General features: G+C 37.7%; 52 protein-coding genes, 5 tRNA genes and 1 other RNA gene (2 of these 58 cut by a window edge). 33 read left to right on the top strand and 25 right to left on the bottom strand.

The genetic code is table 11. From position 1 onward, the window contains the following. Positions 1–371, bottom strand: the 5' portion of a protein-coding gene (smpB, locus tag B9T35_RS09005) for an SsrA-binding protein SmpB (RefSeq protein ID WP_086190781.1). Its footprint begins 106 nt before the window's first position; the window shows 371 of its 477 coding nt (coding positions 1–371); the start codon lies at positions 369–371; its stop codon lies off the left edge, out of view. A 142-nt stretch (positions 372–513) separates the two neighbouring features. Between smpB and coaD the strand changes: the two genes are divergently transcribed. The 4 genes from coaD to B9T35_RS08985 all read left to right on the top strand — a co-directional run bounded on the left by coaD (position 514) and on the right by B9T35_RS08985 (position 1,819). Further along, positions 514–1,005: a pantetheine-phosphate adenylyltransferase gene (coaD, locus tag B9T35_RS09000; protein ID WP_086190780.1), complete on the top strand. Its 492-nt coding sequence runs from the start codon at positions 514–516 to the stop codon at positions 1,003–1,005. Positions 1,006–1,008: 3 nt separating this feature from the next. Continuing rightward, positions 1,009–1,272, top strand: a complete 264-nt coding sequence (locus tag B9T35_RS08995; protein ID WP_086190779.1) for a YfhL family 4Fe-4S dicluster ferredoxin — start codon at positions 1,009–1,011, stop codon at positions 1,270–1,272. A gap of 28 nt (positions 1,273–1,300) precedes the next feature. Then, positions 1,301–1,677, top strand: an RNA gene (rnpB, locus tag B9T35_RS08990) — RNase P RNA component class A. A 65-nt stretch (positions 1,678–1,742) separates the two neighbouring features. After that, positions 1,743–1,819 (top strand) — tRNA-Met (locus B9T35_RS08985). 288 nt (positions 1,820–2,107) lie between these two features. Here the strand turns inward: B9T35_RS08985 and B9T35_RS08980 are convergent. Next, positions 2,108–2,992, bottom strand: a complete 885-nt coding sequence (locus B9T35_RS08980; protein ID WP_086190778.1) for an RDD family protein — start codon at positions 2,990–2,992, stop codon at positions 2,108–2,110. 176 nt (positions 2,993–3,168) lie between these two features. Beyond that, the gene (locus tag B9T35_RS08975) at positions 3,169–3,573 is read right to left on the bottom strand and encodes a hypothetical protein (RefSeq protein ID WP_416202433.1); all 405 of its coding nucleotides are present in this window, start codon (positions 3,571–3,573) and stop codon (positions 3,169–3,171) included. A 163-nt stretch (positions 3,574–3,736) separates the two neighbouring features. On the opposite strand from B9T35_RS08975, the gene B9T35_RS08970 reads away from it, so the two are divergent. Further along, a tRNA-Met gene (locus tag B9T35_RS08970) sits at positions 3,737–3,813 on the top strand. A gap of 187 nt (positions 3,814–4,000) precedes the next feature. Here B9T35_RS08970 and B9T35_RS08965 read toward each other — a convergent pair. The 3 genes from B9T35_RS08965 to B9T35_RS08955 all read right to left on the bottom strand — a co-directional run bounded on the left by B9T35_RS08965 (position 4,001) and on the right by B9T35_RS08955 (position 7,528). Further along, the gene (locus B9T35_RS08965; RefSeq protein ID WP_086190776.1) at positions 4,001–5,038 is read right to left on the bottom strand and encodes a hypothetical protein; all 1,038 of its coding nucleotides are present in this window, start codon (positions 5,036–5,038) and stop codon (positions 4,001–4,003) included. A 5-nt stretch (positions 5,039–5,043) separates the two neighbouring features. Further along, positions 5,044–6,669 (bottom strand): NAD+ synthase, encoded by a 1,626-nt coding sequence (locus B9T35_RS08960; RefSeq protein WP_086190775.1) that lies wholly within the window; start codon positions 6,667–6,669, stop codon positions 5,044–5,046. A 358-nt stretch (positions 6,670–7,027) separates the two neighbouring features. Beyond that, positions 7,028–7,528, bottom strand: a complete 501-nt coding sequence (locus tag B9T35_RS08955; protein ID WP_086190774.1) for a hypothetical protein — start codon at positions 7,526–7,528, stop codon at positions 7,028–7,030. Positions 7,529–7,958: 430 nt separating this feature from the next. Here B9T35_RS08955 and B9T35_RS08950 point away from each other — a divergent pair, with 430 nt between their 5' ends. Genes B9T35_RS08950 through B9T35_RS08940 form a run of 3 tightly spaced genes read left to right on the top strand, consistent with a single transcriptional unit; the run spans position 7,959 to position 11,560 of the window. Then, positions 7,959–8,915, top strand: coding sequence for a metal-dependent hydrolase (locus tag B9T35_RS08950; RefSeq protein ID WP_086190867.1), 957 nt, complete (start codon positions 7,959–7,961; stop codon positions 8,913–8,915). Positions 8,916–8,954: 39 nt separating this feature from the next. Beyond that, positions 8,955–9,803: an SDR family NAD(P)-dependent oxidoreductase gene (locus tag B9T35_RS08945; protein ID WP_086190773.1), complete on the top strand. Its 849-nt coding sequence runs from the start codon at positions 8,955–8,957 to the stop codon at positions 9,801–9,803. 17 nt (positions 9,804–9,820) lie between these two features. After that, entirely contained in the window at positions 9,821–11,560 is a 1,740-nt protein-coding gene (locus B9T35_RS08940) for a flavin-containing monooxygenase (protein ID WP_086190772.1), read from the top strand. 312 nt (positions 11,561–11,872) lie between these two features. On the opposite strand, the gene gltA is transcribed toward B9T35_RS08940, so the two are convergent. Further along, positions 11,873–13,147 (bottom strand): citrate synthase, encoded by a 1,275-nt coding sequence (gltA, locus tag B9T35_RS08935; RefSeq protein WP_086190771.1) that lies wholly within the window; start codon positions 13,145–13,147, stop codon positions 11,873–11,875. 1,066 nt (positions 13,148–14,213) lie between these two features. Between gltA and sdhC the strand changes: the two genes are divergently transcribed. The 9 genes from sdhC to sucD all read left to right on the top strand — a co-directional run bounded on the left by sdhC (position 14,214) and on the right by sucD (position 26,189). Next, positions 14,214–14,612, top strand: coding sequence for a succinate dehydrogenase, cytochrome b556 subunit (gene sdhC / locus B9T35_RS08930; RefSeq protein WP_086190770.1), 399 nt, complete (start codon positions 14,214–14,216; stop codon positions 14,610–14,612). Continuing rightward, complete coding sequence (gene sdhD, locus B9T35_RS08925) at positions 14,612–14,977, top strand: succinate dehydrogenase, hydrophobic membrane anchor protein (RefSeq protein ID WP_086190769.1); 366 nt, start codon at positions 14,612–14,614, stop codon at positions 14,975–14,977. The genes sdhC and sdhD overlap by 1 nt, the downstream gene beginning before the upstream one ends. A 12-nt stretch (positions 14,978–14,989) precedes the next feature. Continuing rightward, positions 14,990–16,888: a succinate dehydrogenase flavoprotein subunit gene (sdhA, locus tag B9T35_RS08920; protein WP_086190768.1), complete on the top strand. Its 1,899-nt coding sequence runs from the start codon at positions 14,990–14,992 to the stop codon at positions 16,886–16,888. Between the two features lie 14 nt (positions 16,889–16,902). After that, complete coding sequence (locus tag B9T35_RS08915; protein ID WP_086190767.1) at positions 16,903–17,613, top strand: succinate dehydrogenase iron-sulfur subunit; 711 nt, start codon at positions 16,903–16,905, stop codon at positions 17,611–17,613. Positions 17,614–18,406: 793 nt separating this feature from the next. Continuing rightward, a complete protein-coding gene (locus B9T35_RS08910) occupies positions 18,407–21,244 on the top strand; it encodes a 2-oxoglutarate dehydrogenase E1 component (RefSeq protein ID WP_086190866.1) in 2,838 nt (945 codons plus the stop codon). Then, entirely contained in the window at positions 21,244–22,449 is a 1,206-nt protein-coding gene (gene odhB, locus B9T35_RS08905; protein ID WP_086190766.1) for a 2-oxoglutarate dehydrogenase complex dihydrolipoyllysine-residue succinyltransferase, read from the top strand. Before B9T35_RS08910 ends, odhB begins: the two co-directional genes overlap by 1 nt. Before the next feature lie 63 nt (positions 22,450–22,512). Then, the gene (lpdA, locus tag B9T35_RS08900) at positions 22,513–23,949 is read left to right on the top strand and encodes a dihydrolipoyl dehydrogenase (RefSeq protein ID WP_086190765.1); all 1,437 of its coding nucleotides are present in this window, start codon (positions 22,513–22,515) and stop codon (positions 23,947–23,949) included. 170 nt (positions 23,950–24,119) lie between these two features. After that, positions 24,120–25,286, top strand: a complete 1,167-nt coding sequence (sucC, locus tag B9T35_RS08895) for an ADP-forming succinate--CoA ligase subunit beta (RefSeq protein ID WP_086190764.1) — start codon at positions 24,120–24,122, stop codon at positions 25,284–25,286. 12 nt (positions 25,287–25,298) lie between these two features. Beyond that, complete coding sequence (gene sucD / locus B9T35_RS08890) at positions 25,299–26,189, top strand: succinate--CoA ligase subunit alpha (protein ID WP_086190763.1); 891 nt, start codon at positions 25,299–25,301, stop codon at positions 26,187–26,189. Positions 26,190–26,273: 84 nt separating this feature from the next. Here the strand turns inward: sucD and B9T35_RS08885 are convergent, their stop codons facing one another. Beyond that, the gene (locus tag B9T35_RS08885; protein ID WP_086190762.1) at positions 26,274–27,035 is read right to left on the bottom strand and encodes a 3-oxoacyl-ACP reductase; all 762 of its coding nucleotides are present in this window, start codon (positions 27,033–27,035) and stop codon (positions 26,274–26,276) included. Positions 27,036–27,346: 311 nt separating this feature from the next. On the opposite strand from B9T35_RS08885, the gene B9T35_RS08880 reads away from it, so the two are divergent. Together B9T35_RS08880 and B9T35_RS08875 are read left to right on the top strand one after the other, a co-directional pair. Then, positions 27,347–27,778: a hypothetical protein gene (locus B9T35_RS08880; protein ID WP_228147110.1), complete on the top strand. Its 432-nt coding sequence runs from the start codon at positions 27,347–27,349 to the stop codon at positions 27,776–27,778. 157 nt (positions 27,779–27,935) lie between these two features. Further along, positions 27,936–28,157: a hypothetical protein gene (locus tag B9T35_RS08875; protein WP_086190761.1), complete on the top strand. Its 222-nt coding sequence runs from the start codon at positions 27,936–27,938 to the stop codon at positions 28,155–28,157. A gap of 69 nt (positions 28,158–28,226) precedes the next feature. Here B9T35_RS08875 and rsmD read toward each other — a convergent pair whose 3' ends face one another. Together rsmD and mrdA are read right to left on the bottom strand one after the other, a co-directional pair. Beyond that, positions 28,227–28,778, bottom strand: a complete 552-nt coding sequence (rsmD, locus tag B9T35_RS08870; RefSeq protein WP_086190760.1) for a 16S rRNA (guanine(966)-N(2))-methyltransferase RsmD — start codon at positions 28,776–28,778, stop codon at positions 28,227–28,229. Position 28,779: 1 nt separating this feature from the next. Next, a complete protein-coding gene (gene mrdA, locus B9T35_RS08865; RefSeq protein ID WP_086190759.1) occupies positions 28,780–30,810 on the bottom strand; it encodes a penicillin-binding protein 2 in 2,031 nt (676 codons plus the stop codon). Positions 30,811–31,117: 307 nt separating this feature from the next. Between mrdA and B9T35_RS08860 the strand changes: the two genes are divergently transcribed. From B9T35_RS08860 to B9T35_RS08845, 4 genes are all read left to right on the top strand, one after another. Continuing rightward, positions 31,118–31,636 (top strand): hypothetical protein, encoded by a 519-nt coding sequence (locus tag B9T35_RS08860; protein ID WP_086190758.1) that lies wholly within the window; start codon positions 31,118–31,120, stop codon positions 31,634–31,636. Positions 31,637–31,698: 62 nt separating this feature from the next. Then, positions 31,699–33,015, top strand: coding sequence for a hypothetical protein (locus tag B9T35_RS08855; protein WP_086190757.1), 1,317 nt, complete (start codon positions 31,699–31,701; stop codon positions 33,013–33,015). A 77-nt stretch (positions 33,016–33,092) separates the two neighbouring features. Next, positions 33,093–33,746 (top strand): adenylate kinase, encoded by a 654-nt coding sequence (gene adk, locus B9T35_RS08850; RefSeq protein WP_086190756.1) that lies wholly within the window; start codon positions 33,093–33,095, stop codon positions 33,744–33,746. 102 nt (positions 33,747–33,848) lie between these two features. Beyond that, the gene (locus B9T35_RS08845; RefSeq protein ID WP_086190755.1) at positions 33,849–34,082 is read left to right on the top strand and encodes a hypothetical protein; all 234 of its coding nucleotides are present in this window, start codon (positions 33,849–33,851) and stop codon (positions 34,080–34,082) included. Between the two features lie 61 nt (positions 34,083–34,143). Here the strand turns inward: B9T35_RS08845 and nth are convergent, their stop codons facing one another. Both nth and B9T35_RS08835 read right to left on the bottom strand, forming a co-directional pair. Then, complete coding sequence (gene nth / locus B9T35_RS08840; protein WP_171264251.1) at positions 34,144–34,818, bottom strand: endonuclease III; 675 nt, start codon at positions 34,816–34,818, stop codon at positions 34,144–34,146. 11 nt (positions 34,819–34,829) lie between these two features. Beyond that, on the bottom strand, positions 34,830–35,642 hold the full coding sequence (locus tag B9T35_RS08835) for an RnfABCDGE type electron transport complex subunit B (RefSeq protein ID WP_086190864.1): 813 nt from the start codon (positions 35,640–35,642) through the stop codon (positions 34,830–34,832). A gap of 351 nt (positions 35,643–35,993) precedes the next feature. On the opposite strand from B9T35_RS08835, the gene gdhA reads away from it, so the two are divergent. After that, positions 35,994–37,337 (top strand): NADP-specific glutamate dehydrogenase, encoded by a 1,344-nt coding sequence (gene gdhA, locus B9T35_RS08830; protein WP_086190753.1) that lies wholly within the window; start codon positions 35,994–35,996, stop codon positions 37,335–37,337. Between the two features lie 147 nt (positions 37,338–37,484). Here the strand turns inward: gdhA and B9T35_RS08825 are convergent, their stop codons facing one another. The 3 genes from B9T35_RS08825 to rlmH all read right to left on the bottom strand — a co-directional run bounded on the left by B9T35_RS08825 (position 37,485) and on the right by rlmH (position 39,758). Continuing rightward, positions 37,485–38,249 (bottom strand): META and DUF4377 domain-containing protein, encoded by a 765-nt coding sequence (locus B9T35_RS08825; RefSeq protein ID WP_086190752.1) that lies wholly within the window; start codon positions 38,247–38,249, stop codon positions 37,485–37,487. A 135-nt stretch (positions 38,250–38,384) separates the two neighbouring features. Continuing rightward, on the bottom strand, positions 38,385–39,161 hold the full coding sequence (locus B9T35_RS08820; protein WP_086190751.1) for a dioxygenase: 777 nt from the start codon (positions 39,159–39,161) through the stop codon (positions 38,385–38,387). A gap of 114 nt (positions 39,162–39,275) precedes the next feature. After that, positions 39,276–39,758: a 23S rRNA (pseudouridine(1915)-N(3))-methyltransferase RlmH gene (rlmH, locus tag B9T35_RS08815; protein WP_086190750.1), complete on the bottom strand. Its 483-nt coding sequence runs from the start codon at positions 39,756–39,758 to the stop codon at positions 39,276–39,278. Positions 39,759–39,970: 212 nt separating this feature from the next. Here rlmH and B9T35_RS08810 point away from each other — a divergent pair, with 212 nt between their 5' ends. Then, on the top strand, positions 39,971–40,933 hold the full coding sequence (locus B9T35_RS08810; protein ID WP_086190749.1) for a M28 family peptidase: 963 nt from the start codon (positions 39,971–39,973) through the stop codon (positions 40,931–40,933). 289 nt (positions 40,934–41,222) lie between these two features. On the opposite strand, the gene B9T35_RS08805 is transcribed toward B9T35_RS08810, so the two are convergent. The 3 genes from B9T35_RS08805 to B9T35_RS08795 form a co-directional block, all read right to left on the bottom strand. Beyond that, positions 41,223–41,600: a VOC family protein gene (locus B9T35_RS08805; protein ID WP_086190748.1), complete on the bottom strand. Its 378-nt coding sequence runs from the start codon at positions 41,598–41,600 to the stop codon at positions 41,223–41,225. A gap of 461 nt (positions 41,601–42,061) precedes the next feature. Next, a complete protein-coding gene (locus B9T35_RS08800) occupies positions 42,062–42,505 on the bottom strand; it encodes a DUF2726 domain-containing protein (protein WP_086190863.1) in 444 nt (147 codons plus the stop codon). Positions 42,506–42,583: 78 nt separating this feature from the next. After that, positions 42,584–42,659, bottom strand: a tRNA-Asn gene (locus tag B9T35_RS08795). A gap of 127 nt (positions 42,660–42,786) precedes the next feature. Between B9T35_RS08795 and B9T35_RS08790 the strand changes: the two genes are divergently transcribed. Next, positions 42,787–43,362: a hypothetical protein gene (locus tag B9T35_RS08790; RefSeq protein WP_086190747.1), complete on the top strand. Its 576-nt coding sequence runs from the start codon at positions 42,787–42,789 to the stop codon at positions 43,360–43,362. 97 nt (positions 43,363–43,459) lie between these two features. On the opposite strand, the gene B9T35_RS08785 is transcribed toward B9T35_RS08790, so the two are convergent. The 4 genes from B9T35_RS08785 to B9T35_RS08765 form a co-directional block, all read right to left on the bottom strand. After that, a tRNA-Asn gene (locus tag B9T35_RS08785) sits at positions 43,460–43,535 on the bottom strand. A gap of 5 nt (positions 43,536–43,540) precedes the next feature. Then, a tRNA-Asn gene (locus tag B9T35_RS08780) sits at positions 43,541–43,616 on the bottom strand. A gap of 826 nt (positions 43,617–44,442) precedes the next feature. After that, positions 44,443–45,069 (bottom strand): superoxide dismutase, encoded by a 627-nt coding sequence (locus B9T35_RS08770; protein WP_086190745.1) that lies wholly within the window; start codon positions 45,067–45,069, stop codon positions 44,443–44,445. A gap of 153 nt (positions 45,070–45,222) precedes the next feature. Continuing rightward, complete coding sequence (locus B9T35_RS08765; protein ID WP_086190744.1) at positions 45,223–45,981, bottom strand: Nif3-like dinuclear metal center hexameric protein; 759 nt, start codon at positions 45,979–45,981, stop codon at positions 45,223–45,225. Positions 45,982–46,144: 163 nt separating this feature from the next. Here B9T35_RS08765 and B9T35_RS08760 point away from each other — a divergent pair, with 163 nt between their 5' ends. Continuing rightward, positions 46,145–47,320 carry a S1C family serine protease gene (locus tag B9T35_RS08760; protein ID WP_086190743.1) on the top strand — a complete coding sequence of 392 codons (1,176 nt, stop codon included), beginning with the start codon at positions 46,145–46,147 and terminating at the stop codon, positions 47,318–47,320. Positions 47,321–47,753: 433 nt separating this feature from the next. On the opposite strand, the gene B9T35_RS08755 is transcribed toward B9T35_RS08760, so the two are convergent. The 3 genes from B9T35_RS08755 to B9T35_RS08745 all read right to left on the bottom strand — a co-directional run bounded on the left by B9T35_RS08755 (position 47,754) and on the right by B9T35_RS08745 (position 52,055). Beyond that, the gene (locus tag B9T35_RS08755) at positions 47,754–48,746 is read right to left on the bottom strand and encodes a Tim44 domain-containing protein (protein WP_086190742.1); all 993 of its coding nucleotides are present in this window, start codon (positions 48,744–48,746) and stop codon (positions 47,754–47,756) included. Positions 48,747–49,174: 428 nt separating this feature from the next. After that, positions 49,175–50,563 (bottom strand): DNA repair protein RadA, encoded by a 1,389-nt coding sequence (radA, locus tag B9T35_RS08750; protein WP_086190741.1) that lies wholly within the window; start codon positions 50,561–50,563, stop codon positions 49,175–49,177. 136 nt (positions 50,564–50,699) lie between these two features. Beyond that, positions 50,700–52,055, bottom strand: coding sequence for an alanine/glycine:cation symporter family protein (locus tag B9T35_RS08745; protein WP_086190862.1), 1,356 nt, complete (start codon positions 52,053–52,055; stop codon positions 50,700–50,702). 427 nt (positions 52,056–52,482) lie between these two features. Between B9T35_RS08745 and B9T35_RS08740 the strand changes: the two genes are divergently transcribed. The 6 genes from B9T35_RS08740 to B9T35_RS08715 all read left to right on the top strand — a co-directional run. Beyond that, positions 52,483–53,880, top strand: a complete 1,398-nt coding sequence (locus B9T35_RS08740) for an amino acid permease (protein ID WP_086190740.1) — start codon at positions 52,483–52,485, stop codon at positions 53,878–53,880. A 146-nt stretch (positions 53,881–54,026) separates the two neighbouring features. Continuing rightward, positions 54,027–54,245 (top strand): LPS translocon maturation chaperone LptM, encoded by a 219-nt coding sequence (gene lptM / locus B9T35_RS08735; protein WP_086190739.1) that lies wholly within the window; start codon positions 54,027–54,029, stop codon positions 54,243–54,245. A gap of 34 nt (positions 54,246–54,279) precedes the next feature. Beyond that, on the top strand, positions 54,280–55,524 hold the full coding sequence (gene lysA / locus B9T35_RS08730; RefSeq protein ID WP_086190738.1) for a diaminopimelate decarboxylase: 1,245 nt from the start codon (positions 54,280–54,282) through the stop codon (positions 55,522–55,524). Between the two features lie 13 nt (positions 55,525–55,537). After that, the gene (dapF, locus tag B9T35_RS08725) at positions 55,538–56,383 is read left to right on the top strand and encodes a diaminopimelate epimerase (RefSeq protein WP_086190737.1); all 846 of its coding nucleotides are present in this window, start codon (positions 55,538–55,540) and stop codon (positions 56,381–56,383) included. Positions 56,384–56,581: 198 nt separating this feature from the next. Further along, positions 56,582–57,010 (top strand): hypothetical protein, encoded by a 429-nt coding sequence (locus B9T35_RS08720; protein ID WP_086190736.1) that lies wholly within the window; start codon positions 56,582–56,584, stop codon positions 57,008–57,010. Positions 57,011–57,263: 253 nt separating this feature from the next. After that, positions 57,264–57,671, top strand: the 5' portion of a protein-coding gene (locus B9T35_RS08715) for an enhanced serine sensitivity protein SseB C-terminal domain-containing protein (RefSeq protein ID WP_086190735.1). Its footprint extends 276 nt past the window's final position; only the first 408 of its 684 coding nucleotides appear in the window; it begins with the start codon at positions 57,264–57,266; the stop codon falls past the right edge of the window.

Raw genomic sequence — 57,671 nt, 5'->3', positions numbered from 1 at the left:
ACCAAACGTCCTTTCCAGTAGCAAGCCAAAGGTACACACGAATAACCTTTTTGGTTGACTGCACCTAAAAGTTTTTCCAGTTCACGACGAGAAAGCAGTAATTTGCGGGTACGTGTTGCCTCAGGAACCACATGTGTAGATGCAGATAATAAGGGCTGAATTTGTGCACCAAATAAGAAAGCTTCATTATTTTTAAATAAAATATAACTTTCAGTAATCGTCATACGACCTGCACGTAAAGACTTTACTTCCCAGCCTTGAAGAGAAAGCCCAGCTTCAAATTTTTCTTCAATAAAAAAGTCGTGGCGTGCGCGTTTGTTTTGCGCAATAGTGCCGCCATTATGTTTTTTTACAACAGTCGCGTTTGCCATAATTTAAAAAATTCCAATATCAAGCCTATTGTGCCCCAAACTGGGCATAAGGTGAAGTAATTTCAAAATTAAGGAGCATCTTCGCTCTTAATCAAGTTTTTGCTAAACTATACACCTACATAACAAAGCAGAGTATAAATGGATGTCTAAAACTCGTGTCATCTATCCAGGTACATTTGATCCAATTACCAATGGTCATGTTGATTTGGTTGCCCGAGCATCAAGAATGTTTGATGAGGTTGTGGTCGCAATTGCAATTGGGCATCATAAAAATCCCGTTTTTAGCTTAGAAGAACGTGTAGCACTCGCAAAAACCTCATTAAGTCATTTACCCAATGTCGAGTTCGTTGGATTTGACGGTTTGCTTGTCAATTTTTCACGTGAACAAAATGCAACAGCAGTGTTGCGTGGACTTAGAGCTGTATCTGATTTTGAATACGAATTTCAACTTGCGAATATGAATCGTCAGTTGGATCATGAGTTTGAAACTGTATTTTTAACACCATCTGAACAATTTTCATTTATTTCATCAACGATGGTTCGTGAAATAGCACGCTTAAAAGGCGATGTGAGCAAATTTGTGCCACAATGTGTTGTCGAAGCGTTTCATCGCAAGCATCAACAAGGCTGGTAGTGTGTGTCTTTATATATAACAGATGAATGCATCAATTGTGATGTGTGTGAGCCTGTATGCCCCAATGAAGCTATTTTCATGGGGGAGGTGATTTATGAGATTCACCCCAATTTATGTACAGAATGTGTGGGGCATCATGATGTTCCACAATGTCAGTTATTTTGTCCTGTCGATTGTATTCCGCTTGATCCAAATCATGTGGAAAGTGAGGATGTGCTTATGGATAAATATAAAAAACTGATTGCTCAAAAAAGCACAAGCAATTGAGCTAAAAGTTTGCTAATATGCGCCCCTTGAGGTGAGCTAGACGATCGCTGCTGTGGAGATCTTCGTGATTGAAACAGGGGAGGAAAGTCCGGGCTTCATAGGGCAGGGTGCCAGGTAACGCCTGGGCGGTGAAAGCCGACGGCAAGTGCAGCAGAGAGAAGACCGCCTTCATTAACGTTTCTTTTCGGAGAAATGGAAGGTAAGGGTGAAAGGGTGCGGTAAGAGCGCACCGCGTGTCTGGTAACAGTTCACGGCAAGGTAAACCCCACCAGAAGCAAGACCAAATAGGAATCCTGAGGCACGGCCCGTGCTGGATTCGGGTAGGTCGCTTGAGCGTACGAGTGATTGTACGCCTAGAGGAATGATCGTTCACGACAGAACCCGGCTTATCGGCTCACTTCATTTGAATTTTATTTTAAATAGCGCTTGACGTTGTATTGTTTACAGTAGATAATGCGCGCACTGTTTTAGGCTATGTAGCTCAGCTGGTTAGAGCACAGCACTCATAATGCTGGGGTCACAGGTTCAAATCCCGTCATAGCCACCATTTTTATAGACCACGTTTCCAAAAACGTGGTCTTTTTTTATCTTAAATTTAATAAAGAATGAAAAACATTCAAGTTTTTATATTGAATAATGAGATATAAAAATTTTTATTAAGCGATTGTTCTTTTTTACTCTTTAAATAGCTTTATTTTAGATATTAAACTTAGTGCTGCGTATAAGATGTTCCAATGATGGGACTTCTTGCACCAAGCTCTTATTTATCCTTTTTATAAGCAAAAGATAAAAATATTGATACAAGAAGCTTATTCTATGTGTTCGTGAGCTTTCATCATTTCTTCAGATGAGATAATACCAAGTCTTTCTGATGCAATACGACATATAAACCAAATTGACCCACAGAATAAATGTGAGCATTGATTTTACTCACGTTGGGTAAATTTTGTTGCTGAACTGAGTTTTCAAGTTTTTGTTGGAAATTGACGTTATTTACAAGTGATGGATCATTCACATAGATATTCATCGCGATATTTTTTTCAGTATTGTCTATTTCATTTTTTGCACGTACATGTACGATTTGTTCATCTGATTGAATATTGTCGACCAAGGCATGAAGCATAGGGTCATTATTTTGCTGAAAAAGCGGATTGAGTCTTAAAAATAAAATAACAGCAATAAATACAATAAGAAAAAGAAAATGATATTTCCAAATGGTTTCACGTTCCGCAGGTGCTTTGCGTGAGTCTATAACGATGCTATTGACGAGAAGGTCATGTAAGCTTTGCTTGGTATTTCGGTTAAAAATAAAAAGATAGAAAAGGCTTGCTCCAATCACCGTTAAAACAGAAATTAAAGCCACTTTCATAGGGAAAGAGCCCACCCAATAAAATAAAGAGGATAGGCAAATCGGAAACAAAAAAATAAGTGCGCGTATTAACGATTGAATAACAGGGAGATAGGCATTATTGGTTTTAACGACGCGAATACCTAATAGGCTTTTCCCGATGGAACGCCCTTTGGTCATGGTGCTGTCTAAAAACCCGAAATAGAGCGAGACAAAGCCAAATCCCAATAAGGTAAATAAAATAGGCTTGTGATAATAATAGTCATCAATAAACAAGAAGATGAGCGTACTTAAAAGGCACAGTAGAATGGCATCAATAAAAAATGAGAAAAAGCGACGATCAAACCCTGCAATATCATGTTTAAGATGCATTTTCACGACCTAAGTTAAAAGTTGTTATTCATATTTAAATTATTTATACGCTGAAATCATTGCATCATGGCTCTAAATTTTTATTGGTGTAAAATTTAAAAATGAATGCGCCATTCATACAATACATTTTAATGATTAAATCATAATCAACAAAGATTTAAACTTATTTTTGGTAATTATTCACAGTGAATTAATTGAGTATCTAATTTTATTTTGGGGAATTGCTGATTGTATCGAGTTAAAATTTTACTTTGTTCATCACCAAAAATTTGTTTTTGTAATGCTGTAATTTTTTTCTCGCTCACATGAGCGTATGCACAATGCATTGCTATTGAATTTTCTTTTGCAATCTCAAATTTTTCATTCTCAGGAATTTGATCAATATGGACTAATTTTTGCTGCGCTTTACTTAGTTGAGCAAGGCTGCGTTTTTGTTGCATACTCAGCATTGGTTGCTGATTAATCCATTCTGCAACATCACGACGAACACCATTATAGTCAACGAAGATCGGGCTAATGAGTTGGCATGCCGTTAATGTCGTGGCACATGCTAAAGTTAAGATAAGTTTTGATTTCATCATCATCTTGAATAATTATTTATATTTTTCTATTGTGCCGAATAAAATTAAAGAAATATGTATTAATTTTAAACATCTATGCATTAATTGATTAAAGCATGAGCGTTAGAGCGTAACGAGACTTGACGCACCTACAAGAAATTTAGATAATGCCCGCATAGTTTAAGGCTATGTAGCTCAGCTGGTTAGAGCACAGCACTCATAATGCTGGGGTCACAGGTTCAAATCCCGTCATAGCCACCATTTTTATAGACCATGCTCACTGCATGGTCTCTTTTTTTGTGCAAAATAAAAATACAGACTCTAACAATATATCCCGTAGGTTTTGACTGTTTGTGAAATGTGAATAATATTCTATTGGCAGTAAAAAATGACCCATTGATTTAGATCACTTAGTAAGTCATATATTTTATTGCTCTGTTCAGTTTATCTAAGCTTTCTCTGCTAAATAATTTTCAATAAATTGATGAGTCAGCTCATCCAGATAGAAGGGCGCAATCAGTGATTGAATAATATCATCCAATAAACCGTGTTGTTCTAAAGCATTTAGGCTGTATGGCGCAAATCGCATTGCTTCTATATATAAGTCATTTTCATTCAGACCAACAGAATGAAGCAGCTCTTGAAGCGTATATTCACCAAAATAACTATAAAAAGCCTCTACAACATTCAGGATAATCTGTTGCATGTATTTTGTTTGGCGCAGTTCTTTCCATGTTTCATAAACCAGAATAAAAAACTCTTCAAAGTCTATCGATTGGAGTTGAGAAAAGGTTTCTTTTAAAGTTCTTTGCTTAATATCAGACCATAAATGTAGGCTAATTTCTGCAAGTTCTTCATTAGGTAATAAAATAATATGACCAATTTGTTTTAACAATGCGTGAGCAAGTTGCTGTTCAAGCTTGAGCTCGATATTGTGTTGCTGATCTTGTAGAAAACCAATCACTTTTGAACCAATTCCTTGTGCTTTTACATTCACTTTTCGTAAATGATCTAACCAAGGCGTATTATTTTCTAAAATCTGATTGGCGAGTTGTAAGCTCACGTGTTTAACATGCGGATTATCTTGTAAATTTTCTTTAATGTAGTGTCGAACTTGTTCGAGTTCAAGAATTTTATTCAGCCATAATTCAAAGGATTCATCTGAAAGTAAATCATTAAATTGAGTTTGACTATGTACAGCAAAATGATGAATTTTTTGTGCAATAACACCAATAAATTCTAAAATATCTGCGCCTAAATTAAGTTCAAAGGCATATTTTTGTACTACAGCTTGCAGTTGCTCAAGTTGGATAATGTCTTTGAGTAAGATTTTATCTGCTTGATGATAAACTTGGTGAATAAACTGTTGCAGATAATTGTTATTTTTAGAATTTAATAATTGAGCCTTAGTGAAACGAACCTGCTCAAGCAAAAGTGCTTGAGCAAATTCTTGGGCAAAGCTCGATTGAGCAGATGCTTTATCCATAAGGATTAAACACCTGGTTTCCAGCCATTTACAATGGGATAGCGACGTTCACGGCTAAAAGCACGTGAGCTAATACGCGGACCAATTGAGCCTTGACGGCGTTTGTATTCATTGCGATCAACCAAATGAATCACTTTCTCAACCACTTCTTTGTCAAAGCCTTTTGAGATAATGTCATCTTGACTCATATCTTCTTCAATATAAGCATAAAGAATCGCATCAAGTACATCATAAGCAGGTAAAGAGTCTTGGTCTTTTTGGTCAGGACGCAATTCTGCTGAAGGTGGACGTGTAATCACACGTTCAGGAATCACAGGCGTTTCACTGATGCTGTTACGATATTTTGCCAATTCAAAAACAATCGTCTTATAAACGTCTTTCAATACAGCAAAGCCACCAACCATGTCACCATAAAGTGTGCAATAGCCAACAGCAAGTTCAGATTTATTACCTGTAGAAAGCACTAAGTTACCGAATTTATTCGATAAACCCATCAATAATGTGCCACGTGCACGCGCTTGAAGGTTTTCTTCAGTCGCATCAGCAGGTGAGTTTCCAAAGAATGGGAACAAAGTCTGCATAAAGCTATTTACGATTGGGTGGATTTCGGCAATACCAAAAGTCACGCCCATACGTTTCGCTTGCTCAGTTGCATCTTCTACACTAATTTGTGATGTGTAGGTATAAGGCATCATAACAGCTTGCACTTTATCAGCGCCAATAGCATCAACAGCAATGGCCAAAGTCAAAGCAGAATCAATTCCGCCTGATAAACCAAGAATGACACCAGGGAAACCTGAACGTTGCACATAGTCACGTGTTGCCATGACTAAGCTTTGGTAGATTTCAGCCATCGTATCTAAAGCAGGTGCAGGAGCAACCGCTTTATAGGCTTTATTCTCAATTTCATAATCAATGATATAAAGGTCTTCTTTAAAGCTAGGTGCTTGGAAAGCCACTTCACCATTGTTATTGATGATGAAACTTGTACCATCAAAGACTAAATCATCTTGCCCACCGACTTGGTTGCTATAAACCAAATGTAGGTTTAATTGCTTTGCAAGTTCTTTTAATGTGAGGATACGATGCTGTGGTTTACCGACTTCATAAGGTGAAGCATTCAGAACCAATACAGTTTCAACATTTAATTGTGCAAGTTGCTGAACAGTCTGAAGTGACCAAACATCTTCACAAATTAAAACGCCAAATTTATGACCTAAATATTCAAATACAAGATGTTGATGACCTTCGTTAAAATAACGTTTTTCATCAAATACACTATAGTTGGGTAAGTTTTGTTTGTTATAAACGCCTAAAACTTGTCCGTCTTTCATCACTGCAGCAGAATTATAGCGTTGACCATCTTCAGCATTATTCACAAAGCCAAAAACCATCACGATATCTTTCACAGAAGCCAGTTGTTCAAAAGCTTGTGCAGTACGTTTGGTTAAGCTTGGGCGTAATAATAAATCTTCAGCAGGATAGCCAATCGTTGAAAGTTCTGGGAAAACAATAATATCCGCATTTTGCTTTTTGGCTTGGTTAGCTTGTTCAATCATACGTTGAACATTTAATTCAATATTGCCAACATATGGAGAGAATTGCGATAAGGCAATTTTATAACTTTTCATTTAAACTAAATCCTATTCCTATAGGGTAATATGTACACAACATACTGATTTGTATATGTATAGTTATTCAGTCGTGTGTAAATCGACACTTCAAATACTGCCCAAAGGGCGGAACATAAAATATTCAATGAATGATTGAAAAATCTTTATTTTTTGCAAGGCAAAAACTACAGACATTGAGTATTTTATATAAAAAAATTTCAGATGCTAGAGATAAAAAATATTATTAAACAGTATCCTGTTGTAATAACGAATTTAGAGTATTTTTTTGATAAAAACTAGTGAGTTTTGTAGGCTTATTGCATGTAAAAATTGTATAAATATCATTTGATGAATATTTCATCAGTTCATATTTATTTCATAACTTAGTTGTGTTTATTAAGATGATATTATCAATCCGCTTTAAAAAAATATCTTTCGCAATATCACCTTGTTGTTCAATATTATAATCAAAATAAGCTTTATTCGCTTGAAGTGTGTAGTGATAAGGATTGTATTTTCCTAAGCTAAGATATAAAGCAGTTTGTAAAAATGCGCCTTTGAGAAAGACATTAATATGCTGTTGATATTGATAAATATGCGCCATTTCATGAACAAAAATAGATTGATAAGATAAATTTTCTTTCGAAAAGTCGTCAATATAATCAGCATTTTTTAAGTGGATATAACCCGTGGGTGCCATCAATACGCCTACAGGTTGCCAAGGTAAAAAAGGATGATTCATCACTTTCACTTGATCATAATCAATTAAATCTGCAAACACCTGTTTTGCAATATGAATTTCGCCTTCTGTAAGCGGACGATATTTGAATCGATCTAATTTGAGTAGCTTATAAAGAAAAAAATGAACACCGAGCATGGAGTAAAACCACTTATTGATGTGAATGAATTATACATTACGTTGCTTATGTTAACGATGCATATCGGTAAAGGTTGTTTTTCAAAGAAATAATAAAATTTTGTACAGTGATCATGAACTTATTTTTGATCATAAAAGCTTATTGAATCATTATTTTAGATCTTTGGCTTAACATTATATAAATTAAAAATGCAAAAACTCTTCAAATGTATTATAAAAGTGTGACTTGTGAATCGTTTTCATTGGATTGTCAGACAGTTTTATCAAATAGTCATAAAATGCTAATTGTTTGATCTGAAATGCTATAACAAGTTTAAAAAAATAGCGTAATTTTTATATATTGAAATAGAGTTTTTACTCAAAAGAGCGTTCGTATATTCAGGACTGAATTCGAATGATCAATAAATTGAATAAAGAGTATACCGTTATGATGATGATAACCAAACCTTTTAAAAAGTCAGTTGCTAAGATTTTTGCTGCTGCGCCATTCAGTCTGGAAAACCAAGCTGCAATTATTCCGATTCGTCATTTACATTTAGACTTTGATTCTAAAACATTGGATGATAGGTTCTATCTGAATGCAGAACAGGCAAGTGCTTATTTTGCGTCTCTTTCGATCTTCCTTACATTTGGTGAAGATTTGGTGATCGATACTGCACGTTATCATCGTGATTTAATTAAAGATCCACTACTTAAACAACGTGTAACTTCATTGATTGGTCAGGAAGCATTGCATTCTAAAGTACATGAAGATTTAAATGATGCATATTTGGCACGCGGTTTGCCTGTAAAACTGTTCCGTTTCTTGGCGGGTCTAGTATTTGAATATGGCTTAAATCGTTTACCACAACCGATGAAATTGTCATTGATGGCAGGAATTGAGCATTTTACGGCGGTACTTGCTGAATACATGATGAATCATGAAGATATGTTCTTTAAGTCTCAAGATGAAAAACAACGTGCGATTTGGATGTGGCACATGTTAGAAGAATCTGAGCATAAGGATATTGCTTATGATGTTTATCAGCACTTATCTAATAATTATGCATTGCGTATTGCAGGATTTTTCCCAGCATTAATTACAATCCTAGGGTTAATTTCAGCAGCTTCTCTAATTGTACCTATTTACCGTGAACCGAAAAAGTTGTTCAGTTTGGCGCATTGGAAAGATGTGCGTAGAAGTGCAGGTTTAATGTTTGGTTTAGAAGATGGCGTGTATGGTAGTAGTTGGAAACATATTTTTGACTATTTACGCCCTGATTTTCATCCAAATGATCATGATACTTCAGCATTTTTAGCATATTACAAAGAAAGATTGTTAAATCCAGTAGATGGTATTTTAACGCCTTATATTACTAAGGAATTTACACCTAAGCTTAAAGTGTAAAGTTAATTAAGTTATTAAAAAAATAAATGGAATAAATGAATGGGAATTTTTTCAAAAAAACACAAGCCAACTCAGAATGCTTATGCTGTAGTTACTGGTGCAGGTAGTGGAATTGGACGTAGCTTTGCAATGGAACTTGCAAAGCGTGGTGGGGCAATTGTTTGTGCAGATATTAATTTAGATGCAGCAAATGAAACAGTGAAATTGATTCAGTCACAAACTTCAGGCAAAGCTTTTGCTGTGAAGTGTGATGTGGGGAATAAAGATCAAGTCAAAGCACTTGCAGATGAAGCAGAAGTATTACTCGGTCATCCTGTAACATTGGTAATTAACAATGCAGGTGTAGGCTTAGGCGGTAAGTTTGATGAAGTGTCATTAGATGATTGGCAATGGTGTATGCATGTGAATCTTTGGGGCGTGATTCATGGTTGTCACTATTTTGTACCGAAGTTTAAAAAACAGGGCTATGGCGCAATTATTAACGTTGCTTCGGCAGCAGGGTATACCGCAGCACCTGAAATGACAGCCTATAATGTGACTAAATCGAGTGTTTTGGCACTCTCTGAAACACTTTCAGCAGAGTTGCGTAAAGATAAAATCAGTGTGAATGTGCTTTGCCCAACACTTGTACCGACCAATATTATGAAAAATGGTCGTTTGCCAAGTCATTATTCAGGGCTTGCAGATAAGTTACTGATGGATCATGCATTTACTACCAGTGACAAAGTTGCCATTAAAACCTTGAATAATTTGGATGCAGGTAAGTTGTATACCATTCCACAGCCCGATGCAAAACTGTTCTGGTTAATGAAGCGTGCTTCACCAAGCCTATATGCAAAAATGCTGGGCATTGGTTATCCAATATTTAATAAATACCTTAAGAAATAAGAATTGAGAACATAGAGATGACAACTGAAACAACATTGGATCTTGCACCAGAAGAAAAGATCGAGAAAAAAACAGCGGCTGAAAAAGTTGAAACAGAACAAACAACATCATCAGTTAAAATAGTTGGTGATGTAGTAAAACCTGAAATTGTAAAAAAACCAGTTGAGCCAAAAGCAGAAGTGAAAGTTGAGCCGAAAACGACTGAAAAACCTGAAGTAAAAGCAACAGAAAGTGAAAAAGCTGGTACTGTGCAAAAAGATGAAACTGCACAGCAAAAAGCACTTGTTCAGAAACAACCAGTACCTGTACATGTGTATGACACGATTGTGGTGGGTGCAGGTGTTTCAGGGATTGCTGCAGCACATAAAATGAATCAAGTCGGTTATGACAATTATATCGTACTTGAAAAAGCCAGCCGAGTCGGTGGTACGTGGCGTGATAATAATTATCCAGGTTGCGGTTGTGATGTTCCTTCAGCTTTATATTCCTTCTCATTTTCGCCAAGCCATAAATGGAGCCACTTATTCGCGAAACAACCTGAAATTCTGACCTATTTGGAAGAAGTTGTTGAGAAATATAATCTAGGTGGAAAGATTGAGTTCAATAATGAGTTGATCAGTGCAAAGTGGGATGAGACAAAAGGTATTTGGAATTTAGAAACATCTAAAGGTTCTTATCAAGCTAAAACAGTGATTTTCACTACAGGTCCAATTACAGAACCATCATTACCGAAATTAAAAGGTCTTGAAACCTTTAAAGGTGAGATGTTCCATTCAGCACGTTGGAATCATGATTATGATTTAACAGATAAGCGTGTTGCTGTGATTGGTACAGGTGCATCTGCAATTCAGTTTGTTCCACAAGTACAACCTTTAGTGAGGGAATTATTTGTATTCCAACGTACTGCGCCGTGGGTATTGCCAAAAGCGGATATGGATTTAAATGATACTGCTAAAAGTATTATTGGTCGTTTCCCAATCATCCAGAAAACTTGGCGTAACAGCATTGCACAGATTTTAAATGGTATTAATTTTGGTTTACGTAATCCTAAAATTTTAAAACCGATTAATGTGATTAGCCGTCAGTTGTTACGTTTACAAATTAGTGATGATCAGTTACGTAAAAATGTAACGCCAAATTTTGATATTGGTTGTAAGCGTCTATTGTTCGCAAACAACTATTATCCTGCATTACAACAAGACAATGTAAGTTTGATTCCGCATGGTTTGGTTGAAATTGATGGTAATACGGTTATTTCTGCAAATGGTGAGCGTCATGAAGTCGATGTTATTATTTGGGGAACAGGTTTTGAAGTGTCTCATCCTCCAATTGGAAAGCGTGTAAGTGATGCAAATGGTAAAATCCTTGCTGAACGCTGGAAAGATAGTTCGCCTGAAGCTTATTTAGGTACCAGTATTGAAAATGTACCGAATGCATTCTTGGTCTTGGGGCCAAACATCTTGGTTTATGATTCATTCATTGGGATTGCGGAAGCGCAAATTGGCTATATTGTGAATGGTCTTTTGAAAATGCGTGATCAAAAATTCCCGCGTTTTGAAATTAAGAAAGATGTTGTTGATTATCATAATGTGAAATTACAGAAGCATTTGAAAACGACAGTATTTAATGCAGGTGGCTGTAAGTCTTATTATCTTGATGAAAATGGTCGTAACTTTGCAGCATGGCCTTGGTCATTGAATGAGTTAAGAAAACAACTGAAAGAGTTGGATTTAAATAATTATAATGTTAAATCTTAATTATTTAATTTGATACAAAAGCCCTGATTTTTCAGGGTTTTTATTATTTTATGCTAAAACTAGATTAAGGAGTTCATTGGGCTTCGTATATCAAATCCTTTGCTTTAGTGAGACTAATGTTGACGTAAGTTATTTGGAATGGTTTAGGGTTTAAATGTAGATGATTGATTATGTTTTGAGAATAAGGTGAGCTTATTTAGTTTTTAAGTGAATAGGACGAAAGATAATGTTAAAGCTATCTCTCTGAAGTTTTTAGGTATAAAAAACCACCCCGAAGGGTGGCTCTTTTGTTCAGTCAGAACGCGAAACGAATTAACGTTTGATGTCGCGTTGAACTTCACCAGTATAAAGTTGACGAGGACGACCGATTTTGTAAGGACCGCTGTGCATTTCTAACCAATGGCTGATCCAGCCAACAGTACGTGCAAGTGCAAAGATTACCGTAAACATTTCTGTTGGAATACCAATCGCTTTAAGGATGATACCTGAGTAGAAATCTACGTTAGGGTAAAGTTTGCGTTCAATGAAGTACGGATCGCTTAATGCGATACGTTCTAATTCCATTGCAAGTGCAAGTTGTGGATCGTTAATACCAAGCGCGCTAAGAACTTCATCACACGTTTCTTTCATTACTTTAGCGCGTGGATCGAAGTTTTTATAAACTCGGTGACCGAAGCCCATAAGTTTAACTTCTTTCGTTTTAACTTTTTCCATGAAGCCAGCAACGTTTTCAACGCTACCAATTTCATCAAGCATTTTCAGTACAGCTTCGTTTGCGCCACCGTGAGCAGGTCCCCAAAGTGCAGCAATACCCGCAGCGATACATGCATATGGGTTAGCGCCAGTAGAACCAGCTAAACGTACTGTAGACGTAGAAGCATTTTGTTCATGGTCAGCATGAAGTGTGAAAATACGATCCATTGCTTTCGCAAGGATTGGATTAACTTTGTAATCACGATCTGCTGGTGTAGAGAACATCATATATAAGAAGTTTTCTGCATAGCTTAAATCGTTACGTGGGTAAACGAACGGTTGACCCACTGTATATTTGTACGTCCAAGCCGCTAAAGTTGGAATTTTAGCAACTAAACGAACAGCAGTGATTTCACGATGGTCAACATTTTCAACGTCAAAACCATTGTGATAGAACGCAGATAACGCACCAACAACACCGCACATCACCGCCATAGGGTGAGCATCACGACGGAAACCATTAAAGAAACGGCTGACTTGGTCGTGAACCATTGTGTGGTTGCGTACTTTGTTTTCGAAGTCTGTTTTTTGTTCAGTAGTTGGAAGTTCACCGCTTAACAAAAGGTAGCAAGTTTCAAGGTAAGAAGCTTGAGTTGCAAGTTGTGCAATTGGATAACCACGGTGTAAAAGAACACCTTTATCACCATCGATGAAAGTGATTTTAGACTCGCATGCAGCTGTAGCCATAAAACCAGGATCAAAAGTAAAGTGACCTGAGGCCAACACATCTTTAACGTCGATTACATCTGGCCCCAATGTGCCGCTGTAAATTGGTAATACAATTTCTTTGCCATCGAGCTGTAATACGGCTTTTTTGCCAGTTGCTTCAGACATTTAATCGATCTCCTGTCCTGGTGAATATTTTATCTAACTCGCAGTTTCATTTTTTAATGCAGGAATTAGACGGATCAAAATTGCTTTAAGCTTAGTGAGTACTGAAATTTTGTCAATTATACTTATGGATAAAAAATTATGTTTCCACAGTAGGTTAGTCTAACAAACTCATATGTAGAGAATGTTAAATTACAGCATCGGGACAGTATAATAAGGCAAATTCAGAGAGAGGTGCAGAAAAATAATCATATTTGGTAAAGCGGGAAGGGCATTTTTGTTCAGAATTGATGATTTTTGTATAGATCCTTTAATTACGTTGATTATGCTAAAAGCATATAAAACTCATAACTTACATTTGACTTGCTGTTATATTTGGGTGGAAATTATTCAGCTAAAACTTTGAAATATTTTTTTTCATTTTAGTGTTTGTTTGATTAAAAAATGATTCTTGTATAGTAAATTTAAGTATGAAAAATAGTCAAATAAACTAAAAAGGCATGATTTGAGCGTACTAAAAATATTCAAATATTAAAAAAAGAAGCTTTATAAAAGATGTGTATTTATAAACTAAGTCATTCTTTTCTTTTATAAACATGTAAGTCAAATAATTTAAAATGAATAATGAGTATTTGAAAATAAAATAGCAGGAGGTATCACCAGAGGAAATGGTACTTTTTTATAATAAATATGCACTGATAAAACGCATTTATACCGTGGTGGACAAAATTGTCCGTAATGTTGTTCTTTAGTCTAAAATTAAAAAAACAATTGATAATAAATAGGAGAGTCAAAGTGTTTCTAACTAAAGTTATAAAAAATAATAAGATAGGGTTTTTAGCTGTAGGCTTTTAATACAAAATACAGATGAAATCATTGTAAATGATTCTTATTTGAGACTTTTTTAAAGAAAAAGCCACCTTACATCGTTTGTATTTTGACAGCTCACGTTTTATAATTCCCTGTCGTTTTAAAATTAGACGCTGCATAAATATTGTAGAAGTCTAATAATGCCAGCTTTCCTTCGAATTAATTCCAACAAACTCCGGACGGAGTTTTTACTTACAGGATGCCCGCTGTGAAAAGCAACAGACCTGTCAATTTGTCCATGGGTCAAGTTTTAGAAGTAAACTTAAAATCCCCTGTGGCTATTGCATCAATTCTACACCGTCTTTCTGGTGTCATCGTATTTTTACTCGTACCGGTACTTTTGTGGCTTTTAGACAAATCATTGTCTTCACCAGAAGGTTTTGCTCAAGTTCAGGCAATTCTTGGTGGCTTCATTGTACGTTTTGTCGTATGGGTATTCGTAGCCGGCTTAATTTTCCATTTTATTGCGGGTGTTAAGCATTTGCTTGCTGACCAAGGTATTGCGGAAGAGCTGCAAAGTGGCCGTGTTGCATCTACTATCGCATTAATCTTGTCTGCAATTGGTATTGTTGCAGCATTTGTATGGATCGTACTCTAATGAAAAGTGCTACTGGTTTTTCGGGTTCAGGTTCTCGTGACTGGTTTGTCCAGCGCGTAAGTGCTGTTGTACTGGCTGTTTATACTGTTATCGTTTTTGGTTGGATCCTTTGCAATAGCGGTTTTAACTTTGAGCAGTGGTACGGCTTTATGATGACATTACCAATGAAGATTCTTTCTTTATTGGCAGTCTTATCTCTTGTTGCGCATGCGTGGATCGGCATGTGGCAAGTATTCACTGACTATGTGACTACGCGTCAAATGGGTCCTTCAGCTCCAGGTGTACGCCTTGTGCTGACTTCAGCAGTAATTATTGCTGTCATTGCATATGCAATCTGGGCGATCCAGATTTTTTGGGCAAATTGATAGGAAAATGTCATGGGCGCTATAACCCCTAAAGAAGATTATTCAAATATTCCAAGCCAAGCTTTCGACGCAGTTATCGTCGGTGGTGGTGGTTCAGGTATGCGTGCTTCATATCAACTTGCTCAAGCTGGTTTGAAAGTAGCAGTTCTGACTAAAGTATTCCCAACACGTTCACACACTGTTGCGGCACAAGGTGGTATTGGTGCATCTCTTGGTAATATGCAAGATGATAACTGGCACTATCACTTCTATGACACGGTAAAAGGTTCTGACTGGTTAGGTGACCAAGATGCAATCGAATTTATGTGTCGTGAAGCGCCTAAAGTGGTCTATGAATTAGAGCACATGGGTATGCCATTTGACCGTAATGCTGACGGTACAATCTACCAGCGTCCATTTGGTGGTCACTCTGCGAACTATGGTGAAAAACCAGTTCCACGTGCATGTGCTGCTGCCGATCGTACAGGTCATGCTTTATTGCATACTTTGTATCAAAGCAACGTAAAAATGGGTACTCAATTCTTTGTTGAATGGATCGCACTTGATCTTATTCGTGAAGATGATGGTACTGTGATTGGTGTGACTGCAATTGACCAAGAAACGGGTAATATTGCAGTATTCCAAGCAAAAGCAACATTATTTGCTACGGGTGGTGCTGGTCGTGTTTATCGTGCATCAACCAATGCTTATATTAATACTGGTGACGGTCTTGGTATGGCGGCGCGTGCAGGTATTCCATTACAAGATATGGAATTCTGGCAGTTCCACCCAACGGGTGTTGCGGGCGCGGGCGTGTTGTTGACGGAAGGTTGTCGCGGTGAAGGTGCAATCCTTCGTAACAAAGACGGCGAACCGTTCATGGAACGTTATGCACCAACTTTGAAAGATTTGGCACCACGTGATTTCGTATCACGCTCTATGGACCAAGAAATCAAAGAAGGTCGCGGTTGTGGCCCTAAAGGTGATTATATCCTTCTTGATATGACACATTTGGGTGCTGATACGATTATGAAGCGCTTACCATCAGTATTTGAAATTGGTAAGAAATTCGCAAACGTAGATATCACTAAAGAATCTATTCCTGTCGTACCTACAATCCATTATCAAATGGGTGGTATTCCGACAAATATTCATGGTCAAGTTGTTATTCCAGAAACTGCAGAAACTGTAGCTTTGGAAGCTGGCTATGATAAAACAACTGATGTTTATACAACGAATAATCCTGATCGCAACTATGTAAAACCTGTTAAAGGTTTCTATGCGATTGGCGAATGTTCTTGTGTGTCTGTACACGGTGCAAACCGTTTAGGTACAAACTCACTGCTTGACCTTGTGGTATTTGGTAAAGCTGCGGGTGAACACATCATTGATTACGTGACTAAACATCACGGTGATGACTATACGCCAGTGCCTACAACTGCTTTAGTGAACACCATGAAACGTATGCGTCTTCTTGATGAGTCAACTTCAGGTGAAAATGCTCAAGAAGTTGCAGATGCCATTCGTGACATCGTTCAAGATCATGCGGGTGTATTCCGTACTCAAGCTTTGCTTGATGAGGGTGTTAAGCAAATTCTTGCAATTGAACCACGTGTACGTAATATCCACTTAAAAGACAAATCTAAAGTGTTTAACACAGCGCGTGTTGAAGCTTTGGAAGTTGAAAACTTATACGAAGTCGCAAAAGCAACATTAATTTCTGCTGCTGCTCGTAAAGAATGTCGTGGTGCACATACCGTTGTTGATTATGAATTGCCTGCAGATCATCCGACATACTCTTATGGTCGTCGTGATGATGAATGGATGAAACATACTTTGTGGTATTCATCAGACAACCGTCTTGAATACAAACCAGTACGTTACAGACCATTAACTGTTGATGCTATTGAACCTAAACCACGCACATTCTAATTAGGAGAATAAAGATGAGTAGAGGCACTCGTACTTTCGAAATCTACCGCTATGATCCTGATAAGGATAAAGCACCGTACATGCAAACTTTTAAACTTGAATTGACTGATAAGCACCGTATGTTGCTTGATGCTCTTCTTGCGTTAAAAGTACAGGATGAAACATTAACATTCCGTCGTTCATGCCGTGAAGGTATTTGTGGTTCGGATGGTGTGAACATTAATGGTAAAAATGGTTTGGCTTGTTTGTGGAATTTGAACGATTTACCTGAAAAAATCGTGATTCGTCCACTTCCTGGTTTGCCAGTGGTTAAAGATTTGGTTGTTGATATGAACCAATTCTATGATCAATATGACAAAATCCAACCCTTCCTGATTAACAATCAGCCAGCTCCTCCAAAAGAACGTTTACAGTCACCTGAAGAACGTGATCATTTGAATGGTCTGTATGAATGTATTCTTTGCGCATGTTGTTCAACAGCTTGCCCATCGTTCTGGTGGAACCCTGATAAATTCTTGGGTCCATCTGCATTGTTAAATGCATACCGTTTCATCATCGATTCACGTGATACAGCAACTCAAGATCGTTTATCTCGTCTTGATGACCCGTTCTCGTTGTTCCGTTGTAAAGGTATTATGAACTGTGTATCAGTTTGTCCTAAAGGTTTGAATCCAACAAAAGCGATCGGTCACATCCGTAGCATGTTGTTTGACCAAGCAGGTTAATACTGTACGCAAAAGAGCACATGTCATTTGATATGTGCTCTTTTTTATGGATTCTTAAAAAGTATTTATGTATTTAGTTTGAATATCAGTCTTTTATACATTGGTTTGATTCGTTCTTGTTGTGTTACTTATGTAATGAAACATGGCTTGAATCGTTTAATATGAGTTCAAGCTATATTCTGGTATTGCGGAATAGTCTGCATAAGCATGAATAAAAATGTTATGATGTAACACAGAGGAGAGGGCAGTTTGGAAAAATGCGCTCTTTTTTGCTATTTGAAATAAGCATCGATATGTTTTTTATATTAAGTAGATCTAAAATTTAGATGCAGCGCGACATCATAAATGAAAAAGTTGTAGTTGTATTTAGCTAATTTATGGATGGTATGTGTCAAAAAAATCAATTGATACGAGACTTCATGTTAGGATTTAACAAATATCTATATGTGAAAAAGTCGCTGTTTAATGTACATTTTTTCAACATAAGAATGCGCAACTTAAGTTTATAAAATAGAGATTGAAACCGTTTTAGAAAAGTTAAATCGTGAATTTATTTTTTCTAAGACGATTTGCAAAAAATTGCTCGGTTTCGACCGAGTATATGAATGAGTGATGATGCCAATGGAGGCGTTATGATTCATTGAACACGTTGGAAAAAACCGATGTGTAATAACGCCCCGTGGTCATTAGAGCTATGAAGGGTGAATGTCATTTTACCAATTTGGCATTATCAATCATGGGTGTGCTTAAAAAGCATCCTGTAATGTTTTTGCAATAGGAAATGGGTCCACAAATGCAAGAAGTTGCTGACGCAATGCGTCTTGACACTGAACTTTCCGCTGATAGTGCAGCGTATATTGAAGAGCTTTACGAGCAATACCTATCTTCTCCAACTTCTGTTGGTGATGATTGGAGAGCGTACTTTGATAAATTTCCGAAAGGTGACCAACCACACGGCAACATCCGTGAACAATTCCTTTTGTTGGGTCGCAATTCAAGTCGTGTTCAGCCCGTTGTTCAAAGCGAAGTTAGTACTGAACACGAACGTCGTCAAATCGGTGTATTACAACTGATTGCTGCTTATCGTAACCGTGGTCATCAAAAAGCAAAATTAGATCCACTTGGTTTAGCAAAGCGTGAAGACGTACCTGATCTTGACCTTTCTACACACGGTTTAACGAAATCAGATTTAGACACGGTTTTCAATGCAGGGAATCTTGCGATTGGTAAAACTGAAGCGACTTTGGGTGAAATGGTCAATGCAATGGAAGCAACTTATTGTGCTTCGGTTGGTGTTGAGTATATGCACATTGTTGACACTAAAGAAAAACGTTGGATTCAACAACGCCTAGAAAGCACACGTGGTCAGTTTGGTTATTCTGCTGAACAAAAGAAAAGCGTTTTAGAGCGTCTAACAGCTGCTGAAGGTTTAGAGAAATTCCTCGGCAATAAATATGTTGGTGCGAAGCGTTTTGGTGTAGAGGGCGGTGAGTCTTTCATTCCAATGGTAAACGAACTGATTCAACGTGCAGGTGCTGTAGGTTGTAAAGAAGTTGTGATTGGGATGCCACACCGTGGTCGTTTAAACTTACTTGTAAACATCATGGGTAAAAATCCAGCTGATTTGTTTGGTGAGTTTGAAGGTAAATCAATTCATAAAAAAGGCTCTGGTGACGTTAAGTATCACCAAGGTTTCTCATCGAATGTGATGACACCAGGTGGCGAAGTTCACTTGGCATTGGCATTTAACCCATCACACTTAGAAATTGTTGGACCTGTCGTTGAAGGTTCTGTACGTGCACGCCAAGTACGTCGTAAAGACATTGGTGGTGATGACGTATTACCAATCATTGTTCACGGTGATGCTGCATTTGCTGGTCAGGGTGTAAACCAAGAAACTTTCCAAATGTCACAAACCCGTGGTTATACAGTAGGTGGTACGGTTCATATTGTTGTGAATAACCAAGTTGGTTTTACAACATCTGATCCACGTGATGCGCGTTCTACAGAATACTGTACAGATATCGCAAAAATGATTCAGGCACCGATCTTCCATGTCAATGGTGATGATCCTGAGTCTGTATTATTTGTTACGCAATTGGCACATGATTTCCGTCATACATTCCGCAAAGATGTTGTGATTGACATGTTCTGCTACCGTCGCCGTGGTCATAACGAAGCGGATGAACCAGCAGCAACTCAACCAATGATGTATCAAGTGATTAGCAAAAAAGCGACCACACGTACGCTTTATGCAGATCAATTGGTTCAACAAAACATAGTAGACCGTGCAGCTGCAGATCAAATGGTAGAAGACTATCGTTCTGACCTTGAAGCGGGTAAGCACGTTGCGAATGCCTTGGTTCTTGAACCAAATGACAAGATGTTTGTAGATTGGAAACCTTACTTAGGTCACGATTATACAGACGTTTGGGATACTACTTTCCCAATCGAACGTTTAAAAGAACTTGGCACAAAAATGCGTGAGCTTCCAGAAGGCTTCGTGATGCAACGTCAAGTATCTAAAGTGATTGATGATCGCTTGAAAATGCAAACAGGCGAAATGCCGTTGAACTGGGGTGCAGCAGAAGTTTTAGCTTATGCAACAATCCTTGATGATGGTTATTTGGTTCGTTTGACAGGCGAAGATGTTGGTCGTGGTACATTTTCACATCGTCATGCAAAATTACATAACCAAGTAGATGGTTCTGTCTATATTCCGCTTTGCCATATTAAAGAAAATCAACCACGTACTGCAATTTATGACTCATTGTTGTCAGAAATGGCTGTGCTTGCATTTGAATATGGTTATGCAACGACTTTACCGAAAAGCTTAGTAATTTGGGAAGCCCAGTTCGGTGACTTCGCTAACTGTGCACAGGTTGTAATTGACCAATTTATCGCCTCGGGTGAAACTAAATGGGAACGTGTGTGTGGTTTAACCATGCTTCTTCCACATGGTTTTGAAGGTCAAGGTCCTGAGCATTCTTCAGCACGTTTAGAGCGTTTCTTACAGCTTTGTGCAGAAGACAACATGCAAGTGATCACACCGACTACGCCTGCACAGATTTTCCATGCAATGCGTCGTCAAGCGATTCGTCCAATTCGTAAACCAATGATCGTGACTTCACCTAAGTCATTGCTTCGTCACAAACTTGCAACGTCTACTTTAGAAGAACTTGCAACGGGTACATTCCAAACTGTGATTGATGAAGTCGATCAAATCAACAAAGCGGATGTAACACGTTTAGTACTTTGTGGTGGTAAAGTTTATTACGACTTACTTGAAAAACGTCGTGAACAGAACTTGAACATTGCAATTGTACGTGTTGAACAATTGTATCCATTCCCAGAACAACGCATTGCAGAAGTTCTTGCGACTTATCCAAACGTTCAAGAAATCGTTTGGTGTCAAGAAGAACCGAAAAACCAAGGCGCTTGGTTGTTCATTGCACCTCGTTTATATGAAGGCGTAATGAAATCTGGTAAACAAGTTCGTATTAGCTATGCAGGTCGTGATGCTTCTGCGGCACCGGCTTGTGGTTCACCATACTTACATGCAAAACAACAAGCTCAGCTCGTTAATGACGCACTTGCGATCGTAGCTGATCAATCAGGAGAGACTAAATAATGGCAACCGAAATTAAAGCACCGGTATTCCCAGAATCAGTTGCTGACGGAACAATTGCAACTTGGCACAAACAACCAGGTGAAGCTGTTTCACGTGATGAAGTTATTTGTGACATTGAAACTGATAAAGTTGTTTTAGAAGTAGTTGCTCCTGCTGATGGTACGATTTCTGTAATCATTAAAAATGAAGGCGACACTGTACTTTCTTCTGAAGTGATTGCTCAGTTTGAAGAGGGTGCTGTATCTGGCGCTGCTCAAACTCAAGCGGTTCAATCTGAAGAGAAAGTTGAACAAGCTGCTGCACAAACTGAAGCAGGTGCTGCACCTGTTGTTGAACGTGCCCAAGTTCAAGACCAAGCTCCAGCAGTGCGTAAAGCATTATCTGAAACAGGTATTCCTGCATCAGACGTTTCTGGTACTGGCCGTGGTGGTCGTATCACGAAAGAAGATGTTGCAAATCATCAAACTAAACCAGCTGTTGCACCTTTAAGTGTTGCTGTTGGTGAGCGTGTTGAAAAACGCGTTCCAATGACTCGTCTTCGTAAGCGTGTTGCTGAACGTCTTCTTGCTGCGACTCAAAATACTGCAATGTTAACGACGTTTAACGAAGTGAACATGAAGCCAATCATGGACATGCGTGCACAATTTAAAGATGCGTTTGAAAAACGTCATGGTGCTCGTCTAGGCTTTATGTCTTTCTTTGTTAAAGCTGCAACTGAAGCGCTTAAACGCTACCCAGCGGTAAATGCTTCAATTGATGGCGAAGACATCGTTTACCACGGTTACTATGACATCGGCGTAGCAGTTTCTTCTGAACGTGGTTTAGTGGTTCCTATTCTTCGTGATACAGATCGTATGAACTATGCTGAAGTTGAAAATGGTATTCGTGCATACGCTGGTAAAGCGCGTGATGGTAAATTAGGTATAGAAGATATGACTGGTGGTACGTTCACTATTACTAATGGTGGTACTTTCGGTTCATTGTTATCTACACCAATTTTGAATACGCCACAAACGGCTATCTTGGGTATGCATAAAATCCAAGAACGTCCTATGGCTGTAAATGGTCAAGTAGAAATCTTGCCAATGATGTATTTAGCGCTTTCTTATGACCACCGTTTAATCGATGGTAAAGAAGCTGTAGGTTTTCTTGTAGCAATCAAAGAATTGTTAGAAGAACCAGCTAGACTTATTCTTGATCTTTAATACTGACCATTAAAATAATATCCAAGATAGGGCGATCCTCTATCTTGGTTTATGGAGATAAACATGTCTCAACAGTTTGATTTAGTTGTAATTGGCGGTGGTCCAGGTGGTTATGAAGCAGCGATTCGTGCTGCACAACTTGGTTTCAAAGTTGCTTGTATCGAAAAACGCGTACATAAAGGTAAACCATCTTTAGGTGGTACTTGCTTAAACGTGGGTTGTATTCCATCTAAAGCACTTCTTGACTCATCTCATCACTATGAAGACACGCTTCATGGCTTAGATGTGCATGGTATTTCAGTTGAAAATGTACAACTTGATCTTGCTAAGCTTTTAGCACGTAAAGATAAAGTGGTCGATAATTTAACTGGCGGTGTTGCACAATTACTGAAAGGTAATGGCATTGAGTGGTTACAAGGTACAGGTAAATTACTTGCAGGTAAAAAAGTTGAATTCACACCTTTAGAAGGGAATGAAGTTCAAGTTTTAGAGCCTAAATTCGTAATTCTTGCGACTGGTTCTGTTCCAGTGAATATTCCTGTAGCAAAAGTGGATGAAGACTTAATTGTTGATTCTACTGGTGCTTTAGATTTCCAAGAAATTCCTAAGCGTTTGGGTGTGATTGGTGCAGGTGTAATTGGTCTTGAATTGGGTTCTGTATGGCGCCGTTTAGGTTCTGAAGTTGTTGTGTTTGAAGCAATGGATACATTCTTACCAATGGCTGATAAAGCTTTGGCAAAAGATTATCAAAAGCTTTTGACTAAACAAGGTTTAGAAATTCGTATTGGCGCTAAAGTTGCTGGTACAGAAATTAACGGTCGTGAAGTGACTGTTCAATATAACCAAGCGGGCGAAGACAAAACTCAAACTTTCGATAAATTGATTGTTTGTGTCGGTCGTAAAGCATATGCAGAAGGTTTATTGGCTGCAGATTCAGGCATTAAATTGACTGAACGTGGTTTAGTTGAAGTGAACGATTGGTGTGCAACGTCTGTTGATGGTGTATATGCAATTGGTGACTTAGTCCGTGGTCCTATGCTTGCACATAAAGCCATGGAAGAAGGCGTAATGGCTGTTGAGCGTATGCATGGTCATGCAGCGCAAATCAACTATGACACAATCATCAGCGTAATTTACACACACCCAGAAGCGGCGTGGGTAGGTTTAACTGAAGAGCAAGCGTCAGAAAAAGGTCATGAAGTTAAAACAGGTCAATTCCCATTTGCTGTAAATGGTCGTGCTTTGGCTGCGAACGAATCTGCTGGTTTCGTGAAGTTTGTTGCGGATGCTAAAACAGATCGTTTATTGGGTATGCACATTATTGGTCCAGGTGCTTCTGATATCGTACATCAAGGGATGATTGCTCTTGAATTTGTATCTTCTGTTGAAGATTTACAATTAATGACTTTCGGTCACCCAACATATTCTGAAGTCGTACATGAAGCTGCTCTGGCAGTCGATGGGCGAGCGATTCACGCGATTCAGCGTAAACGTAAATAAAACAAAAAAAGAGCGGTTTCGACCGCTCTTTTCTATTTTGATGGTTGTTTTTAATTGAATAATCATCTAAAACTAAAAGAACAAATTTTAATAAATGCCAATAGTTATTGCGATGAAAGTCTAAGTATTGGTGGTTAATAACAACGTGAAAAGTAGTAAAAGGTAAACTAATGAATCTACACGAGTATCAAGCGAAAACGCTGTTAAAAAAATATGGTATGCCAGTCCAAGAAGGCATCCTAATAACCACTCCAGAAGAAGCCTCTGCTGCCTTTGATAAAATTGATGGAAAATTTGCAGTCATGAAAGCCCAAGTACATGCGGGTGGTCGTGGTAAAGCAGGCGGTGTAAAAGTTGTTAAATCTCGTGAAGAAGCTGCTGAGTATGCTAAAAGTCTTTTAGGTACACGTTTAGTGACTTATCAGACCGATGCACATGGTCAGCCTGTAAACAGTCTTTTAGTCTGTGAAGATGTTTATCCCGTTGAGCGTGAGCTTTACTTAGGTGCAGTGGTAGACCGTTCTTCTCGTCGTGTGACCTTTATGGCATCGACTGAAGGTGGTGTTGAAATTGAAAAAGTTGCTGAAGAAACTCCAGAAAAAATTATTAAAGTAGAAGTTGATCCACTTGTGGGTCTTATGCCTTTTCAAGCACGTGAAGTTGCATTCCAATTGGGCTTGAAAGATGGTCAGATCAATCAATTTGTAAAATTGATGGTGGGTGCATATCAAGCTTTCATCGAAAATGATTTTGCGTTGTTTGAAATTAATCCGCTTTCAGTTCGTGAAAATGGCGATATTTTATGTGTTGATGCCAAAATTGGTATTGATTCAAATGCGTTATATCGTTTGCCTGAAATTTTAGCGATGCGTGATAAATCTCAAGAAAATGAGCGTGAGCTAAAAGCATCTGAGTTTGACTTAAACTATGTTGCACTTGAAGGTAACATTGGTTGTATGGTGAATGGTGCGGGGCTTGCTATGGCAACCATGGACATCATTAAACTTTATGGTGGTCAGCCAGCAAACTTCCTTGATGTTGGTGGTGGTGCAACCAAAGATCGCGTGATTGAAGCATTCAAAATTATTTTGTCTGATTCAACAGTTGAAGCAATTCTGATTAATATTTTTGGTGGAATTGTACGTTGTGACATGATTGCAGAAGCAATTATTGCAGCGGTTCAAGAAGTAAATGTAACTGTACCTGTTGTTGTTCGCTTGGAAGGGAATAATGCAGAGCTTGGTGCAAAATTACTAGATGAATCGGGTCTTAAATTAATTTCTGCGAATGGGCTTGCTGATGCCGCAGAAAAAGTTGTTGCTGCAGTGAAAGCTTAAGGAGTATCAATCATGAGCGTATTAGTAAATAAAGACACAAAAGTATTGGTACAAGGCTTTACAGGTAAGAATGGTACATTCCATTCTGAGCAATCTATTGCATACGGTACAAAAGTAGTTGGTGGTGTAACACCAGGTAAAGGTGGTCAAACGCATATTGGTTTGCCTGTATTTAACACTATGCGTGAAGCGGTCAAAGAAACAGGCGCGACAGCGACCTCTATCTATGTACCTGCACCATTTGTACTGGATTCTGTGATTGAAGCGATTGATGCAGGTCTTGAGTTAATCGTGGTGATTACTGAAGGTGTTCCAACATTAGATATGTTAAAAGCAAAACGCTATTTGGAAACTTATGGCAATAATGCACGTCTTATTGGACCAAACTGCCCAGGTATTATCACCCCAGGTGAATGTAAGATCGGCATTATGCCAGGTCATATTCATCAACCGGGCAAAATCGGAATTATCTCACGTTCTGGTACATTGACTTATGAAGCCGTTGCTCAAACAACGAAGCTTGGTTTAGGTCAATCCACATGTATTGGTATTGGTGGTGATCCAATTCCGGGGATGAACCAGATTGATTGTTTGAAACTGTTCCAAGAAGATCCACAAACAGAAGCAATCATTATGATTGGTGAAATTGGTGGTACTGCTGAAGAAGAAGCTGCTGAATACATCAAATCGAATGTGACTAAACCCGTTGTAGGTTATATCGCAGGTGTAACAGCACCGAAAGGCAAGCGTATGGGTCACGCAGGTGCGATCATTTCTGGTGGTCAAGGAACGGCGGAAGAGAAATTTGCTGCATTTGAACGTGCAGGAATGGCGTACACACGTAGTCCTGCTGAACTGGGTTCAACTATGTTCCAAGTGTTGAAAAATAAGGGTTTAATTTAATCATTAAATTAAACTTTTAAATTAAATCAGCAATAAAAAATGGGAGCCTTAAAGGTTCCCATTTTTTATATGTAAATGATGGATTTAGCCTTTGACTAAACCACCATCAACAATTAAATTTTGACCTGTTACAGCACGTGACCACGGTGATAAAAATAATAAAACAGCATCTGCAAATTGTTCAGGAGTCGTTACTTCTCGCAAAGGTGTTGAAGAGGCAATAAAGTCAAAAACTTGATCTGGTGTGGCACGACTGGCATCTGTTTTTCTGAGTAACCCACCTGACAACATATTGACATTAATCCCATATTGACCTAAATCATGGGCAGTAGTTCGAGTAAATGCCAGTAATGCAGCTTTTGCCGCTGTATAGTCATGATAAGGAACAACAGGATTTTGTACTAAATTGGTTCCAATATTTATAATGCGACCAAAATGATCTTTCTTCATGTCTTCTAAGGCAGCTTGCGTGGTATTTAATGAGGCTAAAACAGCACTATCAAATTGTTGTTGCATGGCCTGCCAAGTTAAATCTTCAACTTTTGGACGTTGATCGCCATCGAATTTAAAGGCCAGTAGTGCATTATTAATGACAGATGTAATTGCATGGCCAAAATGATTTTTTGCTTTGATAAACATTGTCTTTACTTGTTCTGCATTGGTGACATCAGCTTGGTAAATAAAGACTTGTTCAGCATATTTTTTTAACAGTTCTTGAGCAGATTGTTCACTATTATGATAATTCACAACAACTCTTGCGCCTTCACGAATCAGTGCATGTGTAATGGCAAGCCCTAATCCTCTTGCACCACCTGTCACAAGGATAATTTGGTTACGGATTTCCATTGTTTTCATCCATTTATCTATTTAATATTCTTTTAATTTTAGCATTGATCTGTTGTTAAAATTTTAACAAGTGAAGTAAAAGAGCAAAATGTTAAATGACTTTATCATCAATTTAGAGTTGTCTTATGAGTCTGAATATTTTATAAAATGTGATACATTTCTCTTATTTTATTGATGGAGTATTACTCATTTTCGGACATCATTTATTTCATGTTCCCGCTCTGTTTATTACACTGTGTTGTATCTGTGGAAATACTATTGCTGAAAATTTTAAAATCGATACTTTGACAATAGATGGTTTTAAAAAATGTATGAATGATATATGTGCATTGAGTGATTCTCACGATGCGTTATTTTTTGTCGAGCCGGCTCATGAAAATCTGACTAAAATACAACCTCAACAAGATGTGATTGATTTAGGACTTAATTTAGAACAACAAAAATTAGCGCAAGAACATGATCATGATGTACAAAATTATAATATTTTGCAAAATCAATTTTATAAGAATGAACGAATACGTATTTTTAATTACACTGCATTTAATTCAAGTGATCTTAAAAGTAGATTGGGCTCGGGTGAGTTTAGTCTTGAGGGTTTGCAGGAACTGACGATTTCTTTTGGTTACGGAATGGAATTTAAAATAAACGATAGAAATAGAATCGGTTACGAATATTTATCGAGCTTTCCTTATGATCGTGGTCAACTGATTCGAATATTTTGGTTAAGAAGTTTGAAATATTGAATTAAAAATTATGAATTTAAATGATTGAAAACAATTGCCTATATTACTTGTGAACCAATAAAGAACATCCTCATACAAGAAAAAACACAACATACAGTAGCTCTACATATCTCAAGGTTATTCTAAAATTATTCAAAGTACTTGAGGGAGTATAAGTATGATTAAGCAAGTTTTAGCATTAGGCTTGATTGTTGTGTCATTAACAGGCTGTATTGTTGCGCCTTATGATGAGCATCCTAACCGACATGGGCATGACCGTGATCGTCCGAACTGGGATAATGGTAATCGACCAAGCCGTCCAAATTGGAATAATGATAATAGACCAAACTGGGACAATGGTAGACCGAATCGCCCCGATTGGAATGATCCACGATATTAATCGCTGAATGAGTCATGTCATATCTAATAAAAAGTGCGCATTGAATGCGCACTTTTTATTAATAATCTTTTATGATGCTTGTTTTTTATATAGACCTGCGCGGACAACACCTGCTTTAGTCTGTTTTTCTAAATGCCAAGTATGCGGTAGATTAAGAAGATTTAAATCTCGATCCGCTTCTACATAAATATAACCTTGATTTTTAATCAGCGGGTTAACTTTTAGTGCAAGTTCTTGCCATAAATCTAGGGCATAGGGTGGATCTAAAAAAACCAAATCAAATTCTGTTTTTAACGTGGCCAAGGCTTTTTGAGCTGTCATGATTTTGATTTCACAATTTTCAGCTTTAAGTAATTGCAGATTGTCTTTGAGGAATTTTGCTTGTGTGGCATTGGGTTCAATCATCATGACATGTGTTGCACCACGAGAGAGAGCCTCAAAGCTTAAAGCGCCCGAACCTGCACATAAATCCAATACCTGAGTATTTTGAACATCCCACATAAGCCAGTTAAATAGTGTTTCACGGACACGATCAGGTGTAGGACGTAATCCTTCAATGCTTGCAAAGGGAAGTACACGACGCTTCCACTCTCCACCAATTATACGTAACTGATTCTTCACGTTATTCACTAATTTCCGTTGTGGTTGTTGCAGGCTGAGCCTGAGTCACTGGTTGGGCTGTTGTGGTCTGTCCAGTATTTGGTTTTGGTGTAGCATTTGGATTGGTCGTGAGTGGTGTTTCACCACTTGGTAATTCACCTGGTTTAATACCAGCTGTCATTAAACCACCACTCATTTGGTGACTCAGCGGAATAATGGGTTTTTTCTTACGTGTTAGCATCCAATAGTCAAATACAGGACGAGCGATTTGAGCAGCCGAACCACCATGTTTGCCATTTTCCCAGATCACAGCAATGGCAATTTCGGGATTTTCTGCGGGCGCAAATCCAACAAATAAACCATGGTCAAGCTGGCGGCTGGTTAATGATGCTTCGTTATAGCGTTTACCCTGTGCAATACTTTTGACCTGAGCTGTACCTGTTTTCCCTGCGATTTGATACATCGGAGTACGAATACCACGACCTGTACCCGTTTGAATCACATCAACCATAGCATCGCGCATTTTAATCCAGTCTTCATCTGTGCCGCTAAAGTTGATTTTACCATTTGGCGCGTTATGTACTGGGTGGCTTTTTGCGCCTTTAGATTCTCTTAAAACGTGTGGGGTTACATGCGCTCCATGATTGGCGGTAATGGCGGTTGCCATCGCCAACTGTAATGGGGTTGCAGTAAATGCACCTTGCCCAATACTGACTGAAATGGTTTCACCTTTCAGCCATTTGCTCTTACGCGTACGCATTTTCCATTCTTGGCTTGGATATAAGCCAGAACTTTCACTTGGTAAATCTACCCCAGTTTTTTCACCAAAACCAAACTGACGCATCCACTCATTCATCCGATCAATACCAAGTTGATAAGATAGGATATAGAAATAGGTGTCGCATGAAATCACGATCGATTTATGTAGATTTACAGCGCCATGACCTGTTTTTTTCCAGTCACGGAATTTATGTGAATCACCTGGTAAATGGAAATACCCAGGATCTGAAATCGTGGTGCCCCAATCGACAGTTTTGAAGTGAATACCACCTAAACCTTCCATCGGTTTAATGGTTGATCCAGGAGGATAAGTTCCTTGTAAGGCACGGTTATAAAGCGGCTGATCGAGATTGTCACGTAGGGCACTATAATCGTCATGTCCGATACCCGTTACAAATAAATTGGGGTTAAAACTTGGACTCGAAACCAAAGCAAGGATTTCACCTGTACGAGGGTCCATAGCAACAACTGCACCACGACGACCCGCTAATTGTTCAGCAGCAACACTTTGTAAACCATAATCAAGGGATAGATATAAATCATTACCGCGCGTAGATTCTTTACGACCTAAATGGCGTAACACATTGCCATGAGCATCTGCTTCAATGGATTCATAGCCTGGTGTGCCATGCAATAAATCTTCATACGATTTTTCTACACCAATTTTACCAATCAGGTTGGTGCCTGCATAAGCATCTTTATCAATGATTTTTAATTCTTTGTCATTAATTCGACCGACATAACCCACGACATGCGCAAATAATTCACCATGAGGATAATAACGCGTCATTTGCGTTTCAATATCAACCCCAGGGAACTGGAATTTAACTTCACTAAAACGTGCAATATCGGTTTCTGTGAGATTGAGTTTGAGCGTAACACGTTCAGTTTTCTTTGCAGTTTTGATTCGACTTTGGAAACGATCAATATCTTCTTGAGACAGACTAATAATAGGAACAAGACGTTTTAACGTATCATCAATATCGACAACATCTGCTCGGCTTAATGTGGCTGTAAAGACGGGGTAATTGTCTGCAAGTAAAATACCATTACGGTCATAAATATAGCCACGTGCAGGTGCAATCGGTTGTAAACGAATACGGTTCTTATCAGCAGCATCACTAAACTCTTCAAAATGAAAAATTTGTAAGTAAGCATAACGTGCGACGAGAAGGAGTAAAAAAAACGTCACTAAGCCAGTGGCAAAGTAGACTCGACCACGAAAGATGCGCTTTTCTTGTTGAACATTTTTTAAAGGAAACTGCTGCTTCATACGTCGTCGGCTTATTAAACTCTAAGGGGATTATGCAGGGCGGGCTATTTTACCTTAGAATTGTGAGAAAGATTTGAAAATTAAATAAAATAGTTTGTTGGTACAATGTGATGGTTCAATGATGAAATACTTACCCAAAATGAGAGTAAAAATATTAAATATTTACCACTAAACTTGAACATACTTTGACTTTGTAGACAGTAAATTTCCATGCTTTTGTATATGAGTAGAGGAATAATTCTGTTAAAGTCAAAAATTAAGGATAATTAAATTTGACCCAAAAAAGTTAGGGACAATGGAGAAAATAATGAGAAAAATCTTTCCCTTTATGTTACTTGCTGCAGTAGGGAGTTTTGCTCACGCAGATTTCGCAGAATATTTACCAGAAGCTAAATTAAAATCTAGCGATGCTTCAACATGGAATGTCGGTGCTGGGATGACCATGAAACTGGCTCATGTGAATGCTGAATGGGTTAATCCATATGGAATTGCTTACGCCAAAGTCGGTGCTTTTATCAATGGGGATCATGAATTTGGTGGTCAAGTTGGTTTTCGCTATCCAGTTATTTTGACGGGCACAGATAAAAATGGTTACTACCTTGGGGTATATGGTGGTTCATTAAAAAGTAAAAAAGTCGATAATAGTGATGAAGTACAATATGGTGCAGGTGTAGACTTGTCTTATGTTTTATTGAATAAAGATAGACTCAGTACTTTTAGTGTGGGGATGGGGGCAGGAAGTGAACTGCATGACAGCCGTGGTAATATGATTTTAGAAACCCGTCCACAAATCCAATTTACTTACACCTTGAGTGTGGGTTTTTAGATTTAATGATGATTTTATACCGTACATACGACCGCAAATAGAAATAAATATGAGAGTCATGCATGTTCGAATATGTTAGTGATTTGTGGCAAGCTTTTTTGAATCGACCAGATCATCTTGCAATATTAAGTATTATCCCAGTAACTGCATTTGTGACTTGGGCACATGTGTGGATGGCTTTGAAAATGGTGTTTTACCCAATTAAATTTTGGGGATTCCATATTGGTCCACTACCTGTGGGTTGGCAAGGCATTGTTCCGCGAAAAGCGGGGCGTATTTCGGGGATTATTACAGATAATACGTTGTCCAAACTAGGTTCGTTAAACGAATTTTTGAATGCCATGGAACCTGAAGACATGGCACGTATTATTGGCGAACAGGTCGGTTTTGAACTTGAACATTTGATTGACGAAGTCATGCTCGATCGGAATGCAGTGCTTTGGGAAAATTTGCCTTATTCAATTAAACGTAGAATTTATTCGCAAGCACATAATCAGATGCCTGCAATTCTACGTGGATTAGTGACCGAACTGACCATGAACGTTGAGTCACTTGTTGATATGAAGGAAATGATCGTCCGTCAAATGGAAGGCGATCGTAAATTAATGGTGCGAATGTTCTTAAAGGTTGGTCAAAAAGAGATCAATTTTATTTGGCATATTAGTGCATTAATTGGTGTGGGTTTTGGTTTTATTCAAATGTTTGTATACGTTTTCGTACCACAACATTGGACTGTTCCATTCTTTGCTGCGATCTGGGGTTTCTTAACCAACTGGATTGCTATTTGGATGGTATTTAACCCAGTAGAACCCCATTATATTCGCTATCCACAGTTTTTTGAGCGTACAAAAGATCATAAATTTCCATGGATTAAGCCAGTTGTTCCACGTATTGGGACATATAATGTACAAGGTGCATTTATGAAGCGTCAGGAAGAGGTTTCTGATGTGTTCGCAAGTGTAGTCACGGAAGACCTAATTACGCTAAAATCCATCATGACTGAAATGATGTATGGAACTAAAAAAGACAAAACACGTCGTATTGTGAAAAGACACGTCAATGTCATTATGGAATCACCACTCATTCGAACTGCATTACAGCTGTCAATAGGTCCAAGTGAATATGCTAAACTAAAAACAGACTTGATTGATCGTTCTATTGAAATTACCATGGTGCCTGTAAGCGACCCAGCCTTTAACGCGAGCCGCGCGCAGAAAATCTTTCAAATGTTCCGCGATCGAATTAGTGAGTTGACACCTAAAGAGTTTCAAAATTTATTACGTCCTGCTTTTCAGGAAGACGAATGGATTTTAATCGTGCTGGGTGGCGTCACTGGATTTTTTGCTGGTTTAATACATTTATTTTTGGTTTTCATATAATTAGATGCCATGCTATGTCAATCAATTGGCATAGTGCAAGGTGTCGTACATATTGTTTTAAATGAGGATGTTTTTTTATGCGCATTATCCTACTTGGACCACCTGGAGCAGGCAAAGGTACCCAGGCTCAGTTGATCTGTAAGCGCTACAATGTCCCACAAATTTCAACCGGTGATATGCTCCGTGCTGCAATTCGTGAAGGTACTGAATTAGGTCTTAAAGCTAAAAGTGTAATGGATTCAGGCGGTTTAGTGTCTGATGAACTTATTATTGGCTTAGTGAAAGAACGCATTGCACAACCTGATTGTGTGAATGGTTGTATCTTTGATGGTTTCCCACGCACGATTCCTCAAGCTGAAGCGCTTGAGAGTGAAGGGATTACAATCGATCACGTGATTGAAATTGCAGTACCTGATGAAGAAATCGTAAAACGTCTTTCAGGGCGTCGTCAGCATGCAGCATCAGGTCGTATTTACCACACCATCTATAATCCACCTAAAGTGGAAGGTAAAGATGATGAAACAGGTGAAGAACTTATTCAGCGCCCAGATGATTTAGAAGCAACGATTCGTAAGCGTCTAGGTTCGTACCATACAGAAACTGAACAATTGGTTGGTTTCTATCAAGGTCGTGCTGCTTCAGGTGAAAATGCGCCAACTTACAATAAATTAGATGGTCTTCGTGCAATCGAAGAGGTTCAGAAAGATCTATTTGCTATTTTAGACAAATAATTTCTGATCTAATAAAAAGGTTAAAACTTTGCTTTGAAGTTTTGACTTTGAAAGAGACCTGATTCATATTAGGTCTCTTTTTTTTGCTAGGATATTAGGTCAATGAAAATCGCATTAGTGGCTATGGTCATTTTAAGTGTTGTCGTTTTACTTGGTCTAATTTTCATGAGTTTTAAATTATTGCGTAAAGCACAAAAAGATGAAGCTCAGCAACGTCGTGAAATGAGAAATTCAGGAAATTATAAAGTTCATCCTGAATTGGCGAAAGAATGGGAAAAGCTTGAAGAAATGAAAAAGAAAATGGCTCAAAAAGAGCAGGAAAATAAGAAGCGGTAATCAATATTTTGCATCAAGAGGCAGTTTTAAAATAAAGCTGTCTCAAAAAGAATATTTAAGTCTAGGCATCAACTTCTTTGATTTTAATGGGGCGTGGCGCACCAAATTCATAACGTTCTGGCCAGTTACAGACATCAGATACAATGCATTCAGCACATTTTGGCTTGCGTGCAATACAACAATAACGTCCGTGTAAAATCAGCCAATGATGTGAATCAAGAATAAATTCTTTAGGAATGACTTTAATGAGTCGCTCTTCAACTTCAAGTACATTTTTACCTACAGCCAGTCCCGTACGGTTCCCAACACGGAAAATATGAGTATCAACCGCCATCGTTGGTTGACCAAAAGCAGTATTTAAAACAACATTGGCAGTTTTTCGTCCCACTCCAGGTAATGCTTCTAAATCAGCACGATTATCTGGAACTTGGCTATTGTGTTTATCAATCAATATTTTACATGTTTTGATTACATTTTCAGCTTTGGAATTATATAAACCGATGGTTTTGATATATTCCTTTAAACCATCGACATCTAGAGCATAAATGGCTTCAGGTGTATTTGCGATAGGGAAAAGCTTATCTGTGGCTTTATTCACACTGACATCGGTTGCTTGTGCTGATAGCGTCACTGCAACCAATAATTCAAATGGGTTTGAATAGTTTAATTCAGTTTCAGGATGTGGACGTTGTGCTCTTAATCGTTCAAAGAAAATTTGAATTTGTTTCTTCGTCATATTTTTTACAGTCACGATAACTCTCCTCGTGAAAATTCACCTTGCAAAGCAAACAATTGTTGTTGTAGCTCGTTGAGTTGTTGCTGTTTTTTTGCATCAGCACGCACACTCAACTGCTTTTCTAATTTCTTAATTTGGGTTCTAAATTTAGCCAATTCAATCGTAGTTTTAGCGTCGACTTTAAATGACAAATCAACTTTTTCAACCATTTCGATTGCAGGGACAGCATGATTTTGTTGAGAGAATTGGGCAAATAATTCTGTGTCAATTTCAGCACGGACGACTGGACCTTTACGAGTAACTCGTCGATTTTCTTCACGTTGAATATGTGAGTAATAACGATTGCGTAAATCATTTTGTTCAGCAATTTGTATGCTTTCAGTTGGTACAGGTTGTAGGTCTTCAACTAAATCAATGCAATCTACAGGACAAGGTGGAATACACAATTCACAGCCTGTACATAAGTCGGTGAGGATGCTGTGCATGAGTTTGCCACTGCCAATAATAGCATCTACAGGGCAGGCACTAATGCATTTGGTACAACCAATACATTCTTCTTCACGAATCACGGCTTTCATACGTTGTGGACGACCATCCAATTGAATTGGCCATACACTTTCTTCAGCCACTAAAATAGGGCGGTTGAGCAATTGTGCCAAGGCATCTGCGACAGGTTGCCCACCTGGGATGCATTTGTTTGCTTCTTCACCTTCAACAATCGATTTTGCATAAGGTAGGCAACCGTCTCTATGTCCACATAATCCACATTGTGTTTGTGGAAGTAGAGCATCAATTTGTTGAATGAGAGAAATTTGGAGATTCATGTGAGGAAAAAAACTTATAAGAAACCAAGAGGTTTTTGAAATATGAATTTCAAAAAATGCAGTAAATTTTAGCACGATTTCACGTGCTTTTGTGTGCGCTAATTTTGGGCTAAAAATGCGCTATTTATGAGCAAAAATACCAATGTAATTGTTAACAAAATGAGATCAAATTGACAGAAATGACGCTTGGGATTGAAAAATAAGTTATTGAAATAAAAGATTATTGAAAAATACTTTTTAAAAAGTGTTGTAGATTGTTTACAAAAGATATTAAATACTTTGCGCCAAAATATATCATTCTTTTGAATTATTTGACCAATTTTGATTCACCCTTCTGCTGAGGATTGAGCGTTGAAATATACTAACCTGAATGACTTCTTAAATTACGTCAAAGCACGTGATCCAAATCAACCAGAATTTTTACAAGCGGTTGAGGAAGTAATGACCAGTTTGTGGCCATTCATTGAAAAGAACCCACAATATGCAGATTACGGTTTGCTTGAACGTTTAGTAGAGCCAGAGCGTGCTATTCAGTTCCGTGTTTCTTGGATTGACGATAAAGGTCAAACTCAAGTGAACCGTGCTTTCCGTGTTCAATACAATTCTGCAATTGGTCCATTCAAAGGTGGAATGCGTTTTCACCCATCTGTGAACCTTTCAATTCTTAAGTTTTTAGGTTTTGAACAAACATTTAAAAATGCATTAACAACACTCCCTATGGGTGGTGGTAAAGGTGGTTCGGACTTTGACCCTAAAGGTAAGTCTGAAGGCGAAGTAATGCGTTTTTGCCAAGCTTTAATCGTAGAGTTATATCGTCACCTTGGTTCAAACACAGATATCCCTGCGGGTGATATTGGTGTTGGTGGCCGTGAAGTGGGCTATATGGCTGGTATGATGAAGAAGCTCAGCAATGACACTTCATGTGTATTTACTGGTAAAGGTCTATCTTTCGGTGGTTCTTTAGCACGTCCTGAAGCGACAGGTTTTGGTACAGTTTATTTTGCTGAAGAAATGCTAAAAACGCGTGGCGAAAGCTTCCAAGGCAAAATTGTTACTGTTTCTGGTTCAGGCAATGTAGCTCAATTTGCAGCTGAAAAAGCAATGTATTTAGGTGCAAAAGTGGTTTCACTTTCTGACTCTAATGGTACGGTTTATCTTAAAGATGGTTTCACCAATGAGCTTCTACTCGAAGTGATGGAACTTAAAAATGTAAAACGTGGCCGTATTTCAGAATTTGCTTCTAAGCATGGTTTTGAATATCTTGAAGGTCAACGTCCTTGGGCAATTAAGTGTGATATCGCGCTTCCATGTGCAACTCAAAATGAGTTAACAGAAGAAGATGCAGTGACTCTGATTGCAAATGGCGCATTCTGTGTGGCTGAAGGTGCAAATATGCCTTCAACTTTAGAAGCTGTTGAAAAATTCGTTGAAGCAAAAATTCTGTATGCACCAGGTAAAGCTTCAAACGCAGGTGGTGTAGCAACTTCAGGTCTTGAAATGTCACAAAACTCACTTCGTTTGGGTTGGACATTTGAAGAAGTTGATGAGCGTTTACATGCGATTATGAAAGAAATTCATCGCAACTGCGTAAAATACGGTACTAAAGAAGATGGTTCTGTGAACTATGTTGATGGTGCAAATATTGCTGGTTTCGTAAAAGTTGCTGATGCAATGTTAGCGCAAGGCGTGTTCTAAGTTTTAAAATTTAGAATAAGTTAAAAAACCGATGCATTTGCATCGGTTTTTTTATTTATCCTCAATCAAACATTTTGAATAAAAGTCTTAGCATTTCCTCTTTAAAGAAAAATAAATACTTATGCAGTATGCCTAATTGAATCAAGATTATTTAACTGAAGCTTGTTCTACAGTCAAATCATGTACATAAGCATATTTAGACTGATCTGCTGCAGGATTTTTAATTTCATAGCGTTTTACACGTAAGATAACGCGTTGATCAGGGTTATGCGTATAGCCTTGAATTTGGTCATAGAATAAAGTCCAATCTTTATCTACTTGTGTTTTAACGCCATTGTCAGCATATTTAATTTCACGAACTTGTAAACACGTTTGTTTAGCAACACCAGTACATTGTTTGGTTTCTGGTGAGATTTCAAGGAAGATAATTTCACCTTGAGATTGGTATTGAGTTTCAGGTGTCATTTTACCTGTAAAGACATATTTTTGACCTTTGGCATCAGTCACAGTTAACGTTGGTTGATCAGGATTTGAAGCATCAATGCTAAAAGGAATGGCTTGATTTTGGAAAATACTACCTGAAAGTGCTTCTTGTTTCATTAAAGCAGGTGGGCACATCATATTGGTTGACATGAGGTTTGAAGTAACCAGTTTACCGCCTTCAATTTTCCATGAAGTTCCTTGGTTATTACAACCCGTTTCAATACTTAAACGATTCTCTGCAAAGTGTAGAACGATTGGTCGATCAGAACCTTGTGGCTGATAAGACCACTGGTATGCAGTTAATGTTTTGTCAGCATTTTCTTGTTGTACTACGTTCACAGGCGTATCTCGAACAGTATTAATATTGCTTGATTGACATGCAGCCAATGCTAAAGGAAATAATGCGATTGCTAAATATTTGAATTTCATCTTTAAAATAACTTATTACAAAACTTAAGCTTAGCTTAAAGCATAAACCTTGAAAAGATATGAATAGATTTTAAGTTTTGAGTTTCAATATGTATCTATATAACAAATTTTTGTACATTATTTTACATAAAGTGATTAATCGAAGCGATAAATGTCCATGCCTAAAGCACCCATCGAAAAACTACTGTGCACAATACTAAAGCGATGACCAGTGCCCATTGCAAAAAATAGCGGAGCAAAATGTTCCAAAGTCGGATGGTTACGTTGCATATGCGGAATGCTGTCCCATTCCAGTACAGCATCAAAATTGGCATGATTCAGTTTGCTCACCACATAGTTACGAAATGCCGATGCCCATTCAGGTACTGCTTTGTTTTCACCATCCCAAGAAAGCTCACGCAGATTATGGGTAATACTGCCTGAACCAATCAGTAAGATTTGCTTTTCACGGAGTGGCGCAAGGATTTGACCTATTTTATAAATTTCATCTGCAGCCATATTCATCGGTAATGAAATTTCAACCACAGGAATATCTGCATCAGGGTACATATGCAATAAAGGCATCCAAACGCCATGATCTCGTGGGCGTGTACTATTGGCATGTGCAGGAATATGAGCTTCTGCGAATAAATGTAGAATTTCTTCTGCAAATTGAGGATTACCTGCTGCTGGATAGCGCATTTCATAGAGTTCTTGGGGGAAACCACGGAAATCATGCCAAGTCTCAGGGCGAGTTGCAGTACTCACCTCAAGTGATTGACTTTCCCAGTGCGCAGACATCACTACAATGGCTTGAGGTTTAGGCAGATTGAAACCCAAACGTTGAAGAGCAGGACCCACTTGTTCAGGATTAAGCGCAAGCATGGGTGAACCATGAGAAATAAATAAACCTGGGAGTGTCTGTAAATTCACGTCTATACGCCTAATCTATAATGCAGAAAGTGATCATGCAGAGAAATATCATTAAAATAAAGCATTTATAGTTCAATACATTGTTTTATAAATGCAATGCTAATGCGTTTATTTCTATCCTGCGCGATGATAAGGGTGGTTATGATTAATACTCATTGCACGATAAAGTTGCTCAATCAACATAACGCGTACAAGAGGATGTGGGAGTGTAAGTTTGGAAAGGGACCAATGCCACGCTGCAGCTTTACGTACAGCTTCTGAGTGCCCATCTGGACCGCCGATGGCAAGTACCACATCATTGCCTTCCAACATCCATCCTTTCATCGTATCCGCTAATTTTTCAGTGCTGAATTCTTTGCCTCCAACTTCTAAAGCAATTAAAACTTCATTGCTTTTTACGGCATTTAAAATGCTTTCACCTTCAATTTGACAGTATTTTAAAATATCAGCTTCTGAGTCATTTTTGCCACGTTTCGCCATCGGCAATTCAATGATTTGAGTTTGTACAAAAGGTTGTATGCGTTTGAAATAATCTTCAAAACCCGTCAGCACCCATGCAGGCATTTTTTGACCAATGGTCAGAATACGAATTTTCATAAAACAAATACTGTCGTGGCTTTCTCGCTATTATAACGCTATATTGACCTTTCTCAGGATGAGAAGGCTTAACTTTGTTCATTAGATGTATTTAGTGGATGTTTTTTATAAAAAATAGATTTATTGAATGATGATTAAAGCCAAGATTTTTGAAGAAAAGTGAAAAATCTTTCAGTAAGAAAATTTAAAAGTGATTGGAAATTTTAAAAATTATGTTTATTCAGTTGTATCGTCAATTTTTTAGTCACGTACTCTTTATATTTGTTGTACTCGTCATTGCACTAAATTCTGTGTCTGCGATGGCTGATAATAGTATCCATCGTCAAGCAGATACTTATCGTTTGAAAGCATATTTACAGAATGTTATTCAACCTTATGCATATCGTAATTATCAGAATATTGATGAGTTGAATCGTGTTTCTGCGTATTTGAAAAAGCAGTTAGAACAATTTGGTTTACCTTGTGAATATCAAAATTATCTAGTAGAACAAAAAAATTATCGCAATGTTATTTGTCATTTGAATACGGGAAATTCAAAGAAAGTAATTGTTGGAGCACATTATGATGTGTACGGTAATTTTGTGGGTGCAGATGACAATGCTTCGGGTGTGATTGGTGTGATTGAAACTGCACGAATTTTAGCAAGTAATAAATCACGTCTTAAAACCAATGTGGATTTTGTTTTTTATACATTGGAAGAACCTCCATATTTTCGTACAGAAAACATGGGGAGTTTTGTACATGCAAAATCAATTTTGAGTCAAAAAGATCAGATTCAAGCTGTATTTATCTTAGAAATGATTGGTTTTTTTAGTCATCAAAGCATACAAGAATATCCTAAAGGATTAGGGCTGTTCTATCCAAGTCATGGAAACTTTATTGGTGCTGTGAGTAATTTTGGCTCAAGAGGCTATGCCACAAAATATTGTGAATCGATGCAATCATTAAAGCGATTGGATTGCCAAAAATTGATTTCGCCGTCATTTATTTCAGGCGTGGATTTTTCGGATCATATGAATTATTGGAATCAGGATATTCCTGCGATTATGATTACGGATACTGCTTTTTTTAGGAATAAAAATTATCACACAGAGCATGATACTGTTGAAAAACTCAATTTAGATAAAATGACAGATGTAATTAATGGCGTGGTGTATACGATTCTAGAAAAATAAATTTAAGAGAAATAATGTTCAACCTTATTGTTGATGAAGATACTCAATAAAAAAACGCAGTTCTAAAAGACGCATAGAACTGCGATTTAACGTTGATTTATCTGGAGATTTAAATCAACGTTACCAAACTTGAACGAGATTAGTTAAATCACTCAACTCATCATCTTTGTACTCTATATATGGTGCATTTGAAGCATTTTTCAAGTGTTTTACTTTTGCAAAAAAGCAAAGCGACTTGGTTGATATTAAGTTTTTATCGTTTAGCTAAAATCAATCCTATGATTGATATTTATTGCATGGAATGGATACCAAACATATTACCTTCAGTATCAATGCCTAGAACAATAAATCCATGTGGACCAATAGACATTTTTGCTTGATGAATTTGACCACCTGCCTGTTCAATACGTGTTGCTTCAATGGCACAATCTGAACTCGAAAAGTAGATAATCGTGCTATTACCACCTGCGGAAATGTCTTGCACTTTAACCAATGTACCTGAAGCACCATACTGTCCCATATCTGATGGAAAAGCCCACATTTCCATAGAAGTATCTTTTGGGTCACTGAGTAAGCTGAGTTCAACATTCATGAGTGTTTGATAAAATTGTTTTGCGCGCTGCATATCATCAACATAAATTTCAAACCAGCAGATTGGATTTGCCATTTGATCTTCCTTTTTTATATTTTAGATTAAATTTTAATCATTATAGTCACATTTTAATATGGCGTGGATATGCCAATTTGACTTATTTTTTTGTAAATGCGAAAGCTTGAGAAAAACTAGCTAATAATTAGTGAAGGCTAAGGCTTTTTCACTTTGCTATGAGCATTTTTGGATTGCTTTTTTAAGATTCTTTATTCTTCTACTTGAGAAAAAAATTAAAAAGGATTGAGGTAAGAAGGTGGCTTTTGAAAGTATAAAAATCTATAAATAAGCGGATAGGAGGAGCTTGTACTGTTTCCGCTGAAAACTCCTATATTTGTTCAATAAACCTCTTGCGAAAGTAGAGAAATGAATAAAATTTTATAAGTGAAAATAATTTTCTCACTAACTCTCTCCTTTTTAAGGAGAGGAGACATCCATTATGAACATATGCTGATTAAAAGCTGACTTATGTAAGATGTCTAATGAATATCTTTTTGTAATTGTCGGTTGCTTGGGATATGGGTATATCTTAGAACTTTATAGCCTGCTTGATGGAACATTTCATCTCGCAAAGCATCTTCTTGTTCTTTACCAATATGGCTTGGATCATCAAGTTCAACAATCGCAATCACATCTAATTCTTGATTCAAAATTACAAAATCTGTGACTTTACGATTGAATTTGTTGCGTACTTTAAAGTTATTGCTTGTAATGAGTGCGCTAAAAGCAACTTGAGCTAAAACATGATATTGCGGAAAGGTGGTTTTTAAACGAGTAAACATTTTTTGTTCAAAGGCTGTAATAGGGCGTTTGGCATAATATTGTTGGTCACGATTTACAAATTTTTGTAATATGATAATAATTAAAAAAAGTGATGCAATGCACCCAATAAAAAAGAAAGTAGACTGGCTGGAATCAAACACAATAACCATCTAAGAAAATTATAAAATGCGGATAAGAAAAAACCCACTCAATAAAAAATAGAGTGGGTTTTTAGAATTTGGCTCTCCAACCTGGGCTCGAACCAGGGACCTGCGGATTAACAGTCCGTCGCTCTACCGACTGAGCTATTGGAGAATCTGGATCGCATTTTAGGGATACCCTGCAATAAGGTCAAGTAGAAATTGATTGATTCAGCGTAAATCAGTATCATTTGTTAAATAATTGAGCAGTCGTCATAAAAGTTGGCGAAATTTAGGTAAAAATGAAATTTAAACTGATGGTAGTGTGTGTTTCTGTTGGACTATTTGCATGTTCTCCGCAACAGAAAACTGCAGATAAAAAAACTGAGCAAACGACTGCAAGTGAGCCGACTGTTCAGAAAGTTTGCCAACCGATTGCATTTATCAAATTAATTGATAATTCTGACTGGCAAGATTTGTATAAAGACAATGAGCTAGAAGCCAAAGATCAGCTTAAAATTTCAGATATTGTTGAATTGACGAAAAAGGTATTTGAAGATCATTCAGATTATGCTTCAGGAGCTGTTGGAATTCCGTTGGATGATGTCGGTGATTTAGATCTAGATTCAGATACGATGTCTGTGAAAAAAGATGGCACAGACTATTTGATTGACCTTAAAGAAGACAATTTGAGTTTTAGATTACCTCAAGATTTTAATCTCAATACAACATTAAAATTCAGAGAAGATCCAGATGCAGATTTTGCAGAATTATGTAGTACTTCGGATCCTGATATTATCAAGATTGCACAATTCATTTTATTTAAGAGTGCATCCACTGAATATTTATATGATTTGAAAGATCAGGGTGTTTTATAAATACGAAAGATTCAGGATTTGTATCGTCATTATTTCTGATGATATAAAAAAGTGATAAAAAAAGCCCACTGCATAATGAGTGGGCTTTTTAGAATCTTGGCTCTTCCACCTGGGCTCGAACCAGGGACCTGCGGATTAACAGTCCGTCGCTCTACCAACTGAGCTATGGAAGAATAGATGGCTCTCCAACCTGGGCTCGAACCAGGGACCTGCGGATTAACAGTCCGTCGCTCTACCGACTGAGCTATTGGAGAATCTGTTGCGCATTTTAGGGATGAAACAGGAAGGGGTCAAGAGGAAATGTCAGATTTTATAACTATTTGAATTTTTATTGCTCAACTTTGAAATTTTTGGATAGATATTGGTCGTTTTTGAAATGAGCAATGTTCTTTTGGCTAATAAATTGACTAAAATCAAAAGGTTTTTGATTTAGCTTTTGTATCAGATTTACTCTTTGTTGAGGCTTTGTATTGCGAATAATCATGAGTAGCATTGCGATCTGCATGACTTGTTTGCTTGAAATAAAATTAAGCTGTTGCAATGAAAAAGTAGATTCTGTCTGCGTCTTCCTTCGAAGTAGGTAATGCACGTCTATTTTTTTATCAAAATCGAGCGTTAAATGGCGCTCATAAATTGTGTATATTCGACTAGAACGTTCCTGCTTACTTAGTGAGAAACTTTGCATTTGGCTATAGTTAAATTTACATTCAATAAATAATAATTTGAACTCACAACCTGTCGCATCTAAGGTGATGCTAGGTCGTCCTTTTTTGATCAGAAAAAAGATGATTAGAATTGAATAAATAAAGGTTCCTATCATGACCAGTACAGCAATACAAAAAATGAAAGTAAGATAGTCCTCATACTCAATATATTTGAAACAACCCAATTGAATGGCAAAGCAACACATAAGGGTATAAGCAATGCGAAATACTGACGCTTTTATTTTATATATAGGCATATTTATTTTAGTATTTTTAACGTCTTCAGATTCTAAAAAATATCAATGAAAAATGAAACAGAATAATCATAAAAAATCACCCATAAAGGGTGATTTTTTAAAATAATTTAATAATAAAATTATTTTTCAACGCCAGCAGCTTGACCAGCATATTTAGCATTTGCATAATCCCAGTTTACTAAGCTTTCTAAGAAAGTTTTGATGTAAACAGGACGTGCATTACGGAAATCGATGTAATAAGCATGTTCCCAAACGTCAATTGTTAATACCGCAACTTTGCCATGAGCAAGTGGAGTATCCGCATTTGCAGTTTTAAGGATAGAAAGAGCACCATTTGCTTTATCAGCAACTAACCAAGCCCAACCTGAACCGAATTGAGTTGTTGCAGCAGCAGCAAATTCTTCAGCAAATTTTTCGTAAGAACCGAAAGCTTCGTCAATTTTAGCAGCCAAAGCACCTGTTGCTTTACCGCCACCATTTTTAGCCATACAGTTCCAATAGAAAGTGTGGTTCCAAACTTGAGCAGCATTGTTGAAAACACCTGCTTTAGATGCATCACCAGCAACAGCAGTAATGATTTCTTCTAAAGTTTTACCTTCAAGGTCTGTGTCTTTGATTAGGTTATTTAAATTTACAACATAAGTGTTGTGGTGTTTATCATGGTGAAATTCTAAAGTTTCTTTGCTGATGTGTGGAGCAAGATCTTCGTAACCGTATGGTAACGCGGGTAAAGTAATCGTTGTCATGTTTTAAATTCCTTGCATTTTGCTGGGTTTTAACATTAAGTGGCTTTATTGTAATGGATTATTCGCGCAATTGTGCATCGGATTTAAATATCAATACATAATATACGTCGAATTTATACGCATAAAGAAAATGTCAAAAACAGCCTATTGAAATTAAATCGGATTGTTTAATTCGTAATAACTATACTCAATATTGAACTGTTCTGAAATAGCTTTTCCAAGTCGTTGGACGCCATATCGCTCAGTTGCATGGTGTCCACATGCATAATAATGAACATCTAACTCTTTGGCTTCATAGAAAGTTCGTTCACTGACTTCACCTGAGATATACGCATCACAGTCTTGATCCGCTGCTTTGCCAATATAATCTTGTGCGCCACCTGTACAAAAACCGACTTTTTGAATCGTAGTTTTATCTGCAGGGAGATGAATCGCATTGAAACCTAAACGTTCGGAAACATAATTTTTAAATATTTCTGGTGACATGGCATTCTCTAAATAGCCAATATTCCCAATTGGATGAGGTTCACTCACATCTAAGTTTTCAATATTTTCTAATTCAAGAATGTCTGCAATGGCTGCATTATTTCCTAAAATTGGGTGTGAATCTAAAGGCAGATGATAAGCGACAAGTGAAACATTATTTTGGATTAAACTTTTGATGCGTTTTCCACGCATACCTGTGATTGGATAGGGTTCACCTTTCCAGAAATAACCATGATGAACCAAAAGTAAATCTGCATTTTGGGCAATTGCAGCCTCAATCGCATCTTGTGAAGCGGTGACAGCACATAGAATTTTTTTGACTTCAGATTTGCCTTCAATTTGTAAACCGTTGGGTGCATAATCTTTAAATTCATGTGTTTTAAGCGTTTGATCACACCATTTAATAATGTCATTGAGTGTAGCCATAGGTCACCTGCTTGAATAAATAAGATCATCAAAACATATTATGACTTGTAACTAAAGCTGAACAAATCTCTATTGTGAATTTTATGCATCTTACTTAATTTTGATTACAATATAGAAAATGCTTTGGCATCAACAAATTAAATAATTCTTAGGGGTATATAAAGTGCGCCGGTCCTTTACATGGTTACCATGGGTGTTACTCGTATTAGTGATTATTAGTTTTATCACTTGGCAGAAAATGAATCAGCCTAAAGCACCGATTGCTGCTGATGGGGTAAAAATGCCTGCTGAAAAAGTAGAGCCTTTAGTCAATACATCTCGTACGGGTGGGGTAGTTTCTTATAGTGCTGCAGTCAAAGTTGCAGCACCCGCAGTGGTAAATATCTTTACCACACAGAAAGTGAAAAAAACACATCCACTTCTTAATGATCCAGCATTTAGAGAGTTTTTTGGCAATCAAGTGCCAGATCAATCTCAAGGGCAGGATGAAAATAGTTTAGGTTCAGGGGTGATTGTTCGCCCAGATGGTTACATTTTAACCAATAATCATGTGATTGCTCAGGCTGATCAAATTGTTGTTGCATTGCAAGATGGACGTCGTGCCGAAGCTACAGTGATTGGAACAGATCCTGATACAGATTTAGCGGTAATTAAAATAGAACTGGATAAATTACCTGTGTTGCCCTTTAAATTGAGTGGTAATGAAGTCGGTGATGTTGTTCTTGCGATTGGTAATCCTTTCGGTGTTGGACAAACAGTCACACAAGGAATTATTTCTGCAACAGGTCGTTCAGATTTAGGTATTAATACTTACGAAGACTTTATTCAAACCGATGCTGCTATTAATCCAGGTAATTCGGGTGGTGCTTTGATTGATGTTGCAGGTAATTTGATTGGTGTAAATACTGCAATCTTCTCTCAATCAGGTGGTTCTTTAGGGATAGGTTTTGCCATTCCTGCAAAAATTTGCCAACAGGTGATGAATTCTATTCTGAAAGATGGTCGCGTCATTCGAGGTTGGTTAGGCATTAGTCTTGTTCAACCAAGACAGGATGATGTATTACAACCGCGTGAAGCAGGCGTAATCGTTGCGGATGTCTTGAAAAATGGACCCGCAGTCGCAGCTGGAATTAAAGTAGGCGATCGAATTATTAAAGTGAATGATGAAGTGATTAACTCAGCTTCACACTTAATTAATTATGTGGCTTTACAAGCTCCAAATTCAACTATTCAAATAGAAGTTGTTCGTGGTGGTCAAAACATTATTTTGAATGTGAAAGTCGGCGAGCGTAAGATTCAAACTGCAGATTCACAGTTTATTCCTTTGCCAAAACGCTAATTTTTATTCTTTAGTTTTACTCATCAAGCCTCATTATTGAGGCTTTTTTATTCTCAATTTTAAGTAGAGAATCTAGTTGAATAGATCACTAAAATTCTAAGATCTATAGCTAGAATAGGTGGTTGATGTAATGTCTTGCATCAATATTCAAGTCCTCTTTATTTTTCTTATTTAAGAGCAGTTTGAAAGTCATTGTATGATGAGATTTATCCACATTTTATTATTGGCAGTATCTTTATTACATGATGAGCGGCATTAAATTTAAAAGCATGAAATTGAATTAAAGTAATCATAATGAGAACATGAGTAAAGTTATTGAGTGATTCCTGAAACTCATCCTCATTCGATTATTCCTCTCTTGAGATAAATCATTAGATCAGACAACAAAAAACCAGTGACGAATCACTGGTTTTTAAGTTCACAATTTAAGGTATTAAGCTTGTTGAATACCCGCAACCAACCAATCTTGTGTTGAACCAGCGGGTTTAGTGAAATGCCATACTTCTGCAAAAGGTTGCGGTAAGCTGTTTAAAGCTTCGCTTACTGTACCTGTGAAACGCACGCTCACTACATATTGACCATTTTCATTTGCAGAATCTGTCACCATCGCATTGAGGTTAGAGAATTCAGCAACATCTTGATCTTGGTTTGCCATAATATCGTTATACATAGACTGATAAAGGTCTGGTGTTAAATAACGCTGAATTTCAGTGATGTTGCTTGCTGTATTCATGGACTGAATATGGTTGAAACGTTGACGAGCAACACGTAAGAAAGCAGCAGGTTCAGTACCATCTGGTAATTGATTACCATTACTTGTAGATGCGCTACCAAAAGGAGCTTGAGTTGGCGCACCTGTTGAACCACCTACCGATTGACCAAAAATATTGCTACTGTCATTCGAAGCACGTGGCGTTGCATTTTGTTGACCAAATGGTGCAGGAGAACCTGAGTTATTTGGCGAATAAGGGTTAGCCGAGGCTAATTTTTTTTTTGCACCGAATTTACGGAACAAGAAGAATGCAGCACCCGCGATCAGGATTAACCAAATCCAGCTCGGAATTCCACCTTTTTTCTCTTCTTCTTTTGCAGCTTGTTGTTTCGCAAGTTCTGCATCAGTGTTTTGAGCTTGAGGGTTATGATCGTCTGCCATTGCATTTGCAGCCACTGCACCAAGAGCGGCACCAGCTACACCAGCAGCAACCATACCACCGACACCTGGACCAGAACGTTGTGGTGCTGTAGCAGGAGCAGGTTGTTGTGTAGGCGTAGCTTGACGTGGTTGAGAATATGATTGACTTGAAGAAGAAGAACGGCTCATACCATGGCTTTTACCGCCACCTGCACGTTTAGCTTCAGCCAAAGGTGCAACCGCCAAAGCAGCCATTAAAATACCTGCCATCAAACTACGCTGTCGAACTTCCATTACTTTTTCCTACATCAATAGAATAAATTTGTGAACTCTATTTATGAGGGTTTTTACACGAAATTTCAATGCATTTGAGATTTATTTCAACGAATATTCACAGAAACATAACGAATATTGAAATTTAAAAAATTTAGCTTTAAATGAAAGCTAATCTATTGAAAGTGTTAAAGAGAATGTACTTTATCAAATTGAAGTAATCTTGATTTTTTATTTAGGTTTTAGAGTTAATTATAGAGTTAAATTCTCAAATATTTCATTTAAAAGTGCTTATTGTATTTTTATAGATTAAAAATTTATTTTATATCAAGCATTAAAATTTAAGGTAATTATTTTAGAACCATCTTTATAATCAAAAATATTTAAGTTGGGAGTTGATTGCGTAAAGTAAAGTACACAATCAACTCAATTATTCATCTAAATGGGTTTTAATGGAGTTCATCACTGAGTTGCATGGCTTCCGTTAAAGCCTCATGCAAACGTGCTACAGCAATAATTTGTACGCCAGCAATCGGTTTTTGTGGAGCATTACCACGTGGCACAATAATGTATTTAAACCCATGCTTAATCGCTTCTTTTAAACGTTCCTGTCCATTGGGTACAGGGCGAATTTCACCTGACAAACCGACTTCACCAAAGACAGCCAATTGTTGTGGCAAGGCTTTACTACGTAGACTTGATGCACAAGCCAGTAAAACAGCTAAATCTGAACCTGTTTCGGTAATTTTTAAACCACCGACAACATTCACATAAACATCTTGCCCAGAGGTTTGCACACCACCGTGACGATGCATAACGGCCAAAAGCATATTTAAACGGTTTTGTTCTAAACCCAATGCAACACGACGGGGTTGACCATGTGCATCATCAACCAAAGCTTGTACTTCGACCAAGAGGGGACGTGTGCCTTCTCGGCTGATCATGACGACTGAACCTGGAATGGCTTCATCATAGCGACTGAGGAAAATAGCGGATGGGTTGGCAACTTCTTTCAAGCCTTTATCGGTCATGCCAAACACACCGAGCTCATTAACTGCACCAAAACGGTTTTTTACTGCACGAATCATACGATAGCGAGAGTCTGATTGACCTTCAAAATACAACACGCAGTCAACCATATGTTCTAAAACACGAGGTCCCGCAAGCGCACCTTCTTTAGTAACATGACCGACAAGGAAAAGTGCAGTACCACTATTTTTGGCGAAACGTGTCAGCAATGCTGCAGACTCACGAATTTGAGAAACACCACCTGGTGCGGACTGTAATGTTTCAGTAAATAAAGTTTGGATCGAATCTAAAATAGCAACAGCAGGTTTTTCATGCGCCAATACTTCACAGATGCGCTCAACACAGGTCTCAGCCATGACTTTAAGCTGATCAGTGGGCAGTTCTAAACGATTGGCACGCAAAGCCACCTGAGACAGCGATTCTTCACCTGTGACATAAAGAGCAGGGCTTTTTGCACTTGCCATATATGTTGCAGTTTGTAAAAGAATGGTCGATTTACCAATACCAGGATCACCACCGATTAAAACCACAGAACCCGTAACCAATCCACCACCGAGTACACGGTCAAACTCACTAATTCCTGTGGCTAAACGTGTTTCATTCGATACCGTAATTTTATTGAGGGTTGTGATATTGGCAGCTTGACCTGCATATCCACCACCCATGGGTTTGGCACGATGGGTTACAGTGGGTTCAATGCGAACTTCGGTTAAACTATTCCATTCACCACAATCTGAACATTGTCCTGCCCATTTAAGATGTTCTGCACCACATTGTTCACAGCGGTAAACGGTTTTAACTTTTGCCATAATGTTTCGTTCGAATGAATTTATAAGTGTATTGAATAGAGAAACTATACAACATCATGCATGAATAATTAACTGAAAGCTTAAAACAAAAAGAGTCGCACTTAGGCGACTCTTTTAAACTCAAACGATTTATATGCTAGTACAATTCACCAGATTTGCGTTTCGCCAAAAAGTCTTTGGTTTCTTTCACAATCACTGTTGAAAGTAACAATAACGCAATTAAGTTTGGAATAGCCATAAGACCATTAAAGGTATCTGCAAATAACCAGACTAAATCAAGTGTTGCGATTGTTCCTATAAACACTGTGAGAATGTAAATAATACGATATGGCAGTACAAATTTCTCACCAAACAAATAAGTTGCACATTTTTCACCGTAATAACACCAACCTAGGATGGTTGAATAGGCGAAGAAGATGATCCCTAAAGTAACCACCCATCCACCAATACCAGGTAATAGACGGTTAAAAATATGAGTGGTCAGTACAGCACCTGTTTCAGTTCCGAAACTATTGCCCGCCGTGATATAACCCATCACCAAAACCAGACCTGTGATGCTACATACAATAATGGTATCAATAAATGTACCCGTCATTGAGACTAAGCCTTGACGGACAGGGTGATCTGTTTTTGCAGCTGCAGCAGCAATTGGTGCAGAACCCATACCAGCTTCATTTGAAAATACACCACGTGCTACGCCATAACGGATGACAGCACCAATTGCACCGCCAGCAACCGCTTGTCCAGTAAATGCATCAACAAAGATCAGTTTAAGTGCAGGCATGATCAGATCAATATTAGATAAAATAATCGCTAAACCACCCAATACATAGCCGATTGCCATTACAGGAACAATAAAAGATGCCGCTTTAGCAATTGATTTAATCCCACCTAAAATAACCAAAGCAGACAATATGGTAATGACAACGCCAGTTATCCACGTTTCTATACCCATACTGTTTTGTACAGCAAGTGCCACAGTATTGGATTGTACTGAGCTACCAATACCGAATGATGCAATTGTTCCAAAGAAAGCAAATAAGACAGCAAGCCATTTCCATTTCAGACCATGTTCAATGTAGTACATTGGTCCGCCAGATTTTTGCCCATTTTCATTGGTAATACGGTATTTAACTGCGAGTACGCCTTCACCATATTTGGTTGCCATACCAACAAGAGCCGTCATCCACATCCAAAAAACGGCACCTGGACCACCAAGTACACATGCTGTTGCAACCCCTGCAATATTACCTGTACCAATGGTTGCAGAAAGTGCCGTCATGAGTGCTGCAAAATGTGAAATATCTCCTTCGTGATCTTTGGCTTTATCGTGTTTGCCAAAAACCTGTTTAAAAGCGAATGGTAAAAGTCGAAATTGGAGAAACATAAGCCTAAATGTGAGGAAAACACCTGTACCAACGAGCAGTACAAGCATGTACGGTCCCCAAACCCAGCCACTGAGTGTTTCCATTACTGATTGAATATTTTCTATCATAAGCTTCTTCTTCTTTGTCCATTTTATTTACATAACATGCTGTATTAATAAGCAAATGTTATGCCATCCATGTATTTAAATATAAAGTTCAAGTTTGTTTTCAGCGTATGGATGATATTTATCCATCATATTCTGTTGAACTTTAGTATTGTTTTTTTCAATGTTTCTCTTTTTTGACATAGATTTATCTGAGATACAAGTTCCTTGTTGAGTTATTTTATTTTTTTTAAAGTTTATCTTAATATTTGATTTTTAGAATAATTAAAAGAATAACGTCTAAATTGTGCGCAACGCTAATAAAATGAAGTTGATTGAAGTTGCTTTTTTAGTTTGGCTAATAAACCGCCCAGTAGAATTTTCCTTTTTCTTTTTGCAAGAAATTAAGATAATTTTGTCAGGAATGAATACATAGACGAAATATAAAATGTCCAAAGGAAATATTACTCAACCGAGTGAAGACGGAGAACTTCAACGAAGTTTGTCTAATCGCCATTTGCAACTTATTGCGATTGGTGGAGCCATCGGAACAGGCTTATTTATGGGTTCGGGGAAAACGATTAGTCTTGCGGGACCTTCTATTCTCTTTATTTATATGATTATTGGTTTAATGGTTTTTTTCGTGATGCGTGCGCTTGGCGAATTACTATTATCCAATCTTAAATACAAATCTTTTATCGATTTTTCTACCGATTTAATTGGTCCATGGGCAGGGTACTTTGTTGGATGGACTTATTGGCTATGTTGGATCACGATCGGTATCGCAGATTTATCCGCCATTATTTATTATCTGCAATTTTTTAATAATGGGCTACCCTTTACACCTGTTGAAGGCGTGATGATTAGTATTGCCGCTATTTTCTTTATCACAGGTTTAAATTTAGTTACAGTCAAGCTTTTTGGTGAATTAGAATTTTGGTTCGCATTGATCAAGATCATTGCGATTGTGGTACTGATCCTTGTCGGTCTTTGGATGATTTTCACAGGGTTTACATCTACGGCTGGTGAAGTTGCATCATTTACGCATTTGTGGAGTCATGGTGGTATGTTCCCAACAGGGATGCATGGCTTCTTGGCAGGCTTCCAAATCGCAATCTTTGCTTTTGTTGGGGTAGAGTTGGTGGGTACAACTGCTGCTGAAACCAAAGATCCAGAGAAGAATTTACCTAAAGCCGTGAATTCAATTCCAATTCGTATTATTTTCTTCTATGTGTTGGCATTGGTCATTGTAATGTCTGTGACGCCTTGGAACAAAATTGATCCTGCAGTTAGCCCATTTGTGAATTTATTCAGTCAAGCAGGTATTGCTGCTGCTGCAATCATTATGAATTTAGTGGTGTTATCTTCAGTGATGTCATCGATGAACAGTGGCGTATTTTCTACAAGCCGTATGTTATTTGGTTTATCTCGTGAAGAGCAAGGTCCAAAATTATTTGGTAAGTTAAATACGCGTGCTGTACCTGCGAATGCTTTATATTTTTCTACTGCATGTTTATTGGGTGGCGCGGCATTACAATATTTTGTACCGAATACAGTTGAAGCTTTTACCTTGGCAACAACTTTATCCACCATTTTGTTTATTTTGGTTTGGATCATTATTTTGTGGAGCTATTTGGTCTATTACAAGACACGCCCAGAGTTACATGCAAAATCTGTATTTAAGCTTCCAGGTGGCCCAATGACTTGTTATGTGGTGATCGCATTTTTTATTGGTGTCATTTATGTATTGTCTTTAGAACCAGATACATTTAGAGCATTAAAAGTCAGTCCGATTTGGTTAGTGATTCTTGCGATTGGTTATTTCGGTTTTTATAAGAAAAAATAATCATATCTTTAACCACTAATTCTTATACAAAACGTCAGTGATAAACTGGCGTTTTTTTTATTCTGGCTTTAAGCTTGGTGGTTTAGTGCTTTGGTCACCCGTCTGATCAAGGTATACTTCACAAAATTGATAAAATAGGTGTTCAAATGCGTTTAGTCATTTGCTCCATAAGTTTAATAGTGACCACTTTTGCTGTGGTTGGTTGTGGTCAAACAGGCGATTTGCAGTTAGCAAACAGCCCTAACTATGACAATCGTGCAAAATATTTACTGTATTCAAATACAGAAAGTAAATCGTCACAAGCAGAGAAGAAAGTTGCGCCTCAAGTGAATGCTGAAGCGGCATCTGAAGTAACATCTAACTAATTTTTACTTAAACTTTCATCGAAAGGATACATTCATGAGTTTTACCCGTATTCAAGGGGTTTTGCACGCAGAGCAATGTTCATTGCAACAACTTGCGCAGCAATTTGGCACACCGCTTTATGTTTATTCAAAAGCAGCTTTTGAAAAGCATTATTTAGATATGGATAAGGCATTCAGCTTTATTGATCATCAAATTTGCTTTGCGGTGAAGTCGAACTCGAATATTGCGGTATTGAATGTATTGGCAAAATTAGGTTCAGGTTTTGATATTGTGACTGGCGGTGAGCTTGCACGTGTTTTAGCTGCGGGCGGTGAACCATCAAAAATCGTTTTTTCTGGTCTAGGGAAAACTGAAGCAGATATCCAAAAAGCATTGGAAGTGGGTATTGCTTGTTTTAATGTGGAATCACATGCGGAACTGGCACGTATTCAAAAAGTTGCAGCAGAACTGGGTCAAAAAGCACCGATTTCTTTACGTGTGAATCCAGATGTTGATGCTAAAACACATCCCTATATTTCAACAGGTTTAAAAGAAAATAAATTTGGGATTCCTTCTGATTCTGTTTTTGAAACATATCAATATGCGACGTCATTACCGAATTTAGATATCGTTGGAATTGATTGTCATATTGGTTCACAGTTGACTGAAACTAAGCCTTTTGTGGATGCTTTAGATCGTGTGATTGGCATGATTGATCAACTCAAAGAAATGGGTATTCAGCTTAAACACATCGATATCGGTGGTGGTTTAGGGGTGACCTATAAAGATGAAACACCACCGACTGTTGCTGAATATGCTAATTCTATGAAACCTGCTTTAGAGAAGTTGGGTTTGAAAGTGTATATGGAACCGGGGCGTAGTATTTCAGCCAATGCGGGTGTGTTATTGACCAAAGTTGATTTATTGAAACCGACCAATCATCGTAATTTTGCCATTATTGATGCAGCCATGAATGACTTGATTCGCCCGTCGCTCTATGAAGCGTGGATGGATATTCAAGAAGTAACACCACGTACCGATGTTGAAACCAAAGAATGGGATGTGGTCGGTGCAATTTGTGAGACAGGTGATTTCTTAGGTAAAGAACGTCAACTGACCATCAAAGAAAACGATGTCTTAGCTGTATTGGGTGCAGGTGCTTACGGTTTTGTGATGAGCTCAAACTATAACAGTCGCGGTCGTGCAGCAGAAGTGATGGTAGATGGTGAACAAGCACATTTGATTCGTGAACGTGAAACGATTGAATCACTTTGGAAAAATGAACGTTTATTGCCTTAAGGAGTAATGCAAAATGTTATTAGAATTTACAAAAATGCATGGTCTAGGCAATGACTTCATGGTGGTTGACCTGATTAGTCAACGTGCATTTTTTGATACTGCAACCATTCGCCGTTTAGCAGATCGTCATTTTGGTATTGGTTTCGATCAATTACTGATTGTAGAAGCACCGGATTTTCCAAATGTAGATTTTAAATATCGTATTTTCAACTCAGATGGTTCTGAAGTTGAACAATGTGGTAATGGCGTACGTTGTTTTGCGCGTTTTGTACATGAGCGTCAACTGACCAATAAAACCAAATTTAAAGTTCAAACCTGTTCAGGGATTGTTGAACCAGAGTTAGGTCCAAATGGTTGGGTACGTGTGAATATGGGTTACCCAAAATTTTTGCCTAATGAAATTCCATTCTTGGCAGAAGAGCCTGAAAATTTATATGACATCGATTTGGCTGATGAGCAAAAATTAACAATCGATGTGGTCAATATGGGTAATCCACATGCAGTGACTGTGGTCACTGATGTGTTGACTGCGGATGTTGCAACAATTGGTCCACAAGTGGAATCACATGCACGTTTTCCACAACGTGTGAATGCAGGTTTCATGCAAATTATTGATGAAAGGCATGCGCGTTTACGTGTATTTGAACGTGGTGTCGGTGAAACGATGGCATGTGGTACTGGAGCATGCGCTGCTGCTGTTTCAGGTATGCGCCGTGGTTTACTTGCCAATGCTGTTGAGATTGAATTGGCTGGTGGTAAGCTTCAAATTGAATGGAAAGAAGGTGATGTGGTTTGGATGACAGGTCCAACTGCAACCGTGTATGAAGGTCGTTTAGATTTACGTTATTTCCAAGCTTAAATTCTGCTTGAAAAGATAAAGCTCTGAATCTATTTCGGAGCTTTTTTACATTAAAGCTATTATTTTTTATTTCAGCTTCATTCAAAATGAGACATCTTGTTTAAGTATGAACCAACTTTTTATTTTCTTTGTTAAGGAAAAAACGAGAAAATTTTATACAAGATATTAAAATATAACAATTGAAAAGGATCATTAAATATGGCAATAGACCGTATTGACTGGCATGGTGAATCTGCCGAAGAAGCAGGATTTCCGAATGAGAATGGTGGAACGCATATTGGAATTTATCTTGCTTGGATCATTCAACATCATTTAGAAGGTGAATTTCATCAAGAAGAAAGTGCCGAAGAATTAGAGCAGGTAAGAAATCGAGAGATCACAGGTCGTGAGTTTTTAATTTCAATGTGTGATGAAAAGTTTTGGGAAGAAGATTTAAACCCAGAAGCTTTTGTTTTTACCCAACATTATTATGAAAGTCATCAATTTTTTAAAGATTACGATGAAGCTTTAGAGAAGAACTTGGGTTTAACAAATACATACGCTGCAGAAGATACTTGGGCAAGCTATGATTTAATCGCCCCGATTATTAGTGAGCGCTTTGAAGCATGGAAAAAAAGTAAAGTCTAATTGGAATCAGTTGTACTCTATGTGAAAGTTCAAAATGAATAAAAGTGCTGTACTTACAGGGCTTTTTTATTTATAAAATAATAAAGAAAAATATAGAAAATACATGGAGTTCGTTGTGCAAGATGATTTAGAACAAGAACAGCAATTGGAACAACTTTAGAAAAAGCCTTTGATGATCCTGCATTACGGCCAGAGTTTTTAGCATTGCTCTTAAAACTCTGATATTTATTTTTTAGGTAGTAGTTCAAGTGATGTGGATACTCAGATTGAGCATACTTTGAGTGAAGGTAGCCAAATTCAAATTAAAAGTTGGAATAAGGCAGATGGAACAGAGGTCTTACCATTTTTCACTTCTTTAGAAAAATTACAAAAAGCGATTCAAGACTCTGAATCTTATCTAAAAATGCATACACAGAGTTTTTTTGAGCTCACTTTGGGTGCAACTTTAGCTTTAAACCCAAACTCGGGATATGGTAAAGAATTCACCGCTGAAGAAATTCAAGGTTTGCTTAGTGGTGATTTTGAGAATAGTGCTCAACCTTATGAGTATGAAGAAAATACTCAAGTGCTTAAGAGTCAACCACAACCTTATCCATTGGCGATAGCTGAAAATTTAAATCGCTTTTTAGTAAGTCATAGAGAAGTCACTTCAGCCTATTTG

The sequence above is a fragment of the Acinetobacter sp. ANC 3832 genome, from assembly GCF_002135415.1.
Lineage (GTDB): Bacteria > Pseudomonadota > Gammaproteobacteria > Pseudomonadales > Moraxellaceae > Acinetobacter.
Note: the sequence above shows the minus strand (reverse complement) of the source record. Positions and strands in the feature narration are given on the sequence as shown.

Bases quoted from the DNA above. Each gene is read 5' to 3' on its own strand.
- B9T35_RS08770 (WP_086190745.1), bottom strand. From the start codon at position 45,069: ATGACAACGATTACTTTACCCGCGTTACCATACGGTTACGAAGATCTT.
- B9T35_RS08835 (WP_086190864.1), bottom strand. From the start codon at position 35,642: ATGAATCTCCAAATTTCTCTCATTCAACAAATTGATGCTCTACTTCCA.
- coaD (WP_086190780.1), top strand. From the start codon at position 514: ATGTCTAAAACTCGTGTCATCTATCCAGGTACATTTGATCCAATTACC.
- B9T35_RS08950 (WP_086190867.1), top strand. From the start codon at position 7,959: ATGATGATAACCAAACCTTTTAAAAAGTCAGTTGCTAAGATTTTTGCT.
- sucD (WP_086190763.1), top strand. From the start codon at position 25,299: ATGAGCGTATTAGTAAATAAAGACACAAAAGTATTGGTACAAGGCTTT.
- B9T35_RS08880 (WP_228147110.1), top strand. From the start codon at position 27,347: ATGAATGATATATGTGCATTGAGTGATTCTCACGATGCGTTATTTTTT.
- B9T35_RS08855 (WP_086190757.1), top strand. From the start codon at position 31,699: ATGTTCGAATATGTTAGTGATTTGTGGCAAGCTTTTTTGAATCGACCA.
- B9T35_RS08955 (WP_086190774.1), bottom strand. From the start codon at position 7,528: ATGCTCGGTGTTCATTTTTTTCTTTATAAGCTACTCAAATTAGATCGA.
- sdhD (WP_086190769.1), top strand. From the start codon at position 14,612: ATGAAAAGTGCTACTGGTTTTTCGGGTTCAGGTTCTCGTGACTGGTTT.
- nth (WP_171264251.1), bottom strand. From the start codon at position 34,818: ATGACGAAGAAACAAATTCAAATTTTCTTTGAACGATTAAGAGCACAA.
- B9T35_RS08940 (WP_086190772.1), top strand. From the start codon at position 9,821: ATGACAACTGAAACAACATTGGATCTTGCACCAGAAGAAAAGATCGAG.
- mrdA (WP_086190759.1), bottom strand. From the start codon at position 30,810: ATGAAGCAGCAGTTTCCTTTAAAAAATGTTCAACAAGAAAAGCGCATC.
- B9T35_RS08790 (WP_086190747.1), top strand. From the start codon at position 42,787: ATGAAATTTAAACTGATGGTAGTGTGTGTTTCTGTTGGACTATTTGCA.
- B9T35_RS08910 (WP_086190866.1), top strand. From the start codon at position 18,407: ATGCAAGAAGTTGCTGACGCAATGCGTCTTGACACTGAACTTTCCGCT.
- B9T35_RS08860 (WP_086190758.1), top strand. From the start codon at position 31,118: ATGAGAAAAATCTTTCCCTTTATGTTACTTGCTGCAGTAGGGAGTTTT.
- B9T35_RS08885 (WP_086190762.1), bottom strand. From the start codon at position 27,035: ATGGAAATCCGTAACCAAATTATCCTTGTGACAGGTGGTGCAAGAGGA.
- B9T35_RS08810 (WP_086190749.1), top strand. From the start codon at position 39,971: ATGTTTATTCAGTTGTATCGTCAATTTTTTAGTCACGTACTCTTTATA.
- sdhC (WP_086190770.1), top strand. From the start codon at position 14,214: ATGCCCGCTGTGAAAAGCAACAGACCTGTCAATTTGTCCATGGGTCAA.
- B9T35_RS08980 (WP_086190778.1), bottom strand. From the start codon at position 2,992: ATGCATCTTAAACATGATATTGCAGGGTTTGATCGTCGCTTTTTCTCA.
- sdhA (WP_086190768.1), top strand. From the start codon at position 14,990: ATGGGCGCTATAACCCCTAAAGAAGATTATTCAAATATTCCAAGCCAA.
- odhB (WP_086190766.1), top strand. From the start codon at position 21,244: ATGGCAACCGAAATTAAAGCACCGGTATTCCCAGAATCAGTTGCTGAC.
- radA (WP_086190741.1), bottom strand. From the start codon at position 50,563: ATGGCAAAAGTTAAAACCGTTTACCGCTGTGAACAATGTGGTGCAGAA.
- lpdA (WP_086190765.1), top strand. From the start codon at position 22,513: ATGTCTCAACAGTTTGATTTAGTTGTAATTGGCGGTGGTCCAGGTGGT.
- B9T35_RS08755 (WP_086190742.1), bottom strand. From the start codon at position 48,746: ATGGAAGTTCGACAGCGTAGTTTGATGGCAGGTATTTTAATGGCTGCT.
- lptM (WP_086190739.1), top strand. From the start codon at position 54,027: ATGCGTTTAGTCATTTGCTCCATAAGTTTAATAGTGACCACTTTTGCT.
- B9T35_RS08915 (WP_086190767.1), top strand. From the start codon at position 16,903: ATGAGTAGAGGCACTCGTACTTTCGAAATCTACCGCTATGATCCTGAT.
- B9T35_RS08845 (WP_086190755.1), top strand. From the start codon at position 33,849: ATGAAAATCGCATTAGTGGCTATGGTCATTTTAAGTGTTGTCGTTTTA.
- dapF (WP_086190737.1), top strand. From the start codon at position 55,538: ATGTTATTAGAATTTACAAAAATGCATGGTCTAGGCAATGACTTCATG.
- B9T35_RS08825 (WP_086190752.1), bottom strand. From the start codon at position 38,249: ATGAAATTCAAATATTTAGCAATCGCATTATTTCCTTTAGCATTGGCT.
- B9T35_RS08740 (WP_086190740.1), top strand. From the start codon at position 52,483: ATGTCCAAAGGAAATATTACTCAACCGAGTGAAGACGGAGAACTTCAA.
- B9T35_RS08975 (WP_416202433.1), bottom strand. From the start codon at position 3,573: ATGATGAAATCAAAACTTATCTTAACTTTAGCATGTGCCACGACATTA.
- B9T35_RS08720 (WP_086190736.1), top strand. From the start codon at position 56,582: ATGGCAATAGACCGTATTGACTGGCATGGTGAATCTGCCGAAGAAGCA.
- B9T35_RS08875 (WP_086190761.1), top strand. From the start codon at position 27,936: ATGATTAAGCAAGTTTTAGCATTAGGCTTGATTGTTGTGTCATTAACA.
- B9T35_RS08945 (WP_086190773.1), top strand. From the start codon at position 8,955: ATGGGAATTTTTTCAAAAAAACACAAGCCAACTCAGAATGCTTATGCT.
- rlmH (WP_086190750.1), bottom strand. From the start codon at position 39,758: ATGAAAATTCGTATTCTGACCATTGGTCAAAAAATGCCTGCATGGGTG.
- sucC (WP_086190764.1), top strand. From the start codon at position 24,120: ATGAATCTACACGAGTATCAAGCGAAAACGCTGTTAAAAAAATATGGT.
- B9T35_RS08765 (WP_086190744.1), bottom strand. From the start codon at position 45,981: ATGGCTACACTCAATGACATTATTAAATGGTGTGATCAAACGCTTAAA.
- adk (WP_086190756.1), top strand. From the start codon at position 33,093: ATGCGCATTATCCTACTTGGACCACCTGGAGCAGGCAAAGGTACCCAG.
- gltA (WP_086190771.1), bottom strand. From the start codon at position 13,147: ATGTCTGAAGCAACTGGCAAAAAAGCCGTATTACAGCTCGATGGCAAA.
- B9T35_RS08805 (WP_086190748.1), bottom strand. From the start codon at position 41,600: ATGGCAAATCCAATCTGCTGGTTTGAAATTTATGTTGATGATATGCAG.
- B9T35_RS08965 (WP_086190776.1), bottom strand. From the start codon at position 5,038: ATGGATAAAGCATCTGCTCAATCGAGCTTTGCCCAAGAATTTGCTCAA.
- B9T35_RS08960 (WP_086190775.1), bottom strand. From the start codon at position 6,669: ATGAAAAGTTATAAAATTGCCTTATCGCAATTCTCTCCATATGTTGGC.
- lysA (WP_086190738.1), top strand. From the start codon at position 54,280: ATGAGTTTTACCCGTATTCAAGGGGTTTTGCACGCAGAGCAATGTTCA.